At 66.4% G+C, this 57671-nt stretch carries 49 protein-coding genes and 2 pseudogenes (1 of these 51 running past the window's edge); 38 read left to right on the forward strand and 13 right to left on the reverse strand.

Annotation, left to right across the window (positions count from 1 at the left end; genetic code table 11):
- A pseudogene (locus P3H15_RS25225) lies at positions 1-118 on the reverse strand (ABC transporter ATP-binding protein); the annotation flags it as partial.
- Between the two features lie 340 nt (positions 119-458).
- Between P3H15_RS25225 and P3H15_RS25230 the strand changes: the two are divergent.
- The 20 genes and pseudogenes from P3H15_RS25230 (at position 459) to P3H15_RS25325 (ending at position 24769) form a co-directional block, all read left to right on the forward strand.
- Positions 459-1685, forward strand: a complete 1227-nt coding sequence (locus tag P3H15_RS25230) for an acetyl-CoA C-acetyltransferase (protein ID WP_276139734.1) — start codon at positions 459-461, stop codon at positions 1683-1685.
- Between the two features lie 23 nt (positions 1686-1708).
- Entirely contained in the window at positions 1709-3913 is a 2205-nt protein-coding gene (locus tag P3H15_RS25235; protein WP_276139735.1) for a 3-hydroxyacyl-CoA dehydrogenase NAD-binding domain-containing protein, read from the forward strand.
- Between the two features lie 89 nt (positions 3914-4002).
- Positions 4003-4854 (forward strand): alpha/beta fold hydrolase, encoded by an 852-nt coding sequence (locus tag P3H15_RS25240; protein ID WP_276139736.1) that lies wholly within the window; start codon positions 4003-4005, stop codon positions 4852-4854.
- Between the two features lie 15 nt (positions 4855-4869).
- A complete protein-coding gene (locus P3H15_RS25245; protein ID WP_276139737.1) occupies positions 4870-6171 on the forward strand; it encodes a TetR/AcrR family transcriptional regulator in 1302 nt (433 codons plus the stop codon).
- 154 nt (positions 6172-6325) lie between these two features.
- The gene (locus tag P3H15_RS25250) at positions 6326-7420 is read left to right on the forward strand and encodes a phosphotransferase (RefSeq protein WP_276139738.1); all 1095 of its coding nucleotides are present in this window, start codon (positions 6326-6328) and stop codon (positions 7418-7420) included.
- 149 nt (positions 7421-7569) lie between these two features.
- Entirely contained in the window at positions 7570-9540 is a 1971-nt protein-coding gene (locus P3H15_RS25255; protein WP_276139739.1) for an NAD(P)/FAD-dependent oxidoreductase, read from the forward strand.
- Positions 9537-10934, forward strand: coding sequence for an aldehyde dehydrogenase family protein (locus tag P3H15_RS25260; RefSeq protein WP_276139740.1), 1398 nt, complete (start codon positions 9537-9539; stop codon positions 10932-10934). Before P3H15_RS25255 ends, P3H15_RS25260 begins: the two co-directional genes overlap by 4 nt.
- A 112-nt stretch (positions 10935-11046) precedes the next feature.
- Positions 11047-11850: an ABC transporter permease gene (locus P3H15_RS25265; protein WP_276139741.1), complete on the forward strand. Its 804-nt coding sequence runs from the start codon at positions 11047-11049 to the stop codon at positions 11848-11850.
- 6 nt (positions 11851-11856) lie between these two features.
- Entirely contained in the window at positions 11857-12717 is an 861-nt protein-coding gene (locus P3H15_RS25270) for an ABC transporter permease (protein WP_276139742.1), read from the forward strand.
- Positions 12718-12729: 12 nt separating this feature from the next.
- A pseudogene (locus tag P3H15_RS25275) lies at positions 12730-13707 on the forward strand (MCE family protein); the annotation flags it as partial.
- A gap of 286 nt (positions 13708-13993) precedes the next feature.
- Positions 13994-14968: an MCE family protein gene (locus P3H15_RS25280; protein WP_346348804.1), complete on the forward strand. Its 975-nt coding sequence runs from the start codon at positions 13994-13996 to the stop codon at positions 14966-14968.
- Entirely contained in the window at positions 14965-16188 is a 1224-nt protein-coding gene (locus tag P3H15_RS25285) for an MCE family protein (protein ID WP_276139744.1), read from the forward strand. Before P3H15_RS25280 ends, P3H15_RS25285 begins: the two co-directional genes overlap by 4 nt.
- Positions 16189-16191: 3 nt before the next feature.
- Positions 16192-17469 carry an MCE family protein gene (locus P3H15_RS25290; RefSeq protein WP_276139745.1) on the forward strand — a complete coding sequence of 426 codons (1278 nt, stop codon included), beginning with the start codon at positions 16192-16194 and terminating at the stop codon, positions 17467-17469.
- A complete protein-coding gene (locus tag P3H15_RS25295; RefSeq protein ID WP_276139746.1) occupies positions 17466-18614 on the forward strand; it encodes an MCE family protein in 1149 nt (382 codons plus the stop codon). The genes P3H15_RS25290 and P3H15_RS25295 overlap by 4 nt, the downstream gene beginning before the upstream one ends.
- Complete coding sequence (locus P3H15_RS25300) at positions 18611-20044, forward strand: MCE family protein (protein ID WP_276139747.1); 1434 nt, start codon at positions 18611-18613, stop codon at positions 20042-20044. The genes P3H15_RS25295 and P3H15_RS25300 overlap by 4 nt, the downstream gene beginning before the upstream one ends.
- Before the next feature lie 2 nt (positions 20045-20046).
- Positions 20047-20724, forward strand: coding sequence for a hypothetical protein (locus tag P3H15_RS25305; protein WP_276139748.1), 678 nt, complete (start codon positions 20047-20049; stop codon positions 20722-20724).
- Positions 20721-21275, forward strand: a complete 555-nt coding sequence (locus P3H15_RS25310) for a hypothetical protein (protein WP_276139749.1) — start codon at positions 20721-20723, stop codon at positions 21273-21275. Before P3H15_RS25305 ends, P3H15_RS25310 begins: the two co-directional genes overlap by 4 nt.
- A gap of 33 nt (positions 21276-21308) precedes the next feature.
- Positions 21309-21995: a hypothetical protein gene (locus tag P3H15_RS25315; RefSeq protein ID WP_276139750.1), complete on the forward strand. Its 687-nt coding sequence runs from the start codon at positions 21309-21311 to the stop codon at positions 21993-21995.
- Positions 21992-22771: a hypothetical protein gene (locus P3H15_RS25320; RefSeq protein ID WP_276139751.1), complete on the forward strand. Its 780-nt coding sequence runs from the start codon at positions 21992-21994 to the stop codon at positions 22769-22771. Before P3H15_RS25315 ends, P3H15_RS25320 begins: the two co-directional genes overlap by 4 nt.
- A 189-nt stretch (positions 22772-22960) precedes the next feature.
- The gene (locus P3H15_RS25325; protein ID WP_276139752.1) at positions 22961-24769 is read left to right on the forward strand and encodes a long-chain fatty acid--CoA ligase; all 1809 of its coding nucleotides are present in this window, start codon (positions 22961-22963) and stop codon (positions 24767-24769) included.
- A gap of 103 nt (positions 24770-24872) precedes the next feature.
- Here P3H15_RS25325 and P3H15_RS25330 read toward each other — a convergent pair whose 3' ends face one another.
- The 8 genes from P3H15_RS25330 to P3H15_RS25365 form a co-directional block, all read right to left on the reverse strand.
- Positions 24873-25700, reverse strand: a complete 828-nt coding sequence (locus tag P3H15_RS25330) for an SDR family NAD(P)-dependent oxidoreductase (protein WP_276139753.1) — start codon at positions 25698-25700, stop codon at positions 24873-24875.
- A gap of 32 nt (positions 25701-25732) precedes the next feature.
- On the reverse strand, positions 25733-26698 hold the full coding sequence (locus tag P3H15_RS25335) for a PDR/VanB family oxidoreductase (RefSeq protein ID WP_276139820.1): 966 nt from the start codon (positions 26696-26698) through the stop codon (positions 25733-25735).
- Between the two features lie 44 nt (positions 26699-26742).
- On the reverse strand, positions 26743-27975 hold the full coding sequence (locus P3H15_RS25340; RefSeq protein WP_276139754.1) for a cytochrome P450: 1233 nt from the start codon (positions 27973-27975) through the stop codon (positions 26743-26745).
- A 432-nt stretch (positions 27976-28407) separates the two neighbouring features.
- Positions 28408-29181 carry an SDR family NAD(P)-dependent oxidoreductase gene (locus P3H15_RS25345; RefSeq protein ID WP_276139755.1) on the reverse strand — a complete coding sequence of 258 codons (774 nt, stop codon included), beginning with the start codon at positions 29179-29181 and terminating at the stop codon, positions 28408-28410.
- 43 nt (positions 29182-29224) lie between these two features.
- Entirely contained in the window at positions 29225-30463 is a 1239-nt protein-coding gene (locus P3H15_RS25350; protein WP_276139756.1) for a TetR/AcrR family transcriptional regulator, read from the reverse strand.
- 24 nt (positions 30464-30487) lie between these two features.
- A complete protein-coding gene (locus P3H15_RS25355; protein ID WP_276139757.1) occupies positions 30488-30934 on the reverse strand; it encodes a MaoC/PaaZ C-terminal domain-containing protein in 447 nt (148 codons plus the stop codon).
- Positions 30931-31386: a MaoC family dehydratase N-terminal domain-containing protein gene (locus P3H15_RS25360; RefSeq protein WP_276139821.1), complete on the reverse strand. Its 456-nt coding sequence runs from the start codon at positions 31384-31386 to the stop codon at positions 30931-30933. The genes P3H15_RS25355 and P3H15_RS25360 overlap by 4 nt, the downstream gene beginning before the upstream one ends.
- Entirely contained in the window at positions 31386-32570 is a 1185-nt protein-coding gene (locus P3H15_RS25365; protein WP_276139758.1) for a lipid-transfer protein, read from the reverse strand. Before P3H15_RS25365 ends, P3H15_RS25360 begins: the two co-directional genes overlap by 1 nt.
- Positions 32571-32795: 225 nt before the next feature.
- Here P3H15_RS25365 and P3H15_RS25370 point away from each other — a divergent pair, with 225 nt between their 5' ends.
- The 10 genes from P3H15_RS25370 to P3H15_RS25415 all read left to right on the forward strand — a co-directional run bounded on the left by P3H15_RS25370 (position 32796) and on the right by P3H15_RS25415 (position 44002).
- Positions 32796-33620, forward strand: coding sequence for an SDR family NAD(P)-dependent oxidoreductase (locus tag P3H15_RS25370; RefSeq protein ID WP_276139759.1), 825 nt, complete (start codon positions 32796-32798; stop codon positions 33618-33620).
- Positions 33617-34486, forward strand: a complete 870-nt coding sequence (locus P3H15_RS25375) for an enoyl-CoA hydratase-related protein (protein WP_276139760.1) — start codon at positions 33617-33619, stop codon at positions 34484-34486. The genes P3H15_RS25370 and P3H15_RS25375 overlap by 4 nt, the downstream gene beginning before the upstream one ends.
- 28 nt (positions 34487-34514) lie before the next feature.
- Entirely contained in the window at positions 34515-35504 is a 990-nt protein-coding gene (locus P3H15_RS25380; protein ID WP_276139761.1) for a hypothetical protein, read from the forward strand.
- 67 nt (positions 35505-35571) lie between these two features.
- Positions 35572-37137, forward strand: a complete 1566-nt coding sequence (locus P3H15_RS25385; protein ID WP_276139762.1) for an AMP-binding protein — start codon at positions 35572-35574, stop codon at positions 37135-37137.
- 27 nt (positions 37138-37164) lie between these two features.
- Entirely contained in the window at positions 37165-38376 is a 1212-nt protein-coding gene (locus P3H15_RS25390; protein ID WP_276139763.1) for an acetyl-CoA C-acetyltransferase, read from the forward strand.
- Positions 38377-38422: 46 nt separating this feature from the next.
- Positions 38423-40597 (forward strand): 3-hydroxyacyl-CoA dehydrogenase NAD-binding domain-containing protein, encoded by a 2175-nt coding sequence (locus P3H15_RS25395; RefSeq protein ID WP_276139764.1) that lies wholly within the window; start codon positions 38423-38425, stop codon positions 40595-40597.
- Positions 40590-41732 carry an acyl-CoA dehydrogenase family protein gene (locus P3H15_RS25400; protein ID WP_276139765.1) on the forward strand — a complete coding sequence of 381 codons (1143 nt, stop codon included), beginning with the start codon at positions 40590-40592 and terminating at the stop codon, positions 41730-41732. Before P3H15_RS25395 ends, P3H15_RS25400 begins: the two co-directional genes overlap by 8 nt.
- A complete protein-coding gene (locus tag P3H15_RS25405; RefSeq protein WP_276139766.1) occupies positions 41729-42520 on the forward strand; it encodes an SDR family NAD(P)-dependent oxidoreductase in 792 nt (263 codons plus the stop codon). Before P3H15_RS25400 ends, P3H15_RS25405 begins: the two co-directional genes overlap by 4 nt.
- The gene (locus P3H15_RS25410; protein ID WP_276139767.1) at positions 42520-43590 is read left to right on the forward strand and encodes a phosphotransferase family protein; all 1071 of its coding nucleotides are present in this window, start codon (positions 42520-42522) and stop codon (positions 43588-43590) included. The genes P3H15_RS25405 and P3H15_RS25410 overlap by 1 nt, the downstream gene beginning before the upstream one ends.
- Before the next feature lies 1 nt (position 43591).
- Complete coding sequence (locus P3H15_RS25415; protein WP_276139768.1) at positions 43592-44002, forward strand: hypothetical protein; 411 nt, start codon at positions 43592-43594, stop codon at positions 44000-44002.
- A gap of 52 nt (positions 44003-44054) precedes the next feature.
- On the opposite strand, the gene P3H15_RS25420 is transcribed toward P3H15_RS25415, so the two are convergent.
- Both P3H15_RS25420 and P3H15_RS25425 read right to left on the reverse strand, forming a co-directional pair.
- Complete coding sequence (locus tag P3H15_RS25420; protein ID WP_276139769.1) at positions 44055-45995, reverse strand: NAD(P)/FAD-dependent oxidoreductase; 1941 nt, start codon at positions 45993-45995, stop codon at positions 44055-44057.
- 31 nt (positions 45996-46026) lie between these two features.
- Positions 46027-47067, reverse strand: a complete 1041-nt coding sequence (locus P3H15_RS25425; protein WP_276139770.1) for an LLM class F420-dependent oxidoreductase — start codon at positions 47065-47067, stop codon at positions 46027-46029.
- Positions 47068-47584: 517 nt separating this feature from the next.
- On the opposite strand from P3H15_RS25425, the gene P3H15_RS25430 reads away from it, so the two are divergent.
- Positions 47585-48787, forward strand: a complete 1203-nt coding sequence (locus P3H15_RS25430; protein ID WP_276139771.1) for an acyl-CoA dehydrogenase family protein — start codon at positions 47585-47587, stop codon at positions 48785-48787.
- A 90-nt stretch (positions 48788-48877) separates the two neighbouring features.
- On the forward strand, positions 48878-50740 hold the full coding sequence (locus P3H15_RS25435; RefSeq protein ID WP_276139772.1) for an acyl-CoA dehydrogenase: 1863 nt from the start codon (positions 48878-48880) through the stop codon (positions 50738-50740).
- Positions 50741-50937: 197 nt separating this feature from the next.
- Here P3H15_RS25435 and P3H15_RS25440 read toward each other — a convergent pair whose 3' ends face one another.
- Together P3H15_RS25440 and P3H15_RS25445 are read right to left on the reverse strand one after the other, a co-directional pair.
- Positions 50938-51213: an AMP-binding protein gene (locus P3H15_RS25440; RefSeq protein ID WP_276139773.1), complete on the reverse strand. Its 276-nt coding sequence runs from the start codon at positions 51211-51213 to the stop codon at positions 50938-50940.
- Complete coding sequence (locus tag P3H15_RS25445) at positions 51210-53390, reverse strand: acetate--CoA ligase family protein (protein ID WP_276139774.1); 2181 nt, start codon at positions 53388-53390, stop codon at positions 51210-51212. The genes P3H15_RS25440 and P3H15_RS25445 overlap by 4 nt, the downstream gene beginning before the upstream one ends.
- A 308-nt stretch (positions 53391-53698) precedes the next feature.
- Here P3H15_RS25445 and P3H15_RS25450 point away from each other — a divergent pair, with 308 nt between their 5' ends.
- The 6 genes from P3H15_RS25450 to P3H15_RS25475 all read left to right on the forward strand — a co-directional run.
- Positions 53699-54595 (forward strand): alpha/beta hydrolase fold domain-containing protein, encoded by an 897-nt coding sequence (locus tag P3H15_RS25450; protein WP_276139775.1) that lies wholly within the window; start codon positions 53699-53701, stop codon positions 54593-54595.
- Between the two features lie 97 nt (positions 54596-54692).
- Positions 54693-55259, forward strand: coding sequence for a flavin reductase family protein (locus tag P3H15_RS25455; RefSeq protein ID WP_276139776.1), 567 nt, complete (start codon positions 54693-54695; stop codon positions 55257-55259).
- Positions 55256-56176 carry an alpha/beta hydrolase gene (locus P3H15_RS25460; RefSeq protein ID WP_276139777.1) on the forward strand — a complete coding sequence of 307 codons (921 nt, stop codon included), beginning with the start codon at positions 55256-55258 and terminating at the stop codon, positions 56174-56176. Before P3H15_RS25455 ends, P3H15_RS25460 begins: the two co-directional genes overlap by 4 nt.
- A complete protein-coding gene (locus tag P3H15_RS25465; RefSeq protein WP_276139778.1) occupies positions 56173-56955 on the forward strand; it encodes an enoyl-CoA hydratase-related protein in 783 nt (260 codons plus the stop codon). Before P3H15_RS25460 ends, P3H15_RS25465 begins: the two co-directional genes overlap by 4 nt.
- Positions 56955-57629, forward strand: a complete 675-nt coding sequence (locus P3H15_RS25470; RefSeq protein WP_276139779.1) for a 3,4-dihydroxy-2-butanone-4-phosphate synthase — start codon at positions 56955-56957, stop codon at positions 57627-57629. The genes P3H15_RS25465 and P3H15_RS25470 overlap by 1 nt, the downstream gene beginning before the upstream one ends.
- 28 nt (positions 57630-57657) lie before the next feature.
- On the forward strand, positions 57658-57671 hold the start of the coding sequence (locus tag P3H15_RS25475; protein ID WP_276139780.1) for an FAD-dependent oxidoreductase. 1687 nt of this gene lie beyond the right edge of the window; the window shows 14 of its 1701 coding nt (coding positions 1-14); it begins with the start codon at positions 57658-57660; its stop codon lies off the right edge, out of view.

The raw sequence follows: 57671 nt of genomic DNA on the forward strand, positions 1-57671 counted from the left end.
GCAACGCACTGACCTCACCGGCCGGAAGGGTCAACGTGACGTCCTGCCAGATCCTCTGCGAGCCGAAGGACTTGGTCAGTCCCTCGACGGATACCTCGACGCCCACGACAACCTCCAGTGTTTTGGGGACCGGTTCGATTCATTCGAACCGGGGGCTGGGCGGGATGCTCCACGCAGCAGGAAACGGCGCCATGAAATGTGCATGGGGCTCGTCCGCTGTGGCGAATGCCCAGCATTGATCGACTATCGAGATATACCACCACACGCCGTCTCGGCGTAAGGACCAATTGCCCGAAACTCGTATCCGGTTGTGTGGAAGTGGCTCTCGTCCATGCATCCGGGGAGGTCGGGAATTCGGGCATCGTGCCGAACGGGTATAGACATTGCATATGAACACGATGTATGGTCGCGATGTGCTGCGGCGAAGCAGCCATTCAGCGAGAACAAGGAGTCTTTCGATGCCGGCCACTGAAGCGCTGATCTTCGACGCGATCCGGACGCCACGGGGAAAGGGGAAGCCGGGTGGTGCCCTCCACACCGTCAAGCCCATCGACCTCGCAGTCGGGCTGATCGGCGATCTGCTCGATCGCAACCCCGGCCTCGATCCGAATCGTGTCGACGACCTCGTCCTCGGTGTCGTCTCCCCGGTCGGCGAGCAGGGTGGAAACGTTGCGCGCACAGCGAGTATCGCGGCCGGCCTCCCCGACACTGTTGCGGGAGTTCAGATCAACCGATTCTGCGCGTCCGGCCTCGAGGCCGTGAACATCGCCGCACAGAAGGTGCGCTCGGGATTCGAGGATCTCGTGTTCGCCGGGGGAGTCGAGTCGATGTCCCGGGTCCCGATGGGTTCCGACGGCGGCGCCTGGATGGACGACCCGGCCACCAACCTCGCCAGCCACTTCGTCCCCCAGGGTGTGGGCGCCGACCTGATCGCGACAATCGAGGGCTTCACCCGCGAAGACGTCGACGCGTATGCGGTGCGTTCACATCAGCGTGCCAGCCGTGCGCAGGCCGAGGGTCGATTCGACCACTCGACGGTTCCGGTGCGGGATCTCAACGGCCGCGTCCTGCTCGACACGAACGAACTCGTCCGGCCCGCCACCACCGTCGAATCGCTCAGTGCACTGAAGCCGTCGTTCGCAGCGCTCGGTGAGATCGCCGGCTTCGATGCCGTTGCGCTGCAGAAGTTTCACACCGTCGAGCGCATCGACCATGTTCATCATGCCGGTAACAGCTCCGGAATCGTCGACGGCGCATCACTGTTGGCGATCGGCAGCGAGGAAGTCGGACGAGAACTCGGGCTGACGCCACGCGGTCGGATCGTCGCGACCGCGGTTTCCGGCGCCGACCCGACCATCATGCTCACGGGCCCCGCCCCGGCGTCGGAGAAGGCGCTGGCGAAGGCGGGACTCACACCTGCAGACCTGGATCTCGTCGAAATCAACGAAGCGTTCGCATCGGTGGTCCTGCGGTTCGTCCGCGACCTCGGCCTCGACCTCGACAAGGTCAACGTCAACGGCGGCGCCATCGCGATGGGTCATCCCCTCGGCGCCACCGGTGGCATGATCGTCTCCACCCTCCTCGACGAACTGCACCGCACCGGTGGACGTTACGGCCTCGTGACCCTCTGCGTCGGTGGCGGCATCGGCATCGCCACCGTCATCGAAGCACTCCACCAGAGCTGAAAACCGGAAGGACTCACACGGCTATGAGCCAGAACAGCATCATTCGCTGGGACCGGGACGACCAGGGCGTCGTCGTCCTCACGATCGACGACCCCAGTCAACGCGTCAACACGATGAATGCCGGATTCGTCGACGCCCTGGCGTCCACGCTCGACCGCATCGAGGCCGAACGCGACTCGGTCACCGGCGTCGTCGTCACCTCCGGCAAGAGCACGTTCTTCGCCGGGGGCGACCTGGGCGATCTTCGGGGAGCGACGAAAGACCGCATCGAGGAATTCTCCGCGTTCGTCGACCGGAACAGTGGTCTGCTGCGACGCCTCGAGACGATCGGCCGCCCGGTGGTCGCGGCGATCAACGGTTCCGCGCTCGGCGGTGGGCTCGAACTGGCCCTCGCCGCTCACCATCGCGTCGCGGTCGACGATCCGAAGACGATCGTCGGACTGCCCGAGGTCACACTCGGTCTGTTGCCGGGCGCGGGTGGCGTGGTGCGGTCGGTGCGGATGCTCGGCGTCGAGCGGGCGCTGTCCGAGCTGCTGCTGCAGGGCCGCAAGCACAGCGCCCGGTCGGCCCACGAACTCGGTCTCGTCGACGAGCTGGTCGAAACGCAGTCGGAACTCGTTGCTGCGGCCAAGAAATGGATCGTCGACCACCCCGACGCGGTTCAGCCGTGGGACGTGAAGGGCCACCGCATTCCCGGCGGGACGCCCGGCGACCGGAGCGAGCAACTGAACTCCCGCCTCCCCGCCATCCCGGCCCTGTTGCGCAAGCAACTCAAGGGCGCGAACTACCCGGCGCCGCAAAACATCATCGCCGCGGCAGTGGAGGGCGCGCAGGTCGACTTCGACAACGCACTCCGCATCGAGGCGCGCTACTTCGTCGACCTGGCGACCGGGCAGGTTGCCAAGAACATGATCCAGGCTTTCTTCTTCGACATGCAGGCCGTCAACGGCTCGCGCGGCCGCAGCGCCGACCGCACGCCCTGGCGTGCACGGAAGGTCGTGGTGCTGGGTGCGGGCATGATGGGCGCGGGAATCGCCTACGAATGCGCTCGCGCCGGCATCGACGTCGTCCTGAAGGACGTGACCCTCGACGCCGCCGAACGCGGAAAAGGCTACTCGAACAAGCTCGTCGAGAAGCAGGTGGCATCGGGGCGGACATCGCAGGAGAACGGTGATGCACTGCTGTCGCGGATCCTGCCCACCGACGACCCGGCTGCTGCCGAGGGCGCCGATCTGGTGATCGAGGCCGTGTTCGAGGACCCGGCCGTCAAGGCGCAGGTGCTCGGCGAGATCGAACCGTTCCTCGCCGAGGGCGCGCTGATCGGATCGAACACCTCGACCCTGCCCATCACGGGCCTGGCCGAGAACGTCGGCCGGCCCGAGGATTTCATCGGGCTCCACTTCTTCAGCCCGGTCGACCGGATGCCGCTCCTCGAGATCATCAAGGGTGAGAAGACGTCCGACGACACTCTCTCCCGCGCGCTGGATCTCGCGAAGCAGATTGCGAAGACTCCGATTGTCGTCAACGACAGTCGCGGATTCTTCACCAGCCGCGTGATCGGCACGTTCATCAACGAGGCACTGGCACTGCTCGGTGAGGGTGTCCCCGCGACGACGATCGAGCAGGCGAGCTCCCAGGCCGGCTACCCGGCACCCGTGCTGCAACTGGCGGACGAGCTCAATCTGGAACTGCTCCGACGGGTCCGCGACACCGCCAGGCAGGCCGCCGAAGACGCCGGGCAGAGCTGGACCGGGCATCCCGCCGAGGCCGTTCTCGACGCGATGCTGTCCGAGCACGGCCGCGCGGGCCGGCTGGCGGGCGCGGGATTCTACGAATACGACGGCCGCAAACGCACCCGGCTGTGGACGGGTCTCGCAGACGCCTTCGGCGGCGGCAACACCGCCGTCCCCCTCGGCGACGTGGTGGAACGCCTGCTCTTCGCCGAGGCGATCGAATCGGTGAAGTGCCTGGACGAAGGGGTACTCGAGGCGGTGCCCGACGCGAACGTCGGGTCGATCCTCGGCATCGGCTTCCCCGGGTGGACTGGCGGTGTCCTCCAGTACATCGACGGGTACGACGGCGGGGTCGCGGGCTTCGTCGCACGCGCCCGGCAACTCGCGCAGACCTACCATCAGCGTTTCAGCCCTCCCGCATCGCTCGTAGAGATCGCGGAGTCCGGCGGCACACTCGCCGATTCTCGGGCCGCCGTCCTCGTCGGCGCCCCCTAGTCCGCCGGGCGGACGGGAAACGACTCGACCCGTCCGCCCGGCTTTCCACGTTCCCGGGCCGAATGGTCCGGGGACCGAACAGGAGTGACATGAGTTCGACATTGGTGGAGGTCGAGCCCGGAGTGCGGATCAACGTACTCGAATTGGGCGTCGGCGATCCCGTTCTGCTGATCCACGGGTGGAGCTTGAGCTCCGCGGTGTGGGACCGGCAGATCCGTGTGCTCGCCGAGGCCGGCCACCGGGTACTCGCGATGGACCTCCGGGGCCACGGCGGCTCCGATGCTCCGCTGGGCGACTACGGCATCGATCGCCTCGCGGCGGACGGTGCAGCGATCCTCGACGCGTTCGGTGCCGCCGGCGCGGCCGTCGTCGGCTGGTCGCTGGGCGGGATGACGGCGCTGCGGATGGCCTATCGCTACCCGGCCCTGGTCGACCGCCTGGTGCTCGTCGCGTCGAACGGTGTCGCCGGTGCCCGGCAGCCGGACTACCCGTTCGGCGTGCCCGCGGACGCCGTCGAGAGCGGTATGCACGCAGCCGAGCACGTGAACCGGTTGCCGTACCGCAGGCAGGCGGTCGGCGACCCGTTCGGCGCACCGCCGGATCAGCAGACCCTCGACTGGCTGCAGCGGATCTCGCTGCAGACGCCCAGTTGGGCTGCCAACGCGTGCATGACGACGCTGCTGCGGACGGCACAGGTGCACGTACTGGACGACCTCGACGTTCCGGTCACGCAGATCATCGGCACAGCGGACCCGGCGCTGTCCGTCCGCGGGGCCCGGTGGGTCCACGAGCGGATCCACAGCACGCTGGTGGAACTCGACTGCGGCCACTACCCGATGCTGGAGAAGGCCGACGTGTTCGACGAGGCCCTGTTGCGAGCCGTGCGGGAACCGGCGGCCCGTCTCGTCGAGGCACCGTCCAGTCATAGTGTCCAGACATAGGGTATTCTCACTATCGTGAGTACACGGCCAGTTTCGCGCCAGCGACCGCGCGCACACGACGGGCAGCGCAGCGCCGAGGTCGCGGTGTTCGAGGCAACCGAGCAGTTGCTGCAGGAAACCTCGATGCAGGATCTCACCGTCGCGCAGATCATCAAACGTGCGGGCCTGTCGCGGGCGAACTTCTACCACTACTTCGCGTCGAAATACGACGTCCTGGTGGCGATGATCGCGCGACTTTTCGACGATGCCTATTCGGAGTCCGTCCCCTGGCAGGCGCCCCCCGGTAAGACACGGGCCAAGTCGATGGACGCGAGCATGCGCGGCACCATCGACATGTGGTCCGCGCACGGCGCGGTCATCTGCGCCGCGGTGGAGCAGATGCACAGTGTGCCCGCCGTTGCCGCCGCGTGGAAGGTGATGCTCGAGCAGTTCGTCGGGGCGGTCGCGGAACAGATCATCCACGAGCGCGCGAACGGTGCCGCACCCGACGGCGCGTCACCGGAGATGATCGCCACCATGCTGGTCGGTGGCGTCGAGCGGACGTTCTACGTGGGCTCGAAGGGCCTGGACGAGCGGTTGCCGTCCGCCGAGAGCGCGGTCGATTCGATCGTGGCACTCACGTTCGCCGCGATCTACGGCAACCAACGCCCGGTCACACGCGCGAAGCGGAAGAAGTCGGCAGCGAAGAATGCGGGGGCGGTGGCCGTACCGGTCGCGCCGGCCGCGGGCGAGGCCACGGCGAGTACCGACACCGCCGCCACCATCCTGAAGGCGGTCAACGACCTGCTCCAGGAAGAGACCCTCGACGAACTCAGTGTCGCCCACATCCTCGAGCGCGCCGATGCGTCCCGCGGAACCTTCTACTTCTATTTCGGAAGCAAGGACGACGCGTTCGTCGCTTTGTTCAAGGAATTCGCGGAACGGATCGCGAGCGGGTTCGAGATGCTGGTGCAGATGGACCGGAGCGATCCGACCGGGATCCGGGAACTGGTGGCCGACTGGCTCGACCTCGACGAGCCCACGCTTGCTGTGGCGCGCAATGCCGTTCACGAATGGCCGCGCCGTCCCGAGTTGGGGCGCCTCTACCTCGACACGGTCAGTCGGATGACCACCGCCCTGCAGGCGATGATCGAGACGGACCGAGCGGCCGGTATTGCCGTGGACGGCCCTCCCGCCGCCGAATTCGCGGCCGTGATCATGTGGACCATCGAGCGGACGGTGGCCGGTTCGATGGCGGGGGAAGAACACCTCGACGATATCGGCTCGGTGACGAAGTTGCTCGGCGAGTTGCTCGTCTCTGCCATTTATGGTCTCTGACCTGTGAGTACTTATTAACCGCCGGCGGTTAATAAGTACTCACGGGCCGCAAGGCACGCCTCCCCGGGGGCGTGCCTTGTTGCGTTTCGGCGGCGGTTGACCGTGCCTGCAGAATCGTTGACATCACGTCTGAACACTCTGTATTGTCGGTGACATGACTCACACCTCCACGTTTCCTGTGACCGGCGACGCCGGGTCGCCGGCACCTCTCGTCCGCACCATCGAAGAGCTGACTCCCGAATGGATGACTGCGGCACTTGCCAAGGCGCGCCCGGGAATCCGGGTGACCGGGGTGGACATCGACCGTGTCATCTGGGGTTCGGCCACCAAGGCGTTCGCGAAGCTCGAGTTCGACGGCGACTCGCAGGGGATCCCCGAAAGAGTGTGCGTCAAGGGAGGATTCGACGAACGGAGCCGTGCATTCGGACTCGGCGCCGCCTACGAACTCGAGGGGTGCTTCTATCGCGACCTCGCGCCGAATCTCCAGGCGGAGGTTCCCGCGTGCTATTACGCGGAGGCCGAACCCGAGCAGGGCATCGTCATTCTCGAGGACCTCACGGCGCGGGGCGCCGAATTCGGCGAGGCGACGAACCTGTGGTCCGTCGACAGCGTCGCCGAGACGCTCGAGGTCCAGGCCAGCTGGCACGGACCGCTGTGGGGCAGCACGAAGGGCCGCTACGACTGGCTACCGGTCGGCGTCGAGGCCGCACGGCAGGCGTTCCAGGTGATGCTCAGCCCGGAGCAGTTCCATCCGCTGATCAGTCGTGACGAAATTCCCGAGCTGTCACCCGGACTGCGGGACGACGAAAGGGTCCGGCGCGCCTTCCGGGCGCTGTGGGAGCACGACGACAATGCGGTGCACACCATCAACCACGGTGATGCCCACTTCGCGCAGTTGTACCGGATTCCCGGCCAGGCGCCGGCGTTCCTCGACTGGCAGACCGCCTGTCTGGCCCCGTGGTCGCACGACGTCACCTACTTCATCGGATCGGCCCTGACCATCGAAGACCGTCGCGTCCACGAACGCGGACTTCTCGACCACTACCTCGACGCGCTCGAAGCGCATGGCGGACCGCGTATCTCGCCGGACGAGGCGTGGGCCGACTACCGTCGCCACACCCTGCACGGGTTCGCCTGGATGTGCGTTCCCACCGTGATGCAGCCGTCGGAAACCGTGGCTGCCATGGCGCATCGGTATGCCGCGGCGATCGAAGATCACGACCCGTTCGAACTCCTCTTCAAGGGATAGTTCGCCGTTCCGTTCCAAAGGGGATGGGCTGGAGTGCGTTTCGCGGCCGAGTTCGGCCGCGTTCCTCCGGGCCATCCCCTTTCTCGTGTCCGCATCTTGCTTCCATCCAGTGATTGACATCACGTATGAACACTTTGTATGGTCACTATATGCAGCAGACGACGACGCCGGGATCGGCACCCGATTCCTTCACCGATCAAGACCTTCGCGACGCCCTGGCGGACGCCAACCTGCCCACGTTGCTCGCGGCCCTCGCACACGTGACCGGAGAGGACCGCTGGATCGAATCGCCCTTCGTTCCCACGTTGCCGCCGGACCTCGGCGACCACGACTCCGGCGGATTCGCCGAGGACGTCCAGGACCGGATTCGGGCCGAAGCGTTCGACGTACTCCGCCGGCTCCGGGACGGAGAGGTCGAGCCCGCACCGCAGCCGGACCCCGACCGGCTGGTCCGGATCCTGAGCGCCACGCTGGGCGAGGTACTTCCGGAAGGGTACGGGCACCTCCTGGGCGAGGAACTCGGAATCTACGATCGCTCCTCCGTCCCGGTGTCGACCGTCGGCGAGCAGTCCCCGTTGCGGGTGGCGATCATCGGTGCGGGACTGTCGGGACTGTGCCTGGCGATCCGGCTCGAGCAGGCGCGGATCCCGTACGTCGTCATCGAGAAGAACGACGACGTCGGCGGCACCTGGCACGAGAACTTCTACCCGGGCTGCGGCGTCGACACCCCGAGCAACCTGTACTCGTTGTCGTTCGCCCTCAACCCGGACTGGACCCGCTACTTCGCCGGCCGCGACGAGCTGGCCGAGTACTGGCGCTCGCTGGCGGACCGGTGGGACGTGCGCCGGAACATCGTGTTCTCCACCGAGGTCGTCTCCGCCGCGTACGACGAGGAGCAGGCCTCCTGGAAGATCGTGACACGGGCAGCGGACGGGCTGGAGGACGAACTCGACGCGGACATCCTCGTCAGCGCGGTCGGACTCCTCAACCGTCCCAGCGTGCCGGTGATCCGCGGACTCGACACCTTCGAGGGCCCGTGCCTGCACACCGCCCGCTGGGACCGCGAGATCGACATCACGGGCAAGCGGGTGGCGGTGATCGGTACGGGTGCGAGCGCGATGCAGTTCGTCCCGGCCGCCGCGGGCGTGGCGAGCGAGGTGCGCGTCTTCCAGCGCTCACCGCAGTGGGCGATGCCGCACCCCAACTACCGGCGCGACATCCCCGACGGTGTGGCCTTCCTCAACCGCCACGTCCCGAACTACCAGGGGTGGTACCGGCTGCGGTTGTTCTGGCGGATGGGCGACAAACTGCACGGGCTGCTGCAGATCGACCCCGAGTACCCGCATCCCGACCGTGCCATCAACCGCGGCAACGACCGGCTGCGCAAGATCCTCACCTCGCACATCGAGAGCGAACTCGAGGGCCGCCCCGACCTGCTCGCGAAGAGCCTGCCGTCGTACCCGCCGTACGGGAAGCGGCTGCTCATCGACAACGGCTGGTTCCGCACGATCCGCCGCGACGACGTCGACCTGGTGACCGAGAACATCGAGACCGTCACCCCGCGCGGTGTGCGCACCACCGACGGCACCGAGTACGAGGCCGACATCATCGTTCTGGCAACCGGATTCGATGCCGTCCAGGTACTCGGATCGGTCGACATCCGCGGTCGAGACGGCACCTCGCTGCGCGAGGTCTGGGGCGACGACGACGGCCGCGCCTACCTCGGTATCACCGTGCCCGGCTTCCCCAACTTCTTCTGCCTCTACGGACCGAACACGAACACCGGTCACGGCGGCACCGTCGTCGCCGGCACCGAGATCCAGGTGCAGTACGTCACCAGCGTTCTCGCCGAGATGATCGACGAGGGACTCGCCAGCATCGAGGTCCGGCAGGACACGTTCGACAGGTACGACGACGAACTCGGCGAGGCGCTGTCGCGGACGATCTGGACGCATCCCGGCATGACCACCTACTACCGCAACAGCCGCGGCCGCGTGGTGACCAACAGCCCGTGGCAATACATCGAGTACTGGCGCCGCGCGCACCAGCCGAACATGGACGACTTCGAGGTCGAATCAGCGCTGTCACCGGCAGCCCGGATGGATGGACGTTCCGCATGACTACTGCAACCCGCACGACGGTGAAACCGGCCTCGACTTCCGATGCCGCCACCCACGTCGCGGCCCTGCGTGCCACGTTCCGCAGCGGACGCACCCGGTCGCTCACCTGGCGCCGCGCACAGCTCGAAGGGCTCGCCCGGTTGATCGCCGAACGTGAGGGCGACCTCGCGGCGGCGATCGAGCGGGACCTCGGCCGCTCCGCGATCGGCTCGTTCATGGGCGACCTCGCCCCGGTCCGCGCCGAGATCCGCCATACCCTGAAGAACCTCGAGCGGTGGTCGCGGCCTGCCCGTGCTGCCCTTCCCGTGACGCAGCAGCCGGGCAAGGCGTGGACGGTCGCGGAACCCAAGGGCGTGGTCCTGGTGATCGGGGCGTGGAACTTCCCGATTCTGCTCACCTTGCAGCCGTTGGTGAGCGCCTTGGCCGCCGGCAACACGGTGGTCGTGAAGCCGTCGGAACTGGCCCCGCACACCGCGCAGGTGCTCGCGGACCTGCTGCCGACGTACGTGGACCCGTCGGCGGTCGTCGTGGCGACCGGCGGCGCCGACGTGAGCACCGACCTGCTGCGGGAGCGGTTCGACCACATCTTCTTCACGGGGTCGCCGCGGGTGGGCCGTCTGGTCGCGGTGGCCGCGGCCGAGCACCTGACACCGGTCACCCTCGAACTCGGCGGCAAGAGCCCGGTGATCGTGTCGGCCGACGCCGACCTCGACGTCGCGGCCCGGCGGATCGCGTGGGCGAAATGTGTGAACAGCGGGCAGGCCTGTATCGCACCGGACTACGTGATCGTCGAGGAGGCGGTCCGTCCGGCATTCGTCGAGCGACTGCTCCGCGAACTGGCCGCGGCGTGGCGCGCCGAACCCACCCGTATCGTCGACGAGCACCACTTCGACCGGCTGAGCGGACTCCTGCAGGGCCACGGCGGCGAGACGAGCGGCGGGCAGCGTGACCGCGATTCCCTCCGGTTCGGTGCGGCCGTGGTCACCGACCCCGACCTCGACTCACCGCTGATGAACGAGGAGATCTTCGGGCCGATCCTCCCCGTCGTGACGGTGCCGTCGATCGACGCCGCGGTGGATGTGGTCAACAGCAGGCCGAAGCCCCTCGCACTGTACGTATTCGCGGAGTCGGACGCCACGGTGCAGACCATTCTCGACACCACCTCGTCCGGCTCGGTGGGAGTCAATCACCTCCTGTACCAACTGCTCGTTCCGGACCTGCCGTTCGGCGGGGTCGGCAACTCCGGCATCGGCGACTATCACGGCGAGCACGGGTTCGCGACATTCAGCCACCGGAAGTCGGTGCTGCGCAAGCCGACCAACCCCGACCCGTCGTTCGCCTACCCGCCGTACGGAGCCCTCGCCACCCGCCTGCTCCGCCGCCTCATGGGGTAGCTGCCGAAACCGAAAATCGCCCGGACTCTCTCCGCCGTAAAGGAATCGAAGCGTTGTCATCTCGAGTATCTCGCTGTGCCCGCACAGCCTCGTCTCCAGAGAAAGGCCCGTCATGAGTGTGCCCGTGCGCGAGACTGCCACCGCGAGGGTCGTGTCCGGCGTCGACACGGGACTGCGCGCCGTCGGGGGATTCTTCGAGCTGTGCGGTGAGACGTTCCGGGCCATGGCGAAGCGCCCGTTCCAATGGCGGGAACTGGTGCTGCAGTCGTGGTTCATCGTGCGTGTCGCGCTGCTGCCGACGCTGCTCGTCGCACTGCCGTTCACCGTGCTCGTGGTGTTCACCCTCAACATCCTGCTCGTGGAGTTCGGCGCGGCGGATCTGTCCGGCGCAGGGGCCGGCCTCGGCGCGGTCACACAGATCGGACCACTCGTCACCGTGCTCATCGTGGCAGGCGCAGGCGCGACGGCAATCTGCGCCGATCTCGGTGCGCGCACCATCCGGGAGGAGATCGACGCCATCCGGGTGCTCGGAATCGACCCGATCCACCGCCTCGTGGTGCCGCGTGTGCTGGCGTCGATGTTCGTGGCGGTGCTGCTGAACGGCCTCGTCATCACGATCGGGCTCACCGGCGGGTTCCTGTTCTCCGTCTACATCCAGAACGTCACCCCCGGTGCCTACGTGTCCTCGCTGACGTTCGTGACGGGACTGCCGGAGGTCATCATCTCGGAAGTCAAGGCCACCCTGTTCGGGCTGATCGCGGGTCTGGTGGCGTGCCACCGCGGGCTGACGGTGAAGGGCGGCCCGAAAAGCGTCGGCGACGCGGTGAACGAGACCGTGGTCTACGCGTTCATGGCCCTTTTCGCCGTCAATGTCGTGGTCACCGCCATCGGCGTCAAATTCGGAACAGGAGCCTGACGGATCATGGCAGTGCACAAGACGGTCGCCGGAAGCCGCTACCCGAAACTGGCCGACGCGGCAGGCATCCCGGTCCGCATCCTGCAGGCAATCGGGCACCAGGCCGACTTCTTCGGCAAGACGATCCGCCTGGCCCCGCACGCGATCTCCAGTTACAAGAAGGAGACCGTGCGGCTGATCGCCGAGATCGGCATGGGATCGGGTGCGATGGCGATCATCGGCGGTACCGTCGTCATCGTCGGTTTCATGACGCTCTCCGGCGGAACGCTCCTCGCGATCCAGGGTTTCAGCTCGCTCGGGAACATCGGTGTCGAGGCCCTGACCGGATTCTTCGCGGCGTTCATCAACGTGCGCATCGTCGCCCCGGTGATCTCCGGTATCGCGCTGGCGGCCACGATCGGCGCGGGCGCAACGGCCCAGTTGGGTGCCATGCGGATCAGCGAGGAGATCGACGCACTCGAGGTGATGGGTATCCGCTCCATGTCGTATCTCGTGTCGACGCGGTTGATCGCCGGCATGATCTCCATCGTCCCGCTCTACTCGATGGCCGTGATCATGTCGTTCGTGGCCTCGCAGTTCACGACCACATACGTGTACGGACAGTCCTCGGGCGTCTACGACCACTACTTCACCACCTTCCTGCGGCCCACCGACCTGTTCTGGTCGTTCCTACAGGCGGTGGTCATGGCACTCGTGGTGATGCTCATCCACTGCTACTACGGCTATCACGCACGCGGCGGACCCGCCGGTGTGGGAGAGGCGGTAGGCCGTGCGGTCCGGACGTCGCTGATCGCGGTCGTCTCGGTCACCCTCATTGCATCCCTGGCGATCTACGGAGCGTCCGGCAACTTCAATCTTGCGGGCTAGGGGTAAGGATTCATGATCTCGAGAAGAAGTGCCAAGTCGCACTATCACCCGCCGCCCCTGAAATCGAAGGGCGCAGCGCTCGTCGTCGGACTCGCAGCGATTCTGTTCGGCTGCCTGCTGTCCTTCAAGGGCGCATTCAACAGCACCGTTCCCCTGACCGTCGTGTCGGACCGTTCCGGACTGGTCATGGATCAGGGAGCCAAGGTGCAACTGAACGGAGTCCAGATCGGCAAGGTCCGCGAGATCGACCACGTCGCGGACGGCGCGAGCCTCCAACTCGACATCGACGAGCAGTGGTTCGGTCTCCTCACCGCCGACACCGTCGCAGAGATCAAGGCCACCACCGCGTTCGGGTCCAAGTACGTGGCCCTCGAGATCCCGGACGGGTCTTCGGGCGAACCCCTCGCGGCGGGACACGAGGTGCGTTCGCGCAACGTCACGACCGAGATCAACACCGTGTTCGAGAACCTGACCTCGGTCACCGAACATGTCGACGCGGCGAAGCTGAATGCGACGCTCGGCGCGGTCGCCACCGGACTCCGCGGTCGCGGTGATCGACTGGGCACCACGTTCACCGACGCCAACAGGTTCCTCGCAGCGGTCAACCCGACCCTGCCGACCCTCGCGAACGACTGGCGGGACACGGCCGCCACCGCCCACACGTACGCGGAAGCGGTTCCCGATTTCATGGCACTGCTCGGCAACGCCAGCGTCACGTCGGACACGCTGGTCGCCGAGGAGAAGCCGCTCGAGTCCACTCTCCAGGCGTTCCGGACGATGGGCGACGAGGGATTCGGCATCGCGTCCGAGAACGAGAAGAGCTTCCTCGACACCATGAGACTGTTCGTGCCCACCACGGCGCTCCTCGCCGAATACAGCCCCGAATACGCGTGCCTCTTCCAGCAGGCAGCGACGACCGCCGAGGCCGAGCAGCGCTTCGGTGCCGGAAACACCGGCTATTCGCTGGAACTCGACGCCGGCATCATGCCCGGCGACGACAACTACTCGTACCCCGAGAATCTTCCGATCGTCCAGGGCCGCGGCGGCCCCGGCGGCGCACCCGGCTGCTACCCGGCTGCTACCCGGAGATCACCAAGGACATGTTCCCGACGCCGCACCTGGTGGTCGACGGCGGTGCGAACATCGCGGATGCCACGGCGCCCCGCGCAGGATCGCCGAGCTTCGTCGAATACCTCTTCGGCACGACCGTGGGAGGGGTGGCTCCACGATGAAGATATCCGCAACGGCAACGAAACTCGCGATCTTCACGCTCGTCATGGTTCTCTTCACCGCGGCGGTCGTCATCGTGTTCGGCCAGTTCCGGTTCGGCAGCGAAAAGCAGTACAGTGCCGTGTTCGACGACGTGTCCGGGCTCCGGGACAACGAATTCGTCCGGGTTGCCGGCGTCGAGGTCGGCAAGGTGAAATCGGTCGACGTGCAGGAGGACTCCACGGCGCGGGTGACCTTCGCGCTGACGAAGAACGTCCCGCTCACCGAATCGACCCGTGCCGCAGTCAAGTTCAGCAACCTCATCGGCGACCACTATCTCGAACTCGTCGAAGGGTCCGGCCCACTCACACCGATGGGTGAAGGCGACACCATTCCCGTCGAACGCACGGTGCCTGCGCTGGATCTCGATGCCCTGATCAACGGATTCCGGCCCCTGTTCAAGGCGCTCGACCCCGAACAGGTCAATGCGCTGTCGACGTCCCTCATCGACGTCTTCCAGGGCCAGGGCGGCACCATCGACCACTTCCTGCAACAGGCCGGACAGCTGACCTCGGTCCTCGCCGACCGGGACCAATTGATCGGAGCCGTGATCGGCAATCTCAACACCCTCCTCGGGACCGTCGACCGCCGGAACGCCGAGTTCAACCAGGGCATCGACCAGTTGCAGCAACTCGTCACCAGGCTGGGGGAGCAGTCGGATCCGCTCGGCGACGCCCTCGTCCACATCGACGACGCGTCCAGTTCGATGGCCGCGCTACTCGAATCGACCCGGCCCGACGTCAAGGAAGACATCACCCAGGCCGGCAGGCTCTCCGATCAGGTCGTCGCCGACCAGGACTACATCAACTGGGCGTTCAATTCCCTTCCCGCCGCGTACAACAAGCTGTCGAGGCTGGGCCTGTTCGGCGACTTCTTCACGTTCTACCTCTGCGACGTGCAGTTGAAGGTGAACGGCCCGAACGGAGACCCCGTGTACATACCGATCGTCGGCCAGCGGGCCGGGAGGTGCAGCGCACCATGATTCGTTCCAAGACCGCACGAGTGGGCCTGGTCGGCATCGCGATCACCCTCGTCGTCGTGCTCACGTCGATGAACTTCGAGAAGCTTCAGTATCTGACCACGTCGTCGCACTATTCGGCGTACTTCGGTGACACGGGCGGCCTGCTGAGCGGCGACAAGGTGATGGTCGCCGGCGTCGAGGTCGGCAAGGTCCACTCCGTCGAACTCGACGGCGACAAGGTTCTCGTCGAGTTCACGGCGGACGGTGTGCGCCTCGGCAGCAAGACGGAACTGTCGATCAAGACGCGGACGGTGCTCGGCAACAAGTACCTTCAGGTGACCCCGCGCGGGGACGACGACCTCCTCGCGACGGACGACGTCATCCCGCTCGCCCAGACCACCACGCCGTACCTGCTCACGGACGCTCTCGGCGACCTCACCACCACGATCAGCGGACTCGACACCGACAAGCTGGCCGGCGCCCTCGACACGCTGGGCGAGACGCTCGATCAGACCGAGCCGAGCCTCGGCGCGGCGCTGGACGGAATGTCCCGGTTCTCGGACACCGTGAGCTCGCGGGATCAGCTGATTCAGGATCTGTCCCGCAACGCCGAATCCGTCACGGGTGTGCTCGCGGAGAGAAGCAATCAGATCGACAAGCTGCTCGTCGACGGCAACACCCTGTTCGCGTCGCTCGAGCAGCGCCGCCGGGCGATCGACACACTGCTCGGCAACGTCACGGCGGTGACGGCGCAGGTGAACGGACTCGTCGACGACAACGAGGCACAGCTGCGGCCCGTGCTCGACCAGCTCAACACGACAACCGGCCTGCTGAACCAGCAGAAAGACAATCTCGAGGCTTCGCTGAAGCCGCTGTCGCAGTATGCGACGTCGCTCGGCGAGTCCGTGGCCTCCGGCCCGTTCTTCAAGGCGTACATCATGAATCTGCTGCCCGGACAGTATTTGCAGCCGTTCATCGACGCCGCATTCCAGGAACAGGGCATCAACCCGGGAACCCTGAACGGGCAGAACACCTTCCCGGTGGCCTGCGGAGACAACAGCGCACCGGGCACCGTTCCGCCCGGCAGCACGACACCGTTGCCGAACCCGAGCAACTGCCCGGTGCAGCCCGGTGAAGTCCCGGTCGCGAACTCGACGCAGCCGCCCGCGGCGCCCGCTCTCCCCGCGCTGCCGCCCATCTCGATTCCCGGTCTGCCCCCACTGCCCGGATTGGGCGGATAGGACATGTCCACCATGTTGCACACCCTCCGACGTTCACGCCGCGTCTGGATCGCCGCGCTCGCCGTGGTGGCCGTCGCCGTCGTCGCGGCCACCGGGTGGAGTTTCTACCGCACGAGCTCCACGACGACCGTGACGGCGTACTTCGCGAACACCAACGGAATCTACGTCGGCGACCAGGTGAAGATCCTCGGAGTCGACGTCGGCAAGATCGATGCGATCGAGCCGGACGGCGAACGGATGAAGGTCACCTTCCACTACGACTCGCAATACCAGGTTCCGCAGGACGCCAAGGCAGCGATTCTTTCACCGAGCCTGGTCACGTCGCGGGCGATCCAGCTGACCCCCGCCTACACCGGAGGTCCCGCGCTCGCCGACCAGGACGAGATTCCACTCGAGCGGACCGCGGTCCCGATCGAGTGGGACGACTTCCGCGCGCAGCTCCAGCACCTCTCCGAATCGCTCGGCCCCACCGAGGAGAGCGCCAACGGTCCGCTCGGCCAGTTCGTGAACGACGCCGCGGATTCGCTCAGCGGCAAGGGAACCGACATCAACACCACCCTCACCAAGTTGTCCGAGGCGATGTCGACGCTGTCCGACGGACGGGACGACGTGTTCGCGACGGTGCGCAATCTGCAGGTGTTCGTGTCGGCGCTCGCCGCGAGCGACCAGCAGATCGTGCAGCTCAACCAGAACCTCGCCTCGGTGTCCGGCGTGCTCACCAACTCCGATCAGGAACTGGCCACCTCGCTGGACAGCGTGGATGCCCTCGTCCACCGCATCGGGCAGTTCATCGGCGACAACCGCGAAGGGCTGGGGAAGTCCGTCGACGACCTGGCCGCGGTGACCACCATGCTGAACGAGTCACGCCCGGACATCGAGCAGCTTCTCCACGTCCTGCCGAACACGCTGCAGAACTTCTACAACATCTATCAGCCGGCGCAGGGCTCGATGACCGGTGCGCTGGCGGTGACGCAGATGCAGAACCCCATCCAGTTCATCTGTGGCGCAATCCAGGCCGCGAGCCAGAAGGGCGCCGCGGAGTCCGCGAAACTCTGCGTCCAGCATCTCGCCCCGGTCCTCAACCTCATCCAGATGAACTATCCGCCGGCAGGCGCCAACCCGATCACCAGTGTCCAGGTGCGCCCCGACCAGATCGACTACAGCCAGGACTACCTGCGCGGCACGGTGCCGACCGCCCCACCGGTGCGCACCGTGGACGCCCGCGCCGGCATTCCGGGCCTCCTCGGGCTGGCCACCCCGATGACGAGTGGAGGCCGATGATGTTCCGGTACACACCCTTACGGCGGTCGATCGGCCTCCTGTTGACCGGGCTGTCGGCGGCACTGCTGACCAGCTGCGGCTGGGAGGGCGCGAACTCCCTGCCGCTGCCCGGAACCGAAGGATCCGGAGACGGCTCGTACACGGTGACCATCGAGATGCCGAACGTCACGTCGATCCAGCGCAACAGTCGCGTCCGGGTCCACGACGTGACCGTCGGGAACGTCACCGACGTGCAACTCCAGGACTGGCACGCCCTGGTCACCGTGCGGCTCGACGGCGATGTCGCGCTGCCGAAGAACGCGACCGCCAAGATCGGGCAGACCAGCCTGCTCGGCTCGCTGCACGTCGAACTCGCGGAACCGCTCGACGAGCAGCCGAGCGGTTCGCTCGGGAACGGCGACACGATCCCGCTCGATCACGCGGGTCAGTACCCCACCACGGAACAGACCCTGGCCGCCGTGTCGGTGGTGCTCAACGGCGGCGGCCTCGGTCAGTTGCAGGAGATCGACACCCAGCTCAACGCCGCCCTCGGCGGCCGCGAATCGGACGTGCGCACGTTCCTGACCCAGCTCGACACGTTCACGAGCGCGCTGAACACCCAGAAGGTCGACATTCTCACCGCGTTGGAAGGACTCGATCGGCTCGCACTCACCGCGAACGAGCAGACGCAGACCCTCGAGAGCGCACTCGAACGGATCCCACCCGCCATCGAGACACTCAACCGGCAGAAGGACAACCTGACCGGGTCCGTCACGTCCGTAGGTAATTTCGCCGACGTCGCGAACCGGACGGTGACGGCCGGTTCCGAGGACATCCAGCAGAATCTGCGGGATCTCGCGCCGACCCTGCGCGAATTGGCGAACGCCGGCCCGGGGCTCGCCGGTTCGCTGGGCATGCTTCCCACATTCCCGTGGCCGCTCGCAGGCCTCCCGAAATACATCCAGGGCGACGCGGGCAACCTGTCCGCCACGCTCGACCTCACCCTGGGCCGCATCGACGCGAACTTCCTGCAGGGCACGCCGCTCGCAGGCACCCTCTACAACGCGGAGACCGCCCTCGGCCGCACCGTCGGCCGGATGCCGACCGCGGACAAGAACCCGCTGACCGCTCCGCTCGAGTCGGTCGTGATCCGAGGTGGACAGTGATACTCACACGTTTCGTCCGCATCCAGCTGACCATCTTCAGCATCCTCACGGTGGTGGCGCTGACGGTGATGGGTCTGCACTACATGCGCCTGCCCGCGATCGCCGGGATCGGCCGCTACGAGCTGACGGTCGAGCTGCCCACGAGCGGTGGGCTCTACGGCACCGCCAACGTCACCTACCGCGGCGCCACGATCGGCACGGTCACCGACGTCGTCCCCACGGCCTCGGGCGCCCGCGCGACCCTGCGCGTCGACAGTTCCACGAAGATCCCCGCGGACGCACGAGCCGAAGTGCACAGCCGGTCGGCGATCGGCGAGCAGTACGTGGATCTCGTCCCCACCGGTCTGGGTGGCCCCTACCTGCAGGACGGTGATCTGATCCCCACCGACCGCACGTCGGTGCCGCAGGACATCGCCCCGATGTTCGACACCGTCAACAGGGGTCTGGAGGCCATCCCCGAGGACAAGCTCGCCACCCTGATCGACGAGAGTTACAACGCCTTCAACGGAACCGGTGAGGACATTCAACGGCTGATCGAGTCGTCGAGTGCCGTGGCGGCCACGGCCGCCGACACCGCGGATCCGACGGCCCGCCTCGTCTCGGACGCTGCCCCGTTCCTCCGATCCCAGGTGGACAGCGGCCCCGCCCTGCAGGAGTGGGTACGCCACCTCCGCGAGGTCAGCGCGCAGGCCGCCGGACGCGACGCGCAGGTGCGCAGCATCTTCCAGACCGCCCCGGCGGCGTCGACGGAACTGACAGAACTGTTCCGGCGACTTCGGCCCACGACCCCGCTCCTGCTGGCGAACCTCACCAGCCTCGGTCAGGTCGCCGTCACGTACAACCGGTCGCTCGAACAGGCGTTGGTGCTGGTTCCCCCGAGCGTCGGACTGATGAAGACGATGACCGTCCCCAACGAGGACACGACGGGTGCGGCGTTGATGGACTTCAACCTCAACCTGAACACGTCCCCGCCCTGCACCACGGGATTCCTGCCGGCGTCCGAGCGACGCGACGGTTCCGCGACCGATTCACCGGTCCGGACGTCCGACGCGATCTACTGCGCGGTCCCGCAGGACGCCGACGTCGCGGCACGCGGCGCCCGGAACATGCCGTGCATGGACAAGCCGGGGAAGCGGGCTCCCACCGTCGAAATCTGCAAGAGCGACGAGGAGTACGTGCCCAAGGGCACCAATCCCTGGGTGGGCAATCCCACCCCGACCACGGACAACCCGCTCGCGGCCGAGGGCAACGCCGCGTTCGACGCGATCGGTGTTCCGCAACCCGCCGCCGCGCCGGCGTCGGTGGGAACTGCGAGCTACAACCCCTCCACCGGTGAATACCGGGGTGCCGACGGGCAGATCTACCGCCAACCCGACCTGGTGCCCGCCGGGGTCCCCACTCTCGAAAATCTCCTGACCTTAGGACGCTGATCATGGTGCGACGCGTAACTTCCCGACTCGCAGTCACCGCGGCAGATGCCGCGGCCCAGGCCTCGCGAGCCGCCGCCGAAGCGGAGGCGGCGGCGCGCGAAGCCGAGGCGGCACTCGCCCGTGCGCTGGCCGAAGACGCGTCCACCGACATCGACGACAGCGCGACGGAGGCGCCCGGCACCGCGCGGAAACATCCACGGTGGGCCGCGGTCGGAGCCGTCCTGTCGGCGGTCGCCGTGGTCGCACTCGCGGTGACGTCCGTCGGGCTGGCGCGCTCCCACGACGACCATCACGCAGTCGCCGACCACGATCTCGAACTCCTCCAGGGAACCCGGCAGGCGGTCATGAACCTCATCACCCCGAGCGCCGCCGACCCGGCGGGGAGCGCGCAGCGCATTCTCGACGGGGCGACGGGGGAGTGGAAGACCGAATTCGAAAGCACCAAAACGGAGTTCATCGACACCATCGCGCAGTCGAAGACCGAATCGACCGGTGAGATCCTCGGCGCGGGAATCGAGCGTGCGAACGACGACGGCACCACCTCGGTGATGGTGGCCGCCGTGACCAAGGTGACCAACGCGGCGGGAGCCAAGGACGAACCCCGCACGTGGCGATTGCGGGTGCAGGTCGGCAAGGACGGGGATCTCTACAAGCTCGCGAAGATCGAGGTAGTGCCATGACCATGGAACAGACGCTCGAACGAAACACCGGCACCGACGAAGACAGCGGTCCCGCCGAGGCGGTGCGGCCGCGGCGGCGTGCGGTCCTTCCGGTCGTCGCGGTGGTGACGGTGCTACTCCTGGGCTACAGCGCCATCATGCACTTCACCGTCGGCACGCGGGACAGCTCTCTCGAACAGGTGCGTTCGGGTGCCGCCGGTGAGATCGGCGACCTGACGGCCACGATTCTCAGCTACTCACCCGACACCGTCGAGGCCGACGTCGAGACCGCGAAAACGCATCTCACCGGGAACTTTCTGACCGAGTTCAGCGACCTGGGCGCCAGTGACATCGTGCCGCGCGCCAAGCAGGACGCGATCAGTGCGCAGTGGGACGTGACCGGCACGTCCCTGGTGTCGGCCGAAGCCGACGCGGCCACGGTGCTGGTGTTCCTGCACGGGACCGTGACGAGCGGCGCGACACCTCAACCCGAGGAGTTGTCGAGCAGCGTGCGTGTACGCGCCGAGCGGACCGGCCAATCCTGGTCGATCTCAGACCTCGAGCCTCTGTGAAGGCTGTCGATCATGAGAAGGAGTCGAACAGCGATGGTGTTCGGACGGCGTAAGCGCACCGAAGGTGCCGGAGGAGTCGAAGCGCTCCGGGAACAGGTGCAGCGTGCACGAGCAGCGGCGGATGCAGCCGCCGCGGCGTCACGAGCGGCCGAGGAAGAAGCCGGGAAGGAACGCGACGACGACGGCCCGACAGTGCCGTCGCAAGCACCGACGGCGCGCAGGTCGGCGCGGTATCGCGTGGCGGTCGCAGCGACAGCGGTGGCGTGCATCGGCGCCGGAGCGCTGGCAGTCGAGACCACGCTCGACCACCGGACGGTCCAGCAGGGCGTCGACGCCGACACCCGGGTGCTCGACTTCGCCGAGGAATCGGTCGCGCGGTTGCTGTCCACCGACACCGACAATGCCGAGGCGTACGTCGAGCGTGTGCTCGCCGATTCGACCGGCGACTGGCGGAGCGAATTCGAACAACGGAAGACGGCAACGATCGAGACGATGCGGGGAGCCGGAAACCGGACCGCGGGAGAGACACTCGAAGCGGGAATCGAAAGGCGGGAAGACGGTACGACGACCGTTCTCGTCTCCGCGACGGCCCAGACCGGACCCGCGACCGCCGACCCGGCCGCCCCTCTGGAACCGCAGGTCCAGCAGTATCAGATCCGAGTAGGAGTCACCATGGTCGACGATCAGCCCAAACTCTCGAGCGTGGGGTTCGTCCAATGAGCACCGCAGTGGACGTGAAGCAGGACGATCTCGGCGTCGACGACAGCGCCCCGGACGACGGTGCTACCTCGGCCGGCGGCCGAGTGGTCGCGGTGGCAGTCGACGTGCTTCCGTCGCTCGTCGTCGGTGCCGCAGGGGTCGCACTGGCGGCGGTGTCGGGCTTCGCGGTCTGGGGTATCGCGGCCGCGGTGGTCGCCGTCGGCGGAGCGCTCGCGTACACCGGATGGAACAGTGTGGTCCGGCGTCGTCGCATCGGACGTACCTTCGGACAGCGGGTCCCACGCGGAAGGGTCGGCAGGACAGAGGCTCTCGCGTTGGGTATCGCACCTGTCGTCGCTGTCGGCGCGCTCGTCGCGGTGCAGGTCGGGATCCAGCGCGCGGACGACGAAAGCCTCTCCGACTCGCGCGCGACCACGGCGCAGCTGGCATCCGACGGTGCGGCCGCACTCCTCTCGTACACGCCCGAGACGGTGGACGCCGATCTCGACCGGGCGTCGGCGCTCCTGACCGGCGACCTCCTGGATTCGTATCGGCAGCTGGCCGGCGACGTCGTCGGTCCCACCGCCAAGGACAAGCGCGTCACGATGCAGGCGGTCCCGGTGGGCGCCTCGGTGGAGTCGGTGACCGCGGACGCCGCCCATGTTCTCGTGTACGTGAACCAGACGACGACGATGGGCGACACCCCGGAGCCGTCACAAACGCAGAACGTCGTCCGCGTGACACTGAGCCGCATCGACGGCGACTGGTTGATCTCCGGTTTCGATCCGCTCTTCTGAACCCCCGAACCGCTACTGCAGAAGGAAGAACTCCCATGGTTCTCATCGATCTCGTCGACCCCGTTCAGAACCTCGTCACTGCCATCGCCTGGCTGCTGCTGCGCGGACATCTGCCGCCGGTCTGATCGGAAGCTTGCTGAAACAAATTGTCCATTTACTCTGTACGAACACACTGTATAGTCAGGAATCATGACGACCTCAGCAGCACCGTCGGCATCGCCGACCGCACCCGGCGTTGATGCGGCAACCCTCTGCGCCGCCTTCCAGTACACCGTGTCGAGAGACCCGGACTCGCCGGCGCTCCGTGCCCACGGCGGCGCCACTACACTGACGCGCCGTGAGTACGCCGACGCGGTGGAGGCCGTCGCAGGCGGGCTCGCAGGCCTCGGTGTGAGGCGCGGCGACACCGTCGGCCTGATGATGACCAACCGGCCGGAGTTCCACCTCGTCGACACCGCGGCGCTCCATCTCGGTGCCATTCCGTTCTCGATCTACAACACGTCCGCGCCGGACCAGATCGAATACCTGCTCGGGCACGCCGAGAATCGGGTAATGATCTGCGAGCGAGCATTTCTGGACCGGATCCGTGCGGCGGCGACACCGCATCTCGAGCACATCGTCGTCCTCGATCCCGAGGTCGAGGACGACGATGTGCTCTCGCTCGCGGACCTGCGCAGCGGACGGCCCGACAACTTCGATTTCGAGGCCGCCTGGCGCGCCGTCCAACCGGACGACATCGCGACCCTCATCTACACGTCCGGAACCACCGGCCCGCCCAAGGGGGTGGAGCTCACGCACGCCAATCTGACGTTCGTTCTCCGGACGTGTCACGAGCGCTTCCCGTTTCCCGCTGAGGGACAGTGCATCTCCTACCTCCCGACCGCGCACATGGCCGACCGCGTGTTCTCGCACTACCTCCACATGGTCACCGGCTGGACCGTCACCACCGTGCAGAACCCGGCGCAGTTGTTCGCCGCGGTCGCCGAGACGCACCCCACCTGGTTCCTCGGGGTGCCCCGGATCTGGGAGAAGCTGCGGTCGGCGCTGCTCGCCCGATTCCGATCCGGGCCGCCCGAACAGCGGGCCGCGATCGACGCCGCACTCGAGGCCGGGCTGCGGAAGGTCCGGATCGAACAGGCCGGAGAGTCGATACCCGAAGACCTTGCCGCCGCCTGTGCGCGGGCCGATGCCGCCGTGTTCGCGCCTCTGCGTACGCAACTCGGCCTCGACGAGGTCGTCCTCCTCATGACGGGGGCCGCTCCGATTCCGTCCGCGGTCCACGAATTCTTCCTGGCGATCGGGCTGCCGTTGGCCGAAGGGTTCGGGATGTCCGAGACCGGTGCTCTGGGGATGACCAACCTGCCCGGCGACATCCGACTCGGCAGCGTCGGAAAAGCGATGCCCGGAACCGAGGCGCGCACCGCCGACGACGGTGAACTCCTGCTGCGCGGGGCGCACGTGATGCGCGGATACCGGAAGGACCCGGTGAAGACCACCGAGGCGATCGACGACGACGGCTGGCTGCACACCGGCGACATCGCGACGATCGACGAGGACGGCTTCGTCCGCATCGTGGACCGGAAGAAGGAACTGATCATCAACGCGGCGGGCAAGAACATGTCACCCGTCAACATCGAAAGCGCGTTGAAGGGCGCGTCTCCGCTCATCGGGCAGGCATGCTGTGTCGGCGACGGACGGCCCTACAACGTCGCGCTGCTCGTGCTCGACCCCGACGCCGCAGCCGCATTCGCGTCCGAGCACGGTCTGCCCGACCCGTCGGCGCACGCGGTCGCGCAGGATCCGCGCGTGCAGGCCGCGGTGGCGAAGGCCGTCGAAGACGCGAACGGCCGACTGTCCCGGGTCGAGCAGATCAAACGGTACGAACTCCTCGACGAGGAGTGGTTGCCCGATGGTGCCGAACTCACGCCCACGATGAAACTCAAGCGCCGATCGATCGTGACCAAGTACGACGACGTGATCGAGGGCCTCTACGCCTGACCCCCATGTGAGTGGCAAAGCGTGCTCCCGCACGCTTTGCCACTCACGTGCGGCACCCTTCCTTTTCCTTCCGTGACTCCATCGGACGGACAGCAGGGCGGAGCTAGTGATCGGCCGCGGTCGTCATTCCGAGCGTGTGCATGTCGGGAACGAATGGTTGGTGAGCGAGGAGACCGCCGTCGACGCGGATTGCCTCTCCGTTGATACCGCGCGAGTCGTCCGATGCGAGGAACAGGTAGACCTTGCCGAGTTCGGTGGGTCCGTTGAGTGTCGGGCTCATGGTGTGCTGGACGTAGATGTCCTTGATCTCCTGCGGCAACGCCAGCGCCGGGGGTGTGGTGGTCGTGCCCGGACAGATGGCATTGCAGCGCACTCCTTCTTTGCCGTACTGCGTGGCGGTGTACTTGGTCAGCGCGATGAGCGCTGCCTTGGTGGCTCCGTATCCGGTGAGGCTGCTGTCGCCGGCGAACGCATGGGTCGATGCCGTGTTGATGATCGCGCCGCCCTGCTTGCGCAGGTGAGGCAGCGCGTGTTTGGTCAGTAGCATCGCGGCGCGGACGTTGACGGCCATGACGTTGTCCCATACCTCGATGGCCATGGTCGCGACGTCGCCATCGTCGCCGGGGAAGATGCCTGCGTTGTTGACGACGATGTCGGGAGCACCGAAGTAGTCGACGGTACTCCGCACGAGGCTCGCGATCTGGTCTTCGTGCCGCAGGTCGATGCCGACCGCCAGCGCGGTCTTGTCACCGTGACGATCGTTGAGGATCGCCGCGAGGCGCTCGGCACCTGCGACGTTGATGTCGGCCAGAACGACCCGGGCGCCCTCGGACGCCAGTTCGGTCGCGGTGGCGCCACCGATGTTGAGGCCCCCCGGATCGACACTGGTTGCACCGGTGACGATGGCGACCTTTCCTTCTACACGGCCCATTTTCTCGCTCCTTGTCGAATTGTGTTGTGGTATTACAGATCCAGTACCAGTCGATCGTCGTGAGACCGGGACACGCAGATCAGGATGTATTCGCCGGCGGCTCGTTCCTCGGGAGTGAGGATCTCGTCCCGGTGATCCGGAGTTCCCTCGAGCACGGTTTGCTCGCAGCGTCCGCACATGCCTTGCTGGCAGGACGAGAGGACGTCGACGCCGTTCGATTCGAGTGTTCGGAGGATCGTTTCGCCCGGCGGCACCGTGAATGTGCGGTTCTGTTTGGCGAGGACTACTTCGAAGGCAGTGTCGCCCGCCGCGGATTGCGGTGTGGTCGAAACGAATCGTTCCGTGTGTAGCGCTCCTTCCGGCCATGAACCGCAACGTTTCTCGACCGCCTCGAGCAGCCCGGACGGACCGCAGCAGTACACCGCAGTGTCGGGCTTGGGGGCACCGAGCACGCGGTCCAGGTCGATCGGGCCGGTGCGGTCCTCGGGCAGGATCTCGACCCGGTCGCCGAATCGCGCGAGTTCGCCGCGGAATGCCATCGAATCCACGTTCCGGCCACCGTAGACGAGCCGCCAGTCGGCACGCTGCTCATCGGCCAGCGCGATCATCGGAAGGATGGGGGTGATCCCGATGCCGCCAGCGACGAACAGGTATCGAGCCGACTCGACGAAAGGAAAGTTGTTGCGGGGTACGCTCACTCGAAGATTCGCTCCGACGTGGAGAGCGGTGTGGATGTACTCGGAGCCACCTCGACCCCTGCCCAATGGTTCTCGGAGTACGGCGATCCGCCACGTGTCGCGATCCGACGGGTCGCCGCACAGCGAGTACTGGCGGACCGGTCCCGACGGAAGGAGGACGTCGATGTGCGATCCGGGGGTCCATGGGGGAAGTGCGGCACCGGTCACCGGTCGCAGCACCAGCGCTTTGACCTCGGTGGCGGCGACCTCGACACTGTCGACGACGACGTCGAGTTCGGGAACGTCGCGCGAATGGTGCATCACCACGGTCACATCCTCCTTTTCGTCGGATTCGTGGCCGGCTGTTACGGTCGGTCCCACGTGACGGGGAGCTCGTGAACGCCGAAGATCCTGGCGTCGTTCTTGAGTCGGATGTCCGCTGCGGGAACGGCGAGGCGCAGGGTGGGGATACGTTCGAGGAGAATGGAGAACACGACCTGCAGTTCGAGGCGTGCCAGCGGGGCCCCGAGGCACGTGTGGATCCCGTGGCCGAACGTCAGGTGCCGGCTGGCGTCCCGACGGAAGTCGAGGCGGTCCGGTTCGTCGAACACCGACGGGTCACGGTTGCCCGCCTCGGTCGAGAACATCAGGAGCTCACCCTTGGCGATCCGCTGACCACCGATCTCGATGTCCTGCGTCGCGGTCCGGGGGAGACTCCCGATGATGTCGACGTGACGAAGCAGTTCCTCGACGGCCTGCGGCATGAGTTCCGGGTCTGCGCGCAACTCGGCCAGCTGGTCGGGGTGTTCGAGCAGCGCGAGCAGTCCGAGCCCGATCATGTTGCCGGTCGTCTCGTGACCGGCCATGAGCAGGAGGGTGGACATGCCCGCGACGTCCACGACGGACAGTGCGCCCGACTCCACATGCTTGACCAGGAGGCTGACGAGGTCGTCGCCGGGGGTGGCCTGCTTGATGGTCACCAGCTCGGCGAGGTAGCCCATGACATCGCCGATCGCTGCGCCGATCTGCTCGGGAGTGCTGTCGGCTGCCAGGACGGCCCGGGTGCGTTCCTGGAAGAAGTCGTGCTTGTCGTAGGGGACGCCGAGCAACTCGCAGATGACCAGGGAGGGGAGCGGCAGAGCCAGCGCGTCCACGATGTCGACGGGTTCGGCCGATGTCAGGACCTCGTCGATCAGGTTGTCGGCGATCCGCTCGATCGTCGGGCGCATCGCCGCCATGCGCCGCGGAGTGAACTCCTTCGCCAGGATCCTGCGCAGGTCGTCGTGTTCCGGGGGGTCCATGGCGACGAAGAAGCCGGGAACTGCCTGGTCGCCATCGTCGCCGCGGGAGGAGTCGTCGATTCCGCGCACGCTCGTGTGGGGATCGGCGAGGACCGATCGCACGTTGTTGTACCCGGTGACGAGCCATCCGGGCGTGCCTTTGAAGTCGACCTTTTTCAGGTTGTCGTCTGCATAGGACTCGTACTTGTCGGACAGGGCGAACGGGCACGTGCGACCGAATGGGAACGCGGGGTGGGTTCCGGTTCCCGGGGAATCGGCTTCGGTGCCGATCACGTCTTCGGCCGGTGTGGTTGTCATGTGTGCTCCTTCGTTTGCGGCGGAAGTGTGCCGTGGCTTCCGGATCGGGATCCGTACACCAACCCACGTAAGGCTGCTGCGGTCGACCGATTCGGAAGGGCGCTCCGTAGGGTGTGACGGGGGGCACACAAACTGTGAACGCTCATATCGTGGCATGCCGATGATCGATCGTCAATGTGTGGCACGGATCGATTTGCCTTTTGCCGGCAACGCCTGGATATGTGCACGCGAAGCTGTCTCGAAAAGTATTGATAGAGAAGGGGTATGAGTAGAACCGAAGCGGAAGGAGCGTGGGGCGGTGATATCGGTGTGGGGGATGGTTCAACCCGGCGTGAACGCTAGTTGTTAGTGGTAACTCTGAATCGTACTCCGGCTCTGGTCCAGGTCGCCGCCCGCCGGGCGCGGGGTCGTCTCGCGCACGTGCGGGTGGAGTCAGGCGGTCGCTCGCCTGAAGTGAGCCAGCAGATCCGGGTACTTCACCAGGTGGGCGCCGCCGTTCAAATCCAGGCTCTCGCCCGTGAGCCACGTCGCGTGCGTCATGTAGATCGCGGCGTCCGCGACCTCCTCAGGGGTACCCGATCTCCCGAGAGGAGTGTTCCTGAGATAGTCGTCCTCGAGGCCGGGAACGGACATCGAGGGAGTTGTCAGCGGTGTCATGACGATCCCCGGTGCGATGGCGTTGACACGGATCCCACGCGGGGCGAGCTCGAGGGCGGCAACCTCGGTGAGCATGGCAAGCCCGGCCTTGGCCGAGCAGTACGCGCTCATTCCGGTGCCGGGTTGCCGCGCATTGAGCGACGACAGGGAGATGATCACTCCGCCGTCGTCCATCGCCCGGGCCGCGTGCTTGATCACCAGGAATGCGCCGGTGAGGCAAACATCGACGACGAGTCGGAACTTGTCGGCGGGCAGATCGGTGACGGAACCGGCGACGCTGAGACCGGCACTGTTGACGACGATGTCGAGTCGGCCGCGTCGCGCGCGGACGGTTTCGAACAGGCTCTGGACCGAACCTTCCTCCGTCACGTTCGCCTCTGCGGCATCGTGGGTTCTACCGAGTTCGGCGGCAAGTTCTCTTGCCAGGGCGATATTGCGGTCTGCAATGGTGACGGTGACTCCGTCGGCGGCCAGCGCCCGGGCTATGGCGGCCCCGATGCCGGAGGCGCCGCCGATGACGACGGCGCTGCGAGGTTCGGTGTGGGACATGGGATGCGTGCCCTTCTCGAAGGGGTGTCTGGAGTGGTGGTGGTCATCGCGAAGCCAGGTTCGACGGCAGCACCATGGCGTGTGCGAGAACTGCGAGTTCCGCAGCGATTTCCGGGCGTTCGCGGAGGCCGGGTGTCTGGGACACGTCGGTGACGACGCCGATCGTGGCCTGCGCGAGCGCGCGTGCATCGGCGGTGGTCAGGTCGTCGGACAGTGCGCAGATGGCGTCGACCCATTCGGCGACGTATTCGCGTTGCGTGTCGCGAAGGGCGGACTGCTCTTCGTCCGACAGATAGAGCAGATCCGTGGCGAGGATGTGCATGATCCGTCCGTGTACGCCGAGGGCTTGCCGGATGTAGGTGCGGATGAGTGCGTCGAGTACCTCGCGTGCGGTGGTTGTGTGCGCGAGTGCGTCGGCGGTCACGTAGAGCAGACCCTCCGCGCCCCGCTCCAGGATGGCTCGCAATACCTGGTTCTTGCTGGTCACGTGCTGGTACAGCGTAGCGACCGACATCTCCGACGCCTTCGCGATGTCGTCGATGCGGACGTCGTAGAAGCCGCGCTCGTCGAACAACTTGGCGGAGGCGTCGATGATCCGTTCACGCCGGCCCGCCGGTCGGCGGTGAGCGGGGCGGACTACGGCGTCGGCGCTGGGGTCCGGATCGGGAAGGTCGCAGCCGATGATCGTGCCTGCCAGGGCCGACTGGATCTCGATCAGGCGTTCGGACGACAGGCTGCCGCGGATATCGGGGGTGTTCGAGTACATCGTGAGTACGGCGTACCCGAGCAGTTCGGCTTTGTGCTCGCCGATCGATGGGTCGGCGGACATCATCTTCGCCGCGATGTAGTCGCGATTGGCCGCGAAGATACGCTGGAACTCCTCGCGTTCGGCTGGTTGGAGGTGGCGCCGCTCACGGCGCCACAACGTCGCCTCGTCGTTGTTCGCTGTCAGATCGCTGAGTCCGCTGAGGAACAACTCCAGTTGGTCCTTCGCCGTCGAACCTGTTTCGTCTGCCTGTGCGCCGAGTTGCTCGACAAGCCGCACCTGGCCCATCAGGGCATGCACGAGGATGTCGTGCTTGCCCTTGAAATGCCGGTAGACAGCCGGCCCCGTCAGACCGACGGCGGCGCCGATCTGATCGATGCTGACGTTCTGATACCCCAGGTCCTGGAAGAGGTGGGCGGCAGCGCGAGCGATCTGCTCCGTTCGCTGGCTGCCCCGCCCCGAAGGCGACGGTGCAACATCCGTGGCGTCGGCACGCGCGGCTGTGGATCTCGGCATCTCAGCTCTTTTCCGTGGGCTCGATCATGGAACCAGTTTCGCATCCCCGGAGCGGTCGGATCCGGACCACGCCACCACCGCGGTGCCGGTCAGGGTTCGGGTCCCGTCGGCCAGTACCACCCCCAGGTCCAGGACGGCGCGCTGTTCGGCGCCGTCGGTGACGACCTCACTCATCGTGGCGGTCAGAACAGGTTCGGCATGGACCGGCGTGATCGCCGTGAAACGTGCCGTCAGCTCCCGGATCCTGCTCTGCGGAATCCAGTCGGTGAGGAGGCGTCCGAGATATGCCATCGACAGCATTCCGTGGGCGAAGACGTCGTCCATGCCCGACGCGCGGGCCGAGTCGATGTCGACGTGGATCGGGTTGTGGTCGCCGGATGCGCCGGCGAACAGCGCAAGGGTGGTGCGGGTCACGGCGCCGGGCCGTAGCTCCGGCACGGTCACGGTGGGTGTGGGTGTGGGTGAGTTCATCGCTTGCCCCCAGGGTTCTTGATCACGCTGACGCTCTCGAGTTCCGCCACGACGGTGCCGTCGCGGGTCACGGTGCTGCGGCGCACCAGGAAATCGAGGGCACCGGCAGCTTTGGTGTAGGCGTCGACATACGCGGATTCGAACGTCAGCCGATCGCCGGCGTGGACGTCGGCGAAGTAACGGAATCGCTGCTCGCCATGGAGGACGTTGCCGAGATCGACACCGTGCGCCGCAAGGTCCGCGAAGACGTCCGAGTTTTCGAGTTCGAGACCGAACAGGAAGGTCGGCGGTGCCAGAACGTCGGGGTGGCCGGCGGCGATCGCGGCGTCGCGATCGCGGTAGATCGGGTTCGCCTCACCGATCGCCACGGCGAATTGGCGGACCCGGCCGCGTTCGACGTCGGCGACGATCGGCGGCACCGTGACGTCGAGGATTGCGTGGTCGAGGGCCATCATGCCACCTTCTCGTACAGGGTGACGACGCACGCGCCGCCGAGACCGAGGTTGTGCTGTAACGCGATTCGGGTTCCGTCGACCTGACGTTCACCGGCCCGGCCGCGCAGCTGCCATACCAGTTCGGCGCACTGGGCCAAGCCGGTCGCGCCGAGCGGATGTCCCTTGGAGAGGAGGCCACCGGACGGGTTGGTGACCACCCGCCCGCCGTAGGTGTTGTCGCCAGCGAGGATGAACTTCTCGGCGGTGCCCTCGGGTGTCAGGCCGAGGCCTTCGTAGGTGATCACTTCGTTGGTGCTGAAGCAGTCGTGCAGTTCGACGACGGGGATGTCCAGCGGATCGATACCGGACTGCTCGTAGACCTCGGCAGCAGCCTTGGCCGTCATGTCGTAGCCGGCCACCTTCATCATGTCGGTGGTGTCGAACGTGCCCTGGAGGTCGGTGACCAGGGACTGCGCGCGTACGCGGATGCTCGCGTCCAGGCCCCGGGAACGGGCGAATTCTTCGCTGCACACGATGGCGGCGGCAGCGCCGTTGGTCGGCGGGCAGCACATCAGGAGTGTGAGCGGTCCCCAGATGTGCTTCGAGGACATCACGGTATCGAGGTCGATCGGATCGCGGAACACCGCGAGTGGGTTCCGGGCAGCGTGCGCACGCGCCTTGACCGACACGCGTCCGAAGACTTCGGCGGAAACGCCGTAGCGCACCATGTATTCGAGGCCGGCGCCGCCGAACATCTTCGCGGCCATCGGGGCGTTCTCGTCGCCTCCTGGCATCGAGGCGGCGATGTTCTCGCCGCGTTCCGTCGGGCTCGGTCGATCGCCGTACGCATTGACGAGCGCGCCGGGCTGCATCTGTTCGAATCCGAGGGCGAGAACGCATTCCGCGGTTCCCGATGCCACGGCCTGACGTGCGAGCCACAGTGCAGTGGACCCGGTCGAGCAGTTGTTGTTGACGTTGACGACCGGGATGCCGGTCATGCCGATCCCGTAGAGAGCGTTCTGCCCGGATGTCGAGTCGCCGTAGACGTATCCGACGAAAGCCTGTTGTACGTCGGCATATTCGAGTCCCGCGTCCTTCAGTGCCGCGATTGCTGCCGCGGCACCCATCCGGTCGTAGGTCTCGCTCTTGCCGGGCTTGGTGAACGGCATCATCCCGACGCCGCTGATGCAGACGTTCCTCATGGGGCCTGCCTTTCATTCGAAGTGGTTTCGTAGGTCGAACTTGAGGAGACTATACATATTGGCCATTAACATTGCGTGGAAAAATACAGTTCAATGTTGGTATTGACGCGAAACTATGGTGAAGTTAGTATTCACCACAGTGACTGGGGTCACAACATGGTTCTCGGCGTGACGCCGCCGCGGTCGGCGCGCGAGCGCCCGACGCAAACACTCAGGAGGAAGCACGTGAGCGTCCAGAAACTGCAGGGCAAGGTGGCACTGGTCTCCGGATCGGGCCGCGGCATCGGGCGCGCTGTCGCCGCCAAGCTGGCATCCGAAGGAGCGCGGGTCGTGGTCAACGACCTCGATCCCGAACCGGCCAAGGAAGTGGTCGCCGAGATCGAAGCCCTCGGCGGGCAGGCCGTCGCGTGCGTCGGCAGTGTCACCGACCCGGAGTTCGCCGATCGCTTCGTGGCCGCCGCGGTGGACAACTTCGGTGGCCTCGACATCATTGTCAACAACGCCGGGTACACCTGGGACAACGTGATCCAGAAGATGACCGACCAGCAGTGGGCGGACATCGTCGACGTACACCTGACGGCGCCGTTCCGGATCCTGCGCGCGGCCCAGCCCGTCATCAGCGCCGCGGTCAAGCGCGAGCGGGAGGCCGGTGTCGTCCCGTGCCGGAAGGTCGTGAACATTTCCTCCACGTCGGGGCTGCTGGGCAATCCGGGGCAGGCGAACTACTCGTCCGCGAAGGCCGGAATGGTCGGCCTGACCAAGACGATCGCCAAGGAGTGGGGCCGCTACAACGTCACGTCCAACGCCGTCGCGTACGGCGTGATCAACACGCGGCTGACGTCGGTGACCACAGAGGCGAAGACCATCAAGGTCGAGGACCGCGACATCAAGGTCGGCGTCGACCCTGCCGTGATGGAGGCAGCCACGAAGCAGATCGCACTCGGCCGCGCCGGCACGGTCGAGGAAGCCGCCGGCGCCGTCTACCTGCTGTGCAGTCCCGAATCGAGCTACATCACCGGACAGGTCCTCGTGTGCGGCGGCGGACTGTGACGGACACCGTCGCCTCCGGGGAAGTGTCCGCGGACGACTACGAGGACGTGACCTACGAAGTCTCCGATGGCGTGGCCGTGGTGACACTCGACGCACCCGAGCGCCGAAACGGCATGCGGGTCTCGATGCTCGTCAGTGTGCTGCGCGCCCTCGACCGAGCCGACAGGGATCCCGAGGTGCGGGCAGTGATCGTCACCGGCGCCGGTGACGCATTCTCCGTGGGCGCGGCACTCGACGGACCCGAAACCCTGTCCCGCGCGCTCGTCGAGGACGTCGACGGACACACACCCACCGGCTACCGCGAACCAGCGGGCCGGATCAGCGAACGGCTCTTCGCCATGCAGAAGCCCGTGATCGCCGCCCTCAACGGGCACGCGATCGGGGGCGGCGCGACGATCGCCGCCGCGATGGACATCCGCATCGCCAGCGAGGACGCACGATTCGGATTCGTCTTCACCCGCCGGGGCGTGGTCCCCGAGGGCGCGTCGTCGTGGTTCCTTCCACGGCTCGTCGGAATCGGGCGCGCGACCGACTGGATCCTGTCCGGGCGGGTCTTCGACGCCGCCGAGGCGTACGAGGCGGGCTATCTCACCCGAGTGGTGCCTGCGGACCAGGTGATGGCGGCCGCCAGGGCGTACGCGATCCAGTTCGTCCGGGATACATCTCCGGTCTCGGTCGCGCTGTCCAAACGGCTCCTTGCGACGGGATGGCTGCATTCGCACCCGGGCCCAGCGGCGGCCGACGAATCGCGTACCTACGCAGGGCGGGTCGACTCCGTCGATGCGCGCGAGGGGGTCCGGTCGTTCCTGGAACGACGGCAGGCGGTCTTCCCGGCACTCGACCCGTCACCGGCCGAAAGATTCTGAACCTTCAACGGATTCATCGAGGAGCGCAATGACGACCGACCCGTTCACCGTGTGCAAGTACGGCGCCGATGCGGAAGGAACCCACGATTTCGCCGGCATCCACAACTTCAACGAGAGCGTCTACTTCAACTTCGTCGATCCGATCTCGCAGCTCGGTGGACTCGTCCGGATCGGCAACCGGCCGAATCTCGGGTACAGCGAGACCTCGGTGCAGCTGACCCTTCCCGGTGGAGCCATCGCGTTCCGGGCGGGGCGCACTCCGTGCGAGACGAACGACGGCTTCGCTGGTCAAGGACTCGAGATCGTCATCAAGGAGCCGACGCGGACCGCAGAGATCAACTACAACAACACCGTCGCCCGCGTAGTCCACCCCTCGTTGATGGCCGAGAATGGCCGCATTGCACTGAAGAACGCGCCGTCGGAGGAATGCGAGATCTCGCTCACCTACGAGGCGTCCAGCCCGATGTTCGTCATCAACAGCGACGGCGACGGCGACTGCACGCCGGGGAGCTCGACGATCGCGAGCGACCACTACGAGCAGTTCGGGTACCTGTCGGGAACGATCCGGGTCGGTAGCCGAACCTGGGTGCTCGACAAGGTCACCTCGTTTCGCGACCATTCGTGGGGTCCGCGGGAGTGGGCGTCGTACACGGGCGAATGGGTTGCCGGATGGCTTGCGGACGGTACCGCCTTCAGCGCGTACGGCGAGTACGAGGCTTCGGGGATGCGCGTCTCCGCGGGTGCCGTGCTGACCACCGACAACGTTGCGCATCCGATCACCGACTACAAGGTTCTCACCGACTACGCGGGTGAATCCATCTACACGGGACGGCATGTCGGCATCATCACTGCGGAGGGGTTGCCGACGATCGTCGTCGACGGGTCCATTCGGCACTTCGTGCCGGTCACGCAACGCACCGAGGACCGTGCCGTCCGAATGGGTCAGATGACCGTCGATCTCGCCGAGGGTCACGGTGGCTGGGCGGTGGCCGAATTCCTCCGTCCCGTCCGCCCCTGACCGAAGCTGTCGCTTCCCAGCGGAAGCTGTCGTCACCGCCTGCCCGATCGTCCCCAAGGAGACCGTCATGTACCCCGGGCGTCATGCCATCGAACATCCCGATCGACCGGCCGTCGTCATGGCCACGAGCGGCGAGGTCGTGACCTACGCCGAACTCGACACCCGTGCCAACCGGCTTGCAGCGCTGTTCCGCGACCAGGGCCTGGAGCCGGGCGACCACATCGCGCTGCTGATGGAGAACCACGTCGAGATGATCGTCGCCATGTCGGCTGCCGAACGCAGCGGACTGTTCTACACGCCGGTCAATTCGTTCCTGTCCGCTGCCGAGGCCGCATACATCATCGGAGACTCGCAGTCGGAGCTGGTGATCACCACGGCCGCTAAATCCGATGTTGCCCTGCAGCTTCCGGAATTGTGCCCTGCGGTGCGCAGATGGCTGATGGTCGACGCCGACGCCGTCGCGTCGGTGCTGCCGGCCCCGTTCGAGTCGTATGCCGACGCGGTATCGCAATTCGACGGCACACCGGGGGACCACGAGCGGCTCGGCACACCCATGTTCTACTCGTCGGGCACCACGGGACGTCCGAAGGCGATCAAGCGCAACCTGCCCGATGCGCACCCGGGGCAGATCCTCGACATCGAGGACTTCGGGCGCAAGCTCTTCCATCTCCGGGAGGGCATGCGCTTCCTGTCGCCTGCGCCGCTGTATCACTCGGGGCCCCAGTCGACCGTGGCGATCGGCATCCGCCTCGGCGCGACGATCGTGGTGATGGAGAAGTTCGACGCCCGCGAGTATCTCGCGCTCGTCGAAAAGTACCGCATCACCCATTCGATGGTGGTGCCGACGATGTTCTCCCGCATGCTCAAGCTTCCGGAGAGCGAACGCGACCACGACACCTCGTCACTCGAGGTCGTCGTCCACGGTGCGGCGCCGTGCCCGGTCGCGGTCAAGGACGCGATGCTCGAATGGTTCGGGCCGGTGATCTACGAGTACTACGGTGGTACGGAGGCGAACGGCATGTGCGGATGCACCCCTCAGGAATGGCTCGAGCACAAGGGATCGGTCGGCCGGCCGTACATGGGTGAGCCGGTGATCCTCGACGACGACGGCAGAGAATGCCCGCCCGGCGTTCCGGGAACCATCTGGTTCCGTGGGGCGGGGAGCACGTTCGAATACTTCAACGACCCGGAGAAGACCGCCGAGTCACGGGACGCCGACGCAACGATGTCCAAGATCGGTGACATCGGGTACCTCGACGAGGACGGCTTCCTCTACCTCACCGATCGTCAAGCCTTCGTGATCATCTCGGGTGGAGTGAACATCTACCCGCAGGAGATCGAGAATCTTCTGGTGACCCACCCGAAGGTCCTCGACGCCGCGGTGTTCGGTGTTCCCGACGAGGACTTCGGGGAGGCCGTCAAGGCCGTGATCCAGCCCGTGGATCCGGCGGGGGCCGGCCCGCAGCTGGCGTCCGAACTCGCCGAGTTCTGCCAGTCCGATCTGGCGAAGTTCAAGTGCCCCAAATCGTTCGACTTCATCGACGAGATGCCCCGACTTCCCACCGGCAAGCTCTACAAGAAATCGCTGCGCGACTCGTACTGGTCTGCCTCCGCGGCCGGTGCGACCGCCTGAACCCGTTCTCCGAGGACAGGAATTGCCATGCCCCATGAGGTTTTCGTCTACGACGCACTGCGGACCCCGCGAGGGCGCGGGCGGCGCGGCGGCGCCCTGAACAGCGTCAAGCCGATCTCGCTGGTCGTCGGGCTGCTCGACGCGCTGCAGGAACGCAATCCGAATCTGGATCCCGCGCGCATCGACGACCTGATTCTCGGATGCGTCAGCCCGCTCCGGGACCAGGGCGCGGACATCGCCCGAATCGCGGCCATCGCAGCGGGTCTACCCGAGACGGTCGCCGGTGTGCAGCTCAACAGGTTCTGCGCCTCGGGCCTCGAGGCGGTCAACACCGCCGCCCAGAAGGTCGCGTCGGGATGGGAGTCCCTCGTCCTGGCCGGTGGCGTCGAGAGCATGTCGCGCGTGCCCATGGCATCGGACGGCGGTGCGTGGGCGAACGACCCCGAAACGAACTTCACGACCGGCTTCGTGCCCCAGGGAATCGGCGCGGACCTCATCGCCACGCTGGAGGGATTCACCCGCACCGATGTCGACGCCTTCGCGGTGGAATCGCAGCGGCGCGCCGCTACCGCGTGGGACGAGGGTCGATTCGCGCGATCCGTCGTGCCGGTCCGTGACCGGAACGGCACCGTCGTCCTCGACCACGACGAGCACATCCGACGCGGGACGACCGTGGCGACGCTGGGCAAGCTGGCGCCTGCCTTCGCGGGGATCGGGGCGGGCGGATTCGACGACGTCGCGCTCCAGAAGTACCACTGGGTGCCGCGGATCGAGCACGTCCACACCGGCGGCAACTCGTCGGGCATCGTCGACGGTGCCGCCGTGGTTGCCCTCGGAAACGAGAAGGTCGGAAAGGAACTGGGCCTGACGCCTCGCGCCCGGATCGTTGCGGGCGCGGTCAGCGGCTCCGATCCCACCATCATGCTGACCGGTCCCGCACCCGCCAGCCGGAAGGCCTTGGACGTCGCGGGGCTCACCGTCGACGACATCGACCTGTTCGAGGTCAACGAGGCGTTCTCGTCGGTGGCCCTGCGGTTCATGAAGGACCTGGACCTGCCCCACGAGAAGGTCAACGTCAACGGCGGTGCCATCGCGCTGGGCCATCCGCTCGGCGCGACCGGAGCGATGCTCGTCTCGACGGTCGTCGACGAACTGGAACGGCGTGACGAACGTCGCGCCCTGATCACGCTGTGCGTCGGCGGCGGCATGGGCATCGCCACGATCGTGGAACGGGTGTGAGAAGCCGATGACAACAGCGACCCCTCGAGAGAATCGTGACAGCACCATGAGCGAAACCTGCACCGCAACCAGGCTCGGCACCATCGGCTGGAGCGAGCACGAATCGGGCGTCGTCGTCCTGACGTTCGACGATCCGGGCCAGTCCGTCAACACCATGAACGCGGCGTGGGCCGAGTCCTTCGCCGCGGCACTCGACCGGCTCGCCGATCCGGCCTCGACGCCGACCGGTGTCGTACTGACCTCGGCCAAGAAGACCTTCTTCGCGGGCGGCGATCTCGGTGATCTGCTCGCAACGACGCCCGAACGGGCTGGTGAACTCGTCGCGTTCGCCGACGGTGTCAAGGCCATGCTCCGGAAGCTCGAGACCCTGGGTGTCCCCGTGGTCGCGGCGCTGGAGGGCAGTGCGCTCGGCGGCGGTCTCGAGATCGCGCTGGCGTGCCACCACCGGATCGCCGTCGACTCCCCGTCGCTGCGCGTCGGTCTGCCGGAGGTCACCCTAGGCCTGCTTCCCGGCGGCGGCGGCATCGTGCGTACCGTCCGGCTTCTCGGCCTCGACACCGCACTCGACCGGGTACTGTTGCCGGGAAAGGCTTTCGCCCCTGCCGAGGCGCTCGAACTCGGCTTGCTGGATCAGCTCGTGGACACCGCAGACGAACTCGTTCCCGCTGCCGTGGAGTGGATCCACACCAACCCGGCGGCGTCGCAGCCATGGGACCGGCGTGAGCCGATCCCCGGCGGTACCGCCTACACCCCGTCGATCGAGGCGTTGCTGCCGGCGCGGGTCGCGACCTTACGTGCAGCGGCGAAGGGCTCGCCCGATCCCGCGTGGGAGAGCATTCTCAGCGCGGCGGTCGAGAGCACCCAGGTCGACTTCGACACCGCGTCGACGATCGAGACCCGGTACTTCGTCGATCTCGCGACGGGTCCGATCTCCAAGAACATCATCCAGGGCACGTTCTTCGACAAGCAGGCGATCAAGTCGGGTGCGAGTCGTCCGGACGGGTATCCGAAACATCGGGCGACATTCGTCGCGGTCCTGGGCGCCGGGATGATGGGCGCCGGGATCGCCCTGTCCTGCGCCCTGTCCGGAATGCGGGTCGCGCTCAAAGACGTCGATCTCGCCGCCGCCGAACGTGGTCGGGACTACGCCCGCAAGAGCCTCGCCAAGCAGGTCGCGAAAGGCACGCGGACCGAGGAGAACGCCGCAGTCGTCCTCGACCGCATCACGCCGGCCGCGTCGGCCGCCGATCTCGCGGGCGCCGACCTGGTGATCGAGGCGGTCTTCGAGGATCCCGAACTGAAAAAGGACGTCTTCGCCGAGGTGGTGGATGTGCTGGCACCCGATGCGGTCCTCGGGTCGAACACCTCGACCCTGCCGATCACCGAACTCGCCGAGGGAGTTTCGCGTCCGGAGGACTTCATCGGCCTCCACTTCTTCTCACCGGTCGAGCGGATGGAGCTCGTCGAGATCATCGTCGGCGAGAAGACCAGCGACGCCACCCTGGCGAAGGCCTTCGACATCGCCCTGCAGATGCGCAAAACGCCGATCGTCGTCGGCGACGGCCGAGGATTCTTCACCAGCCGGGTCATCCTGCAGCGCCTGATCGAGGCAGCCGCGATGATCGGGGAAGGTGTCGACCCGCACTCCATCGAGCAGGCGTCCCTGCAAGCCGGGTACCCGGTGGGAACCCTCGCGCTCCTCGACGAACTGACTCTCAGTTTGCCGCTGAAGATCCGCAGCCAGTTCCGCGAGGTCGCGGAGCAGGCGGGCACCCCGCTGCCCGAGCATCCGGGCGACGCCGTCCTCACCACGATGGTCGACGACCTCGGCCGGCCGAGCCGCGTCGCCGGTGCCGGCTTCTACGACTACGACGGCGGAAAGCGCCAGGGGATCTGGCCCGGCCTGAAGGAGACGTTCGGGACGAAGACCGATGTCGCGAACCTGGTGGACCTGCGGGACCGCCTGCTGTTCTCCGAGGCCCTCGAAACCGTGCGCTGCCACGACAGCGGCACCCTGCGTTCGAGTGCCGACGCCAACGTCGGGTCGCTGCTCGGAATCGGCTTCCCGACCTGGACGGGCGGCACCACCCAGTTCCTCGCCGGCTACCCCGGCGGCGTCGACGCATTCGTCGCCCGCGCCCGCGAACTCGCCGCCTCCCACGGCGCGCGTTTCGACCCGCCGGCGTCGCTGGTCGAGCAGGCGAGCGTGTCCCATGCGTAGATCGCTCTACACCGACGAGCACGAGGCGTTCCGCTCGGCATTCCGCACCTTCCTCGATCGGGAAGCGGTGCCGAACGTCGAGGACTGGGAGCAAGCGGGAACGGTCGACCGGGCGTTCATCACGTCGGCCGCGAAATCCGGATTCCTCGGATTCGAATTCGAAACCGAATACGGCGGCCTCGGCATCACGGACTTCCGGTACAACGCCGTCATGACCGAGGAGGTCGTCGCCTCCGGAATGGCGGGCGACACCTTCAGCATGCAGAACGACATCATCGTCCCGTACCTGAGAGACCTCACCGACGACGCGCAGAAGGCGCGCTGGCTCGAGCGGTTCACACGCGGTGACTGCGTCACGGCCCTCGGAATGACCGAGCCCGGAGCGGGGTCGGATCTCGCGTCGATCCGCACCACCGCCCGTCGGGACGGCGCCGAGCTGGTCATCGACGGCACGAAGACGTTCATCACCAGCGGCACCACGTGCGACATGGCGATCGTGTTGGCGCGCACCGGAGAACGCGACGGTCGCGGCACCTCGTTCGTGGTCGTCGAAGCCGGGACACCGGGATTCGAACGCGGGCGCCCGATGCGCAAGATCGGGCGCAAGGCGCAGGACACGGCGGAACTGGTGTTCACGGATTGCCGTGTCCCGGTGTCGAACATCATCGGAGAGCCCGGACGCGGATTCGGCTCGGCAGTCGCGAACCTCCCGCGGGAGCGGCTGTCGATCGCCGTCGCGGCGGTCGCGTCGGCCGCACACGCGTTGGCGCTGGCGCTCGACCACGTGCGTCACCGGGTGGCGTTCGGAGCCCCGCTGTCCGAATTGCAGTCGGTCCGGATGACGATCGCCGACATGCACACCGATATCCAGGTACTGCAGCACTACGTCGACCGCTGCGTCCTCGCGCTCGACAGCGGCGAATTGACCGCCGACGACGCGGCGGGCGTCAAGTACAAGGCCACGGAACTGCAGTGGGATGTAGTCGACCGGTGTCTGCAGCTGTTCGGCGGCTACGGGTACATGGAGGAATACCCGATCGCACGGATGTGGCGTGATGCGCGTATCCAACGGATCTACGGAGGAGCGAACGAAGTGATGAAGGATCTCGTGGGTCGAGCGGTGGTGGCACGATGACCGGGCCGCTCGCCGGGCGCGTCGCACTCGTCACGGGTGGATCGCGGGGAGTCGGCCGAGCCGTCGCCCTGCGGTTGGCCCGGGACGGAGCTGCCGTCGCCGTGAACTATCGACGTGAATCCGTTGCCGCGGACGACGTCGTCGCCGAGATCGTCGGCGCCGGCGGAACGGCCCGGGCCTATCAGGCCTCCATCGACGACGCGGTGGCGGTCGAGGCGATGGTCGAGTCGATCGGTGCCGACCTCGGTGCCGTCGACCTGCTCGTCAACAACGCCGGATCGGCGAGCCGGGGACTGGACGTGGCCACGACGCCGCGCGAGGAATTCGAATCGCTGCTGAACGTCCATGCGCTCGGGCCGATCCGGCTGATCCAGCTGATCTTGCCGGGGATGCGCAAGGTCGCATCGGCGCCGGGAGGGCGCGGCGACATCGTGATGATGTCGAGCAACACGACGATGTCCACCCCTCCGAACTCGGCACCGTACACGATGGCGAAGTCGGCGATGGAAATCTGCGTTCGCACCCTCGCCCAGGAGGAACGTGCTCACGGGATCCACGCGAACATCGTCGCCCCCGGTCTCGTCGCGACCGACATGGGACGGCGCCTCGTGTCCGCGTCACGCGGATCCGATATCGGTGATCTCGACGCGTCTTCGCCTTTCGGGCGCGTGTGCCGCCCGGAGGACGTGGCGGGTGCGGTCGCGTTCCTCGTTTGTCCCGACTCGGGATACGTGACCGGTCAGCGCCTCGTCGTCGACGGCGGCGGAGCGAAGGCGGCGATCTTCTGATGAACGCAACGCAGACGGACACCGACCCGACTCGGACGAGCGGCGATTTCCTCGACGAACTCACCGTCGGCCTCGATCGTGCACTGGGCGCGCACGGCTCGCTGACACTCACCGACGTCGACCGCCGCGGCGAGGGCAACTCGTGGGAGACCTACCTCGTCACCGCCGAATGGATTTCCAGGGGCGGACGTTCGAGCGCGACCTACGCCGTCAAACGGCAGCCGATCAGCGGCATCGTCGGCGACTACGACGTCGCACGCGAGGTCGCGCTGCTCGACACGGCCGCGTCGATCGGGATGCGGGTCCCGAAAGTGATCACGCACGCCGTGCCCGCAGACGCCGGCCGCGGCTGGTTCGTCATGGAGAAGGTCGAGGGACAGATTCCGATGCCGGGCACGGTGTCGCGGATCGTCCCCGACGCGGACACGCGGCATCGGCTCGGGCTGGACGTGGCACGTGAGATGGCGCGACTGCACGGCGCCGATCCGCACGCCATGAAGCTGTCCGCCCTGGGCCCGGTCCCGGACCCGGCCCACACCGGCAAGCTGGAGAACGACAAGTGGGAGAAGGTGTACCGGGAGATCGTCGACATTCCGATTCCGGTGCTGGACCTCGCGTTCGCATGGCTCGACCATCGCCGGGGCGCGGTCTCGGGACGGGTCGCACTCGTCCACAACGACTTCCGCATCGGTAACCTCGTGATCTCCGGCGACACCGTCACCGGCGTCCTCGACTGGGAGACCGCGCACTTCTCCGACCCGACCGCCGACATCGCATGGTTCGCACAGCGCACCTCGCGGGGTCGTTCGCCGTTGCTGTGCAAGCTCATCGAACTCGAACCGTTCCTCGACGAATACGAGGCGGCGGGTGGCTGGCAGCCGGACCGGGACGCGCTCACCTGGTGGGCAGTCCAGTCACTGACGAAAACGGCGGTCGGCTGCCTACAGGCCGTCGACATCTACTCCCGCGGCGAGCGTGACGAACTGCGATACGCGAACATGGCGCACAGCGTCTACTACAGCATCGGGTGGCTGGGGACGATGTTGCGCGACAGGGAATGGGGACACTGACATGACCGTCTACTCCACCGACTTGACCCAGGTCCTCCACACGATCAGGGAAACGCTCGCGCACCGCGTGGCGACGAGTGTCACCGAGGGCACAGCCGGGCTCGAGCTCGCGGGGGTGATCGAACAGCTCGACAACCTCGCCCCGCGAGTCTCGTGGGATCCGGCGGGGCTCCGACAAAGCTGCGAGCGTACCGAGGAGTTGGCTGGAAAGCTCGGGCTCGCGCCCGTCGAGGACGGCAGCGGCGACGTCTCAGCACTGCGCCGCCGCCGTCGCGACATCTCGGAGGTGCTCGCCGAGACCTACCGGAGCGGCACGCAGGTGAGCGACATCGTATCGGCGGTAGCACGATTCTCCGACATCGATGTCCGGGAGCAGATCTCGACCGCGCTGCGCGGCGGCCTGCCGGACTGACCCGCCGACCGTGCGCGGTTTCGGTAGCAGCCGCTACCGAAACCGCGCACGGTCATGCGTTGTGGCGCTTCGTCGCGGTGAAGTCCGCCGGCTCGGGTCCGGCCGTGCGGGCCCAGTACTCGGGCACCGGCCACGGGGAGTTGGTGACCACTCGTCCGCTGGAGTTGCGGTAGTAGCTGCTGACCCCCTCCATGGCGTAGACCATGGCGGCGTTGGCGTCGTCGAGCTCGTTGTTGTAGCGCTCGTACGGCTCCGGCTTGCATTCGAGCGACGCGAGATCGTCGGTGACGAGTCGGCTGATCGATTCGACGACGTACCGCACCTGCGCTTCGGCGATGGTGATGTAGCTGCCGCCGGGCGGATTCGTGTTGGGGCCGTACAAGAAGAACAGATTCGGGAACCCCGGGGTCGTGATGCCCAGATACGCGCGCCCGTTGTCGTCCTCCCACATCTCTCGCAGGGATATTCCCTCACGTCCACGGATCTCCATCGGGAACAGGAAGCGCTGCTGCTGGAACCCGGTGCACAGGATGAGCACGTCGATTTCGCGCGTCTCGCCGTCCGCGGTGACGATCCCCTGCGGCGTCAGCCGCTCGACCCTGTCGGTCAGAAGTTCCACGTTGGGCCGACGGAGCGTGGTGAACCAGCCGTTGTCGATGAGGAGCCGCTTGCCGAACGGCGGATAGTCGGGAAGGGTCCGGCGTTGCAGATCCTCGTCACCGTCGAGTTGCTGTTCGAGGTACGCGGTGAAGTACGCGCGGTATGCGTCGTTGAGGGAGCTGACGAGCTTGCCCTTCTCCTCGCGGCGCGGATCGACGGGAAGGGCGGCGAACGTCCGTTCCGTGTAGAGCCAGTACAGACGGAAGCGGTACCAGCCGCGGTAGAACGGAATGTTGTCGTACAGCCAGTGCTTGGTGGCATCCGACTTCTGGAAGTAGTGTTCGTTGGGTGCGATCCACTGCGGCTGGCGCTGCAGGACGACCATGTTCTCGACCTGATCGGCGATCGCCACCACAAGCTGCATGGCGCTCGCGCCGTTACCGACGACCGCGACCCTCTTGCCGGTCAGATCGAGGTTCTCGGGCCACTGTGCCGAGTGGACGATCTCGCCACGGAACTCCGAGGCGCCCGGGAAGTCGGGGACGTTGGGAGTGCTGTGCAGCCCTGCCGCGGTCACCAACGCGGTGGCGCGTAGCTCCTGCTGCGCACCGTCGGGCCCGGTGACCGACAGCACCCACAGTTGCTCGGCCACGTTCCACACCGCCGTGTCGACCGAGTGGCCGAGCCGGATCCGGTCCGTGATTCCGTGTTCGCGTGCGACGTCGGCAACGTAGTCGAAGATCTCGTTGCGTCGGGCGAAGTACTCGGACCAGTTCTTCGGGCGGAAGGAGAACGAATACAGATCGCTGGGAATGTCGACGCGCGCTCCGGGGTACCGGTTCTCCCACCACGTGCCTCCGATGTGGTTGTTGCGTTCGAGGACGGTGTAGGGAATGCCGGACTTCTCGAGGTTGATCGCACAGGTCAGGCCAGATACGCCCGCTCCGACGATCGCGACCCCGAAATCCGATCTGGCAGTATGGATTTTCTCACTGACGTCGGCCGGCGCGAAGGGAGTGAAGCCGAGCTGTTCGGCTATCATCGGGGCGTAGACCTCGGAGATCGGTTCGCCCATGACCGTACTCATCAACCGGATGAGTTCGGTACCGGTCGGCGCGGGATGTGTGATCGGCTTGCCGTTGCACCAGTCAAGGACGGCGTCGGTGGCAGCCTCGTGGATCTCCGCCTGGATCGCGGGATCGAGGCCGCCGTCGTTCAGTTCCTCGAATCCACGGGTGAGGGCAGGAACGTACGGCGGAGAAAGCCACTTCTCCTCGCCGGTCAGCTGATAGAGGACGGGGAGCAGGCACGGAATGTTACCTGCAGTGACGGCTGCGTGCACGGTGGCACGGTCGAGGTTCGGGTTCGGGTTCGGCGTGACGGCGGGGCTCACGGTCTCTCCTTCGGGAGTGAGGTAGACGGGTTCAATCGATCAGGGAGCGGAGGGTTTCGATCGCGGCGAGTCGCTCCGTGTGCGTGGCCGCCATCGGAGCGACGTTGAGGAGTCCGACGCCGAGTTCGTCGAGCATTGCAATGCGCTCCGAGATATAGGAGGCCGGACCGATCAGGGACGTCGCACGCACGAGTTCGTCGGGAACCGCGGCCGCGGCTTCGGCATGGCGGCCGGACAGGAACAGCTCCTGGATTCTTGCCGCCTCTTCGGTGAATCCGTAACGGCACGCCAGCGTGTTGTAGAAGTTCCGATCCCGCGATCCCATGCCGCCGATGTAGAGCGCCAGCTGAGGTCGCGCGCGGTCGAGCCAGGGCGCAGGATCCTCGACGACCGCGAACGGGAGCCGAACGATGATGTTCAGCTCGCCGAGGGCGTCGTCGCGTTTGGCTTTGCCGCGCTGCAGCGCCTCGCCCCACACCTCGTTCATCTTCTCCGGGTGGAAGAAGATGGGCTCCCAACCCTGTGCGAGCTCGGCGGTCAGCTCGACCATCTTGTCGCCGAGTGCGGCGATCGATATCGGAATATCGGGACGCAGAGGATGATTGATCAACTTGAGTGGCTTTCCGAGGCCGGTGCCCTCGTTCGCCGGGAGGGGTATGTGATAGTGGCGCCCTTCGTGGCGTAGAGGGTCGCGGTGCCATACTGTGCGGCAGATTTCGACCGTCTCCCGTGTCTTGCCCACGGCGTGGCCGAAGGGTGCGCCGTGGAATCCCTCGACCACCTGCGGGCCGGATGCGCCGATCCCGAGGCGAAAGCGCCCCTCGGATACGTAGTCGAGTCCGGCGGCTGTCATGGCGAGAGTAGCCGGAGTTCGGGCATCGAGAGCGAGGATGCCGGTGGCGAGTTCGATTCGTGAGGTCCGAGCAGCAAGGAAGCCGAGTTGGCTCACCGCATCGAAGGAGTACGCTTCGCCGAGGGTGGCGGAGTCCAGCCCAGCGGATTCGTAATCGGCTGTTTCCGAGGCTAATTCATGGAACGGGCGTCCGTGGCCCAGGATGGTGCCGATGCGCATGTTGTTCCTGCCTTCCGCAACTTGCAGCACCCTGCTGCGATAGAGGTCTTCGGATCTTCGGCCGCACGGCTCTCGTGGGACCGCAGTTCGAAGTCGAGGCGTGTAATCGGCCGTAGGTTAATGCTAACTATGGTTGTGTGTCTTGGTCAATGGATTATGAACTGTAGCTATATGAACCGTAGTTAGTCGTCGCTATGCCCATGAGGCGGGATCGAGGTTGTGCGGGGCCCGGGCGGCGGAGTGCATGGTGCTCAGGGATTGGGACCGGGCGGGCAATGCCGCCCATCGGGGCCGGATTGACCAAGTAAGTGTTGATTGCAGCTGGACTGAGGAGATTAATGACCACGACCTGCATAATTAGACATTGACATTAATGGTAACTATGTTACCTTACTCACACCGGAATGCTCCGTGAGTGGCTTCGGAAGCGCCGTAGGGACTTTGAAGACCGGGTGCGTGAGACACAGTCGAATGTTGGTCACGCCTCCGGATGGACATCCGCACGAAAGGCATGAACATGACCGAGACGCTCACCCACGAGGCAATCGCCGACAGCGCCAGGGAGGCCGACTATCTGCAGCGAGCCCGCTCGATTGCATCGCTGATCAGGGAAGAGGCCGCCGCCATCGAGAGCGATCGGACGATCACGAAGCCGGTCGCCGACGCGCTCGTCGAACTGGGCCTGCACGGAATGCTGATCCCTGAGGAACTCGGGGGCGGTGGTCTGCTTCCCAGCGAGGGTATGCGGGTGTTCGAGGAGGTCGCGAAGTCCGACGCGTCGACCGGATGGGCGTGGATGGCCAGTGAATGGGGCACGGCCGGTGTGATCGGCTACCTTGCGTCCGAGGTGGTCGAGGAGCTGTTGAGCAGGGACGAGAAGTTCATCGTGGCGGGTCAACTGCTCCCGCGGCACCCCGGTGTCCAAGTCGAGGGCGGATACATCATCAACGGCGGCTACTCCTTCGCGAGCGGCTCGGACCATGCGACCTGGATCGGTGCGGGCTTCTATGTGGCAGACGAGCAGGGAAACCCGATTCTCGGCGAGAACGGACAACCGCAGGCTCGGATTGCTCTGCTGCCCAGGGATCAGGTCGAATTCGAGAACAACTGGGATGTGTGGGGGCTCGCCGGCACCGGCAGCCACGACTACACGGTTTCCAAGAAGTTCGTGCCTGCCGAATACACCACGCCGACCTTCGGTGGCACGCCGACTCGTTCGGAGACCATGTACAAGCTCACCAACGAGCTGGCCGGCGGTCTACCCCACGCGTCGATTGCACTCGGAATCGCCACGCGTGCACTCGAACTGGTGGCGAATGTGACCGCCGGTAAGATGCGTCCCAACTACACCGTCCCGGTCGGCGACGCCGACTTTTTCCGGATCGACTTCGCGCGCAAGGAAGCGAACCTCCAGGCCGCCCGCCTCTACGTCTACGACGTCACCCGGTCGGCCGAAGCCGTCGTCAACGCCGGTGACCCCGTGACGCCCGAGCATGTCGCCCGGGTACAGCAGATGCTGTCCTGGGTGCACGAGGTCACCAGTGACATCGTGGAGTTCGCCCACCGATGGGGCGGCAGCCAGAGTATCGGCCGCACCAGCACGCTCGGCCGTTTCGTGCGCGACATGCACGTGGCGACCCAGCACCTCCTGGTCGACCCGAAGATGCTCGTGGACGCAGCGGGTGTGCTCCTTCCGGTCTATGCGCAGGCCGAGGTCTGAACACTGATTCCGGGCCGGTCGCGCCTTCGGGTGCGCCCGGCGTCTCCGGCCTGCCGTGGGGTAGGCCGACAAGCCTGAGAGGCACCCACGATGGGTCATTACAAGAGCAATCTCCGGGATGTGGAGTTCAACCTCTTCGAACTGCTCGGACGCGACCGAGTTCTCGGCACCGAGCCGTTCGAGGACGTCGACCTGGACACCGCCAAGGTCGCATTGCGTGAGGTCGATCGCCTCGCGCGCGAGGATCTCGCGGAGTCCTTCGAAGACTCCGACCGCAGCCCGACCGTCTTCGACCCCACGACGCACACCGTCACGGTCCCGCCGTCGTACGCGGCGACATACAAGACGTGGATGGATGCCGAATGGTGGCGCCTGCGTGTGCTTCCCGAACTGGGCGGCACTCACGCACCGAGTTCGCTGAACTGGGCACTCGGCGAGTTCGTCCTCGGCTCGAATCCGACCCTGTGGACGTACGTCGGATTCCCGACGGCGACCCGCGTCGTGTGGAAACACGGCACCGAAAGGGACAAGAGGATCGCGGAGATCGCTGCGGACAAGCAGTGGGGCGCGACCATGATGCTCACCGAGTCGGATGCGGGCTCGGATGTCGGCGCAGGCCGGACGAAGGCGATCCCCAACGACGACGGAACCTGGAACATTATCGGCGTCAAGCGCTTCATCACCGCGGGTGAGCACGATCTGACGGACAACATCCTCCACCTCGTTCTCGCCCGCCCCGTGGGCGTCGAGGGTGCCGGTGGGCCGGGTTCCAAAGGCCTCAGCCTCTTCCTCGTCCCCAAGTACCATTTCGACCCCGAAACCGGCGAGCACACCGGCGAGCGCAACGGCGTCTACGTCACCAACGTCGAGAAGAAAATGGGCGTGAAGGTCTCGGCGACCTGTGAGATGACCCTCGGCGAGAACGAGTCGGCGCGTGGCTGGCTACTCGGAGACGTCCACGATGGCATCGGCCAGATGTTCGACGTGATCGAGGACGCCAGGATGATGGTGGGGTCCAAGGCCATCGCGACACTGTCGAGCGGTTATCTCAACGCCCTCGATTACGCCAAGGTGCGCGTCCAGGGATCCGATCTCACCCGGTCGTCAGACAGATTGGCTCCCAAGGTCCCGATCACCCGGCACCCGGACATCCGAAGGTCGCTGCTGACCCAGAAGTCGTACGCCGAAGGGCTTCGATCCCTGGTCCTGTACACGGCCTCGTGGCAGGACGAGATCGCGATCGGTAGCGCTGGAGGCGACGACACGGCACTCGCCGAGGCAGTCAACGATCTGCTTCTGCCGGTCGTCAAGGGATACGGATCCGAACGTTCGTGGATCGTGCTGGGAACCGAATCGCTTCAGACCTTCGGAGGGTCCGGATACCTTCAGGACTATCCCCTCGAGCAGTACGTGCGCGACGCCAAGATCGACACGGTCTACGAAGGTACAACCGCGATCCAGGCGCAGGACCTGTTCTTCCGCAAAATCATCAAGAACGAGGGGGCTGCCTTCGGTCACCTCGTCGGCGAGATCGCGGCGTTCGCCGAGGATCCGGCCGCGACTACGGATCTGGCGCTCGAACGAGACCTTCTACGCGAGGCGGCCGGCAGTGTCGAGGCGACCGTCGCGAAGATGACGGCCGATCTCGTGCTGTCGAACCCGAAGGTCGCCGGCGGCGACGCGAAGAGCGTCTACAAGGTCGGGCTCAACGCGACCCGGCTGCTCTACACGCTCGGCGATGTCCTCGTCGCGTGGCTGCTGTTGCGGAGCGCCGTGATCGCCCTCCATGCGCTCGACACGGACATCACCGCGGCCGACAGGTCGTTCTACGAGGGTAAGGTAGCCGCTGCGCGGTTCTTCGCCCGGAACGTTCTGCCCGTGGTGGTGGCCGAGGGGCGAATAGCCGGTGAGGTGGACGATTCGGTGATGACCCTGGACGACTCGGCGTTCTGACGAACCTGCTGTAGCACAAAGAAATGCGGGCCCGATTCGCTCGGGCCCGCATTTCGCCGTGCGGCGCCTGCGGTAGATGTCGCCGTGTTCCCCGATAGCTGCGTCGCCACCGTCGGCGGCGACGATTCGCACGGCGGCATGTACGACGGCGGTCAGCGACGAGAAGTCGTAGCCCTGACGAACCCGCTCCGGCAGCTTCAGCAACCGGACGAACATCGTGGGAACGGCTCGGACGTGTTCGATCCGGCGTTCCTCGACGACTCGGAGGAGCTCCTCGGGGTCGAAACGACCTTGGCGGCGCCGGCAAGCGTCGCCTCGACGAAGCCGATCTCGTTGCGCATCACGATCGCGTACCGGTTGCCGTGTTCGACACCCAGAGCCGCGAGTGCCGACGCCAATCGGGTGGAGCGCTCCCGCACCTGGACGTGGGTTCGAACGTCGCTGCCGCATCGGAGGTTTGCTCCGGTGGTCACAGATGACTTCCTTCCAGGGAAAGAGTGGGCGGCTGAGGTGTGTCTCCTCCGTCACGCACGATGCAGAGGGCATCGACCGCGACGAGTCCGTCGTCCGTGACGAGGAGCGGATTGACGTCGAACGACTCGATCCACCCGTGGCAGGCTGCGGCCAGGTTCCCGAATCCCACCAGTAGATCCGTGAGCTGATCGAGGTTCCACGGTGCGGACCCCCGATAGCCGTGCATCAGCCGTAGGTCGCGGAACTCGTCGATGAGCGTCTCGGCGTCGGTCCGGGTCAGCGGTGCCGGGCGGCCGCCGACTCGTCCGAGTACTTCGACGAGGATGCCGCCGATGCCCAGCACCACCATGGGTCCGAGTTCGCTGCGGCCCTCGATCCCGACGAGCAGTTCACCTCGAGCGGCCGTCATGGGCTGGACGGCGACGACGTCGGGGACACCGTGGCGCTGCGCTATCGCTCGCATGCGTGCGACGGCGTCGTCGAGATCCTCGCGTTCGACGTTCAGCACGACGGCACCCAGTTCCGTGCGGTGTGGTACGTCCGCGAGCTTCACCGCGTATGGTCCGGCGAAGTCCGGCTCGGCCTCCTCACCTGCGCCGACGGTGCAGTGCGGGGCGGTCGGGATGCCGAACCGATCCAGCAACTCCACAGCCTGTACGAACGGGAGGAACCGGCGGCCGTCGCCGGTGTCCCGGAGGGGTCCGGCCGGTCGGGGGAGAGGCGCGACGGGCACGGCTTCCGGGCGGGGGTTCCGGCGGCCGCGGACGAAGGTGCCCATCGTGCGGAGTCCGCGCAGGGTCCCGCGCAGTCCGTAACCGAGGGCGACGCTTCCGTCGGCGCCGATCACCTCCTTCGCATACGAGCCGACCGGACCTGCACCGGCCGCGATCGCAACGGGCTTTCCGTACCGTCGTGCCGCCTGGGCGACGTCGTCGATGAGACGGCGGTAGATGGGGGAGTCGTCGCGCTCGCCCCACATGTTGACGAACACGACCGCGTCGAGTTCGGGCGATCCGACGTACCGATCGACGATGTCCGTCCAGAAGGTCGCGCCGAATCCGGTGGTATCGAGGGGATTGGGGACTGTGATACCCGGAATGGTCGCCCGGACCCAGTCGGCGAGGTCGTCGAGTGGTGGGAGGGTGAGTCCCTCCGCCTCGGCCAGATCGTAGGCCAGGGACGCGAACCCTCCGGTGCCGGCGACCACTCCGATGTTCTCGACCGGGTTCCACTTCGCCGGGTCGAGCTGGCCGACGATCGAGAGCCGGTCCACGAGCTCCTCGATGTCGTGGGCGAGCTGGATCCCCGCCTGGCGGAATGCCACGTCGTAGGCCCAGGCGTTTCCGGCCAGCGCTCCGGTGTGCGATGCCGCCATCTGCTGGGTGCGGCTGTTGCGCGCGAGTTTGAGTGCAACGACCGGCTTTCCGGCCTCGATGCAGCGGCGGGCCGCTCGAAAGAACTCTTCGGGCCGGCGAATGCCCTCGACGATCAGGCCGACCGCGGCGGTGTCCGGGTCGGTCGCGAGGAATTCTACGTAGTCGGCGATGTCGGTGGTCGCCTCGTTTCCTGCCGAGATGAGGCGTGAGATGCCCACACCGGTCCGCAGGCCGGCGGTGACGGCGACGCCACCGATCATCGCGCCGCTGTGGGAGACGATGGACACCCCGCCCGCGGGGGGACGGTAGTCTGCGGACGCGGTCAGGTTCAGGCTGCGGGGAACGCTGATGTAGCCCAGGCTGTTCGGGCCGACGACCGCCATGCCGCCGCGCTCCGCGGCGGTGACGAGGCGGAGCTGGAGGGCGTCGCCGTCCGCGCCGAGTTCCGCGAAGCCGGCGGCGTACACGACGAGGCCTCCGCAGTCGAGTTCGGCACACTCCTCGGCCAGCGTTACCGTCCGTTCCGCAGACATCACCGACAGTACGGAGTCGATCGGGCCGGGAATCTCGGTGATCGAGCGGTACGGCTGCATGCCGAGGACGGTGGGCGCCGTCGGGTGGACGAAGAACACCTTTGCGTCGCTGTCGAGTGTCGGCCGGATGAAGGGCGCTACCGCGGACTTGTCGCTCAACCCGACGATCGCGATGGTCGAGGGGTTCAGTACACGCTCGAGGGGCGACGTGGGGCGAACGTCGGATTCGTCTGTGCGGGACGAACCGTCGTCCGAGATGAGGGTCATGGTCTGGGTCCTCCGGTCGGGGGGGTGTGGCATCTGGCCGGGTGTCGTGGCGGTGTCCTCGTGGGGGCCAGAAGCAATTCGTGAGCCGTGGGCGGGCATCTGCGCTCGCGATGTGTTCCGGCTCGGAGCCGAGCTGAAGCTCGGGTGAGTCGAAATCTATCACCGTGAACCTCGGTTATGACCATATCTACGTCTGAATCGGAAAAAGTGCAGGGAAACGTCTTCCTAAGTTAGTGGTAACTATGTAACATCGCTCACAGCCCGACCGCTAGGCGGTGTCGGGATTCGGACTCGATTCGGAGGACCCCATGGCCAGGACCGAAGCACTCGCACGCGTCGAGAAGATGTATTTGGAAGGCTTCCCCGATCCGGCGACGGCAACGGTGGATGATCTGCGCAATGCATACGACCGACTGTTTCTGCAGTTCGCTCTCCCCGAGGGAGTCGAGTCGGTCGAAGGCGAGGTCGGCGGTGTCCCCGTCCTGTTCGTCGCAGCCGACGGAGCCGCGCAGGACAAGGTGCTCGTGTGGTTCCATGGCGGCGGCTACATCATGGGCAGCGCACGGGGTTTCCAGGAACTCGGACACACCCTTTCGCGCGCATCCGGCGTGACCGTCGTTCTGCCCGACTACCGGCGTGCGCCGGAGAACCCGTTCCCGGCCGCCGCCGACGACGGTGCCGCCGTGGTGTCCGCACTCGTCTCGGAATACGGCGCGGGTAACGTCGCGGTCGGTGGCGACTCGGCCGGCGGCGGCCTGGGACTCTCCGCTCTCACCGCGGTCCGCGACAAGGGCGAATCACTACCAGCAGCGGCAGTATTCATCTCCCCACTCCTCGATCTCACCGCGAGCGGCGACAGCATCGACGAGTTCGACGGCAAGGACATCGCGGTCTCGCGCGGGTCGATCGGCAACGTCGGCGACGCCTACCTGCAGGGCCACGACCCGGAGGATCCGCTGGCATCGCCGCTCTTCGCGGATCTGCGCGACCTCCCGCCCGCGCTGTTCCTGGTCGGTTCCGGCGAGGTGCTCCTCGACGACTCCCGCCGGGCAGCGGCGGCGATCGTCGAGCGCGGTGGGTCGGCGACCGTGTCCACGTACGACGACATGGTCCACGTGTGGCCGCTGTTCTCGTCGATCCTGCCCGAGGGTATCCAGGCGGCGGACGAGGCCGGGTCCTTCCTTCGCAAGAATCTCGGGCTCTGACGGCTCGCACCTGACAGACCCGCGGGCGCCGCACCGGCGGCGGCGCCCGCGTTCCAGCCCCTCCGCCGGGCACCACCACGCACGAAAGGCATCCGACATGCCCGAACAACAACTCGATGAGCTGGCGGCGCGGTTCCGCGACGCCATGGCCGCGGTGTGCACGCCCGTCGCCGTCGTGACGGCGATGGACGGCGAGCGACCCCACGGCTCAACCGTGAGTGCCTTCGCGTCGTTGTCGATGGCACCCCCGTCGGTGCTGGTCTCCCTGGATCGAGGATCGGACCTGCTGGGGCTCGTCCTCGAATCGGGCACCTTCGGGATGAACGTCCTCGGCAGCGCGCAGTCGGCGCTCGCCGGCCAGTTCGCGCGCAAGGGCCCGGAGAAATTCCAGGACGTGTCGTGGCGTATGGACCGGGGCGTGCCGCGCATCGCCGATGTCCCGCACTGGGTCGCCGCAGTGGTGATGGAAACCCTCGACGTGGCCGACCATACCGTCGTGTTCGGCCGAGTAGTCGACATCGCGAGCGAAACCATCCCGCCACTGACGTACCACGGCCGGGTCTTCGGAACCCACGCGGCGCTCCCGCCGACGCCCACGACCACCGGCAGGACGCCCACGACCACCGGCAGGACGCCCACGACCACCGGCAGGACGCACCGATGACACACACCGAATCCTGCGACCGGGCCGTCGATGTCGACGCAGCGTTGGAACGAGCCCGGAACTCCTTCGCCGCCGTGTTCGGGGACGGTCGGCTCTCGCTCGGACAGCTCCGTCGCAACCTCGACGAGATGATGCTGGAATCCACGCTTTCCGAGGATGTTTCGGTCGACGACATCGTCGTCGGCGGTGTCGAAGCGTTGCGCGTCGCGGCCGGACCCGCGATCGACGACAACGTGCTCGTGTGGTTTCACGGCGGCGGCTACGTCATGGGGAGTCCGCACGGATACCGCCACGCCGCAGCAGCCCTGTCACGGGCGCTCGGCTCCGTGGTGGTCCTGCCCGGCTATCGGCTCGCTCCGGAACATCGGTTTCCCGCCGCGCTCGAGGACGCCGCCGCGGTGGTGGACGCCCTCGTCGCCGAGTACGGGCCCGAACGGACGGCCGTCGGTGGGGATTCCGCCGGCGGCGGCCTGACGATGTCCGTCCTTGTCGATGCCCGGAACCGCGGCGTCACTCTGCCCGCGGCCGCCGTGGCGGTGTCTCCGCTCGCCGATTTCACGGCATCGGGCGCGAGTGTCGCGAGCAACGGCGATACGGACCCGGTGATCACGAAACGCTCGTTGGCCATGCTCGCGGCGACATACCTCCGCGAGAACGACCGCGACACTCCGCTCGCCTCACCGGTCTTCGCGGACCTCACGAATCTGCCACCGATCCTGTTGCTGGCCAGCGACAGCGAGATCCTTCTCGACGACGCGGTCCGCATGCACGACTCGATTCGGAACGCCGGGGGCGCGAGCACGCTGTCGGTGTACCCGAACACGTGTCACGCGTGGACGCTGTTCACCGATTTCCTACCCCAGGCTCGAGACGGGGTCGACGAGATCGCCAGATTTCTCACGAAGGAACTGTCATGACCGTCGATATCGTCGACGCCGGCCCGGTACGGCACATCGTGATCAACCGTCCCGAACGGATGAATGCAGTCGACAAGGCGACACTGGACCGATTGACGGACGCGGTTCGACGCGCAGGGGAGGATCCCGGCGTGCGGGTCATCGTTGTCTCCGGTTCCGGACGAGCTTTCTGTGCGGGTGGAGATCTCGATGTCGAGGACCCCCTGTCGGTGGAGAACACCGCGTCCACCGCCGACGCGGCGTCACGCTGCATCGACTCGATCCGGCGGGTGCCATGCCCCGTCGTCGCTGCGGTACGGGGTCCGGCGGTAGGTGTCGGCGTGGCAATCGCACTTGCCGCCGACCTGACAGTGGCGCGTTCCGACGCGTTCTTCTCGATGCCGTTCACCTCCATCGGATTGATGCCGGACGGTGGCGCCACCGCGCTGGTAGCGGCGGCCGTCGGGCGGCCTGTAGCGCTGCGGATGTCGTTACTCGGGGAGAAGGTGAGCGCGACCGACGCAGCAGGACTGGGCCTGGTGGCCGCGACATTTGACACGGACGTATTCGAGGCGGAACTCGACGCGCTGCTCACCGGTCTGAGCCGCCGTTCTCCCGAGGCGCTGATCGAGACGAAAACCGCAATCAACGAGGCAACGCTGGGCGAACTGGGCAACGCGTTCGCCCGCGAACGCGAAGGTCAGATTCGGCTGACGACCACCGACGGTTTCCGTAATGCCGTAGCCGCGTTCGCGGCGAAGAAGACACCGGCGAACGGAACGTCGAGGCAGGAGGCGTGATGACGACCGTGGAACGACGTCACAGATCCGCCGTCGTCTGCGAACCGACGTCGACGGCCCGCTTGGGCACGGCTGCCGCGGCTGTCTCTGCTGGAAGAACGGTCGTCCTGTTCGATCCCGCGTCCGGTGAGGCGAATCTGGTACTCGCAGCAGAGTTTGCCACCACCGCGGCCCTCGCATTCATGATCCGGCACACGTCGGGCTTCGTGAAGGTGACCGTGACCGAGGACGAGTGTGTGCGGATGCAGCTTCCACCGATGTGGGCGCTACCCGAATCCACTGGCTGCCCTGACCTGGCGGTGACCGTGGACGCCGTGGACGGCATCGGAACGGGAATCTCCGCAACGGACCGGGCACGCACGATCAGGACCATCGCCGACCCGGCCACGGGGCCTGCGGCCTTGTCGAGGCCGGGACACGTCGCCCCGGTCATCGCTCGTGGAACCGGCGCCGGTCTCGCCGATGCGGTCGTGCGGATCATGCGCGTGGCCGGAGTTCGACCAGTGGGAGCCCTGTGCGAGCTGGTTTCCCCGAGCAACGAGACCGCCATGGCGAGCGAAGCGGAGAGCATCGAGTTCGGTCGTCGGCACGGCCTGGCGTTCGTGTCGGTCAACGACGTGATGCGGGATGCAGCAACGTCCATCGCATCTCGGTTCGCCACGCGGCTCATCTGATCCGCCCGTTGACGTCCAAGGAGTTCTCGTGTCTTTCGTCGT

It is taken from the genome of Rhodococcus sp. T2V, from assembly GCF_029269925.1.
Lineage (GTDB): Bacteria > Actinomycetota > Actinomycetes > Mycobacteriales > Mycobacteriaceae > Rhodococcus_F > Rhodococcus_F koreensis.

Coding starts and splice junctions, on each gene's coding strand:
- P3H15_RS25230 (WP_276139734.1), top strand. CDS start 459: ATGCCGGCCACTGAAGCGCTGATCTTCGACGCGATCCGGACGCCACGG.
- P3H15_RS25235 (WP_276139735.1), top strand. CDS start 1,709: ATGAGCCAGAACAGCATCATTCGCTGGGACCGGGACGACCAGGGCGTC.
- P3H15_RS25240 (WP_276139736.1), top strand. CDS start 4,003: ATGAGTTCGACATTGGTGGAGGTCGAGCCCGGAGTGCGGATCAACGTA.
- P3H15_RS25250 (WP_276139738.1), top strand. CDS start 6,326: ATGACTCACACCTCCACGTTTCCTGTGACCGGCGACGCCGGGTCGCCG.
- P3H15_RS25255 (WP_276139739.1), top strand. CDS start 7,570: ATGCAGCAGACGACGACGCCGGGATCGGCACCCGATTCCTTCACCGAT.
- P3H15_RS25260 (WP_276139740.1), top strand. CDS start 9,537: ATGACTACTGCAACCCGCACGACGGTGAAACCGGCCTCGACTTCCGAT.
- P3H15_RS25265 (WP_276139741.1), top strand. CDS start 11,047: ATGAGTGTGCCCGTGCGCGAGACTGCCACCGCGAGGGTCGTGTCCGGC.
- P3H15_RS25270 (WP_276139742.1), top strand. CDS start 11,857: ATGGCAGTGCACAAGACGGTCGCCGGAAGCCGCTACCCGAAACTGGCC.
- P3H15_RS25280 (WP_346348804.1), top strand. CDS start 13,994: ATGGTTCTCTTCACCGCGGCGGTCGTCATCGTGTTCGGCCAGTTCCGG.
- P3H15_RS25285 (WP_276139744.1), top strand. CDS start 14,965: ATGATTCGTTCCAAGACCGCACGAGTGGGCCTGGTCGGCATCGCGATC.
- P3H15_RS25290 (WP_276139745.1), top strand. CDS start 16,192: ATGTCCACCATGTTGCACACCCTCCGACGTTCACGCCGCGTCTGGATC.
- P3H15_RS25295 (WP_276139746.1), top strand. CDS start 17,466: ATGATGTTCCGGTACACACCCTTACGGCGGTCGATCGGCCTCCTGTTG.
- P3H15_RS25305 (WP_276139748.1), top strand. CDS start 20,047: ATGGTGCGACGCGTAACTTCCCGACTCGCAGTCACCGCGGCAGATGCC.
- P3H15_RS25310 (WP_276139749.1), top strand. CDS start 20,721: ATGACCATGGAACAGACGCTCGAACGAAACACCGGCACCGACGAAGAC.
- P3H15_RS25315 (WP_276139750.1), top strand. CDS start 21,309: ATGGTGTTCGGACGGCGTAAGCGCACCGAAGGTGCCGGAGGAGTCGAA.
- P3H15_RS25320 (WP_276139751.1), top strand. CDS start 21,992: ATGAGCACCGCAGTGGACGTGAAGCAGGACGATCTCGGCGTCGACGAC.
- P3H15_RS25325 (WP_276139752.1), top strand. CDS start 22,961: ATGACGACCTCAGCAGCACCGTCGGCATCGCCGACCGCACCCGGCGTT.
- P3H15_RS25330 (WP_276139753.1), bottom strand. CDS start 25,700: ATGGGCCGTGTAGAAGGAAAGGTCGCCATCGTCACCGGTGCAACCAGT.
- P3H15_RS25335 (WP_276139820.1), bottom strand. CDS start 26,698: ATGCACCATTCGCGCGACGTTCCCGAACTCGACGTCGTCGTCGACAGT.
- P3H15_RS25340 (WP_276139754.1), bottom strand. CDS start 27,975: ATGACAACCACACCGGCCGAAGACGTGATCGGCACCGAAGCCGATTCC.
- P3H15_RS25345 (WP_276139755.1), bottom strand. CDS start 29,181: ATGTCCCACACCGAACCTCGCAGCGCCGTCGTCATCGGCGGCGCCTCC.
- P3H15_RS25350 (WP_276139756.1), bottom strand. CDS start 30,463: ATGCCGAGATCCACAGCCGCGCGTGCCGACGCCACGGATGTTGCACCG.
- P3H15_RS25355 (WP_276139757.1), bottom strand. CDS start 30,934: ATGAACTCACCCACACCCACACCCACCGTGACCGTGCCGGAGCTACGG.
- P3H15_RS25360 (WP_276139821.1), bottom strand. CDS start 31,386: ATGGCCCTCGACCACGCAATCCTCGACGTCACGGTGCCGCCGATCGTC.
- P3H15_RS25365 (WP_276139758.1), bottom strand. CDS start 32,570: ATGAGGAACGTCTGCATCAGCGGCGTCGGGATGATGCCGTTCACCAAG.
- P3H15_RS25380 (WP_276139761.1), top strand. CDS start 34,515: ATGACGACCGACCCGTTCACCGTGTGCAAGTACGGCGCCGATGCGGAA.
- P3H15_RS25385 (WP_276139762.1), top strand. CDS start 35,572: ATGTACCCCGGGCGTCATGCCATCGAACATCCCGATCGACCGGCCGTC.
- P3H15_RS25390 (WP_276139763.1), top strand. CDS start 37,165: ATGCCCCATGAGGTTTTCGTCTACGACGCACTGCGGACCCCGCGAGGG.
- P3H15_RS25395 (WP_276139764.1), top strand. CDS start 38,423: ATGAGCGAAACCTGCACCGCAACCAGGCTCGGCACCATCGGCTGGAGC.
- P3H15_RS25400 (WP_276139765.1), top strand. CDS start 40,590: ATGCGTAGATCGCTCTACACCGACGAGCACGAGGCGTTCCGCTCGGCA.
- P3H15_RS25405 (WP_276139766.1), top strand. CDS start 41,729: ATGACCGGGCCGCTCGCCGGGCGCGTCGCACTCGTCACGGGTGGATCG.
- P3H15_RS25410 (WP_276139767.1), top strand. CDS start 42,520: ATGAACGCAACGCAGACGGACACCGACCCGACTCGGACGAGCGGCGAT.
- P3H15_RS25415 (WP_276139768.1), top strand. CDS start 43,592: ATGACCGTCTACTCCACCGACTTGACCCAGGTCCTCCACACGATCAGG.
- P3H15_RS25425 (WP_276139770.1), bottom strand. CDS start 47,067: ATGCGCATCGGCACCATCCTGGGCCACGGACGCCCGTTCCATGAATTA.
- P3H15_RS25430 (WP_276139771.1), top strand. CDS start 47,585: ATGACCGAGACGCTCACCCACGAGGCAATCGCCGACAGCGCCAGGGAG.
- P3H15_RS25435 (WP_276139772.1), top strand. CDS start 48,878: ATGGGTCATTACAAGAGCAATCTCCGGGATGTGGAGTTCAACCTCTTC.
- P3H15_RS25445 (WP_276139774.1), bottom strand. CDS start 53,390: ATGACCCTCATCTCGGACGACGGTTCGTCCCGCACAGACGAATCCGAC.
- P3H15_RS25450 (WP_276139775.1), top strand. CDS start 53,699: ATGGCCAGGACCGAAGCACTCGCACGCGTCGAGAAGATGTATTTGGAA.
- P3H15_RS25455 (WP_276139776.1), top strand. CDS start 54,693: ATGCCCGAACAACAACTCGATGAGCTGGCGGCGCGGTTCCGCGACGCC.
- P3H15_RS25460 (WP_276139777.1), top strand. CDS start 55,256: ATGACACACACCGAATCCTGCGACCGGGCCGTCGATGTCGACGCAGCG.
- P3H15_RS25465 (WP_276139778.1), top strand. CDS start 56,173: ATGACCGTCGATATCGTCGACGCCGGCCCGGTACGGCACATCGTGATC.
- P3H15_RS25470 (WP_276139779.1), top strand. CDS start 56,955: ATGACGACCGTGGAACGACGTCACAGATCCGCCGTCGTCTGCGAACCG.